We start from the raw sequence: 54,827 nt of genomic DNA on the forward strand, positions 1-54,827 counted from the left end.
AAGCTGATCGTCTGGGGCAAGGACCGCGACGAGGCGCTGGCGCGCATGCGCCAGGCGCTGGCGGCCTACCACGTGGTTGGGCTGTCGACCAACGTGGCTTTCCTGCAGCGGCTGGTGTCGTCCCAGGCGTTCCGCACCGCCGATCTCGACACCGGCCTGATCGAGCGCAACGAGAAGGTGTTGTTCCCGCCGCCGGCGCCGGTCGGCCTGGAAGTCATCGCGCTGGCGGTGGCGGCGCTGTTCGACCGCGAGGCCCGCGAGCGCCGCATCGACGCCGCCGACCAGCATTCGCCGTGGACCCATGGCGGCACGTGGCGGCTGAACGGCGGCGTGTCGCGCGCGCTGCGCTTCGGCTATGGCGAGCAGGTGCTGGAGGTGACGCTGAGCACCAATGAGCGCGGCAGCACGCTGATCTATGCGGACCAGGCGGCGCCCTTTGCCTGCACTTGCCAGGCCGACGATATCCGCATCAACCTCGGCACCCGGCGCGCGCACGGGCAGGTGCATGCCGATGGCGAGACCTTCCACGTCTTCTATGCCGGGCGGCATGTGAGCCTGGCCTGGCTCGATCCGCTGGCCCATGCCGGCGAGACCGAAAGCGAGGGCGGCAAGCTCACTGCGCCGATGCCCGGGAAGGTCATTGCCGTGATGGTCGAGGCTGGCAGCACCGTCACGCGCGGCACGCCGTTGCTGGTGATGGAGGCCATGAAGATGGAGCACACCATCAGCGCACCGGTGGATGGGGTGGTGAGTGAGGTGCTTTACGGGGTGGGGGAGCAGGTTGTGGAGGGGGCGCAGCTTCTGGCGTTCGAGGGGAAGTCGGGGACTTGATGCGCGCTAGGGGTGGCAGGGGCGCGGTCACCGTTGCCCCAACCAACCCCACGCCGGGTTCCTCTGCCAAAATACGCCTTTACCCCCACCAGAATCCCCTGGAGACAAAATGAAGTTGCAGTTGTACGTCCCCGACGGCCGCTACGACCCCTGGATCGCAGGCTTCGCCGAGGCACTGCCCGAAGCGCAATGTGTGACGTGGGAGGACAGCCGTGGCGAACCGGCCGACTACGCCGTGGTCTGGCGCCCGCCGGTGGAGATGCTGCGTGGCCGTACCGACCTGAAGGCGGTGTTCAACCTGGGCGCCGGCGTCGACGGCATCCTGCGCCTGCGCGATGAAGCCCCTGACGCCTTGCCCGCCGGCGTGCCGATCGTTCGGCTCGACGATGCCGGCATGGCCGCGCAGATGGCCGAGTACGTCACCCACGCGGTGCTGCGCTATTTCCGCAAGATGGACGCCTACGAGGCTCAGCAGCGCGCCGGCAACTGGAAGTTCCTGAAGCCGCATCGCCGCGAGGATTTCACCATCGGCGTGATGGGGGTGGGCACGCTCGGCACGCATATCGCGCGCACGCTGGCGGGCTTCGGCTTCCCGGTGCGTGGCTGGAGCCGCACCGCGCGCGCCATCGAAGGCGTGAGCGGCTTCTATGGCGATGCCGGGCAGGCGCCGTTCCTCGATGGCCTGCGCGTGCTGGTCAATGTGCTCCCGCTGACGCCCCAGACCGAGAACATCCTCAACGCCGGGCTGTTCGCGCGCCTGGCGCAGGGCGCATATGTGATCAACGTCGCGCGCGGGCAGCACCTGGCCGAGGAAGACCTGCTTGCCGCGGTGCAGTCGGGGCAGGTTGCCGGTGCCACGCTCGACGTGTTCCGCACCGAGCCGTTGCCGGCGGAACACCCGTTCTGGCAGGAGCCGCGCATCACCCTCACGCCGCATATCTCTGCGCTCACGCTGCGCGAGGACAGCATCGCGCAGATCGCCGGCAAGATCCGCGCGCTGCGCGCGGGCCAGCCGATCGCGGGCGTGGTCGACGTGCAGCGGGGCTACTGAGCGCCCCGACCAAGACGAACTAGAGACAGGAGACAGCCATGACCATGCCGAACTACGTGAAGATCGTTGAAGTCGGCCCGCGCGACGGCCTGCAGAACGAGAAGGCGATGGTGCCGACCGAGGTCAAGGTCGCGCTGATCAACCAGCTGACCGATGCCGGCTTCGTCAATATCGAGGCGGCGTCGTTCGTGTCGCCCAAGTGGGTGCCGCAGATGGCCGACGGTGCCGACGTGATGGCGCGCATCCAGCGCCGGCCCGGCACGCTGTATTCGGCGCTGACGCCGAATATGAAGGGGTTTGAAGGCGCGATCGAGGCCGGTGCCGACGAGGTGGTGATCTTCGGCGCCGCCAGCGAGGCGTTCTCGCAGAAGAACATCAATTGCTCGATTGCCGAGTCGATCGCGCGCTTTGCGCCGGTGGCCGCCGCAGCGAAGGAGAAGGGCGTGCGCCTGCGCGGCAGCATCTCGTGCGCGCTGGGCTGCCCGTACCAGGGCGAGGTGCCGGTGCACGCGGTGGTCGACGTGGTGCGGCGCATGCGCGAGCTGGGCTGCGACGAGATCGATATCGCCGACACCATCGGCGTGGGCACCCCCGTGCGCGTGCAGGAGGTGATGCGCGCCGCGGCCGCGGAGTTTGCGCTGGACCGCCTGTCGGGCCACTTCCACGATACCTACGGGCAGGCGCTGTCCAATATCCTGGCCAGCCTGGAAGTGGGCATCTCGATCTTCCATGCGTCGGTGGCGGGGCTGGGCGGCTGCCCGTACGCCAAGGGCGCGACCGGCAACGTGGCGACCGAGGACGTGCTGTACATGCTGCACGGCATGGGCATCCACACCGGCATCGACCTGGAAGCGGTGGTGCGCACCGGCGACTATATCTCGCAGGCAATCGGCCGCGCCAACAGCTCGCGCGTGGGCCGTGCCTTGCTGACCAGGTGGGCCGCCGCCAGCGATGCTGCGCCCGCCTGCGCGTAAGTGCGGATCAGGCGCGGGCCACAGAACAAGGAGAAGAACGCATGACGGTGAATGACGAAGCGCTGCCCGAGTCCGCGCAGCGCGTCGCGGACCTGCTGGCCGGGCTTGGCCATGACCGGCCCGTGGTGATGCTGCCGGCCACCGGCAAGACCTCGGCCGAGGCCGCGGCGGGCCTGGGCTGCAGCGTGGCGGAGATCGCCAAGTCCATCATCTTCCGGCGCGTGGCCGACGATGCGCCGGTGCTGGTGATCGCCAGCGGCAGCAACCGCGTCGACGAGGCCAAGGTGGCCGCGCGCGTGGGCGCGCTCGGAAAGGCCGACGCGCGCTTCGTGCGCGAGAAGACCGGCTATGCCATCGGCGGCGTCTGCCCGATCGGCCATGCGGTGGCGCCGGTGATGCTGCTGGACCAGGACCTGTTCCGCTACGACAGCTTGTGGGCCGCGGCGGGGCATCCCCATGCGGTCTTCAACCTGACGCCGCAGCAGTTGCAGCAGATGACGGGCGCTGAAGTGGCCGACGTCGCGGCAGGCTCGGTGGCATGAGTCCCGATCTGCGCCCTGGCCTGACCTTCAGCTGGCAATACACGGTGCCGCCCAAGGCCACTGTGCCGCGCCTGTACGACGATATCCCGGGCTGCCCCGAGATGCCCGACGTGCTGGCCACCGGCTATATGGTCGGCATCATGGAATGTGCCTGCCTGCAGATGCTGCGCGAGCACCTGGACTGGCCGCGCGAGCAGTCGCTCGGCACGCTGGTCAGCTTCTCGCACCTGGCGCCGACGCCGCCGGGCATGACGGTGACGGTCAAGGGCGAACTGGTGGCGGTGGACGGGCGCCGCCTGCGCTTCCAGCTGAGCGCCTGGGACGGCGAGGACAAGATCTCCGAGGGCGTGCATGAGCGCCACCTGATCGACGCCGGCCGCTTCAACGAGAAAGTGGCGGCCAAGGCCGCGCGCGCGGCGGGCTGAGTGCCGAGCGAGCGCAACGCCATGGCCTCTACGCCCCCCACACCCATCACGCCTGCCTTGCTGGCCGCGGAACTGGCCGCGCAGGCCGACGCCGCGCGGCAAGCCTCGCCGGTGCCGTCGCCATGCCGCAACGTCTGCCGCATGGACCCTGCCAGCGGCTACTGCGAGGGCTGCCTGCGCACCATCGAAGAGATTGCCGGCTGGTCGTCCGCCGGCGACGAAGACAAGCGCCGCATCTGGGCGCAGCTGCCGCAGCGCGCCGCATGGCTGGCAGGCGAGGAGACATCCCCTTGAACGAAAGCCCGGTCCCGCAGTTGCCGGCCACCATGCGCGTGTTCGAGCGCGGCTGGCTGTCGGCCAACAATATCCTGTTCGTGGAGGGCGACGATACGGTGCTGGTCGATACCGGCTACGTCACCCACGCGCCGCAGACGGTGGCGCTGGTGGCGGCTGCCTTGCAGGGCCGGCGGCTTGCACGCGTGATCAATACCCATCTCCACTCCGACCACTGCGGCGGCAATGCCGCGCTGCAGGCGCGCTGGCAGCCGCGCACCGCGATCCCCGCGGCCGAGGCCGCAGCCGTTGCCGCGTGGGATACGGAAGCGCTCAGCTACAACGCCACCGGCCAGCAGTGCGACCGCTTCACCTTCGACAGCGTGCTGAGCGACGGCGACAGGTTGCGCCTGGGCGGCATCGACTGGCAAGTCGTGGCCGCCCCCGGCCATGACCCGCACGCGGTGATGCTGTTCGCGCCGGCCGAGCGCATCCTGGTTTCCGGCGATGCGCTGTGGGAGAACGGCTTCGGCGTGATCTTCCCCGAGCTGGATGGCGAGAGCGGCTTTGCCGAGCAGGCGGCGGTGCTGGAACGCATCGCCCAGCTCGACGCGCGGCTGGTGATCCCGGGCCATGGCCGGATGTTCACCGATGTGGCGGCGGCGGTCGAACGCGCCCAGGGGCGCCTGGCCTACCTGGGCGCCGATCCGGCGCGCAATGCCAGCCATGCGGTCAAGGTGCTGGTGAAGTTCAAGCTGCTGGAGCAGCAGCGCATGACCCAGGACGCGCTGGTGGCATGGATGGAAGCCGCGCCGCTGATGGTGCGCATCCGCCAGCGCTTCATGCCGGGGCTGGCGATAGCCGAGATCTGCGCGCAGACGGTGCGCGCGCTGGCGGGGGTGAAGGCGCTGGCGGTGGAGGGGGAGTGGGTGGTGAACTGGGATTGATTCACCACGCCTGCCCGCGTCCTCAGAACGACGTCCTGAACCCCACCTTGACACTGCGCCCGGCCAGCGGCGCGATATCACGCAGGATCGACGCCGAGTTGCGCGCATCCTGGTTGGTCAGGTTGTCGCCGCGCAGGTACACCAGCGTCTGCGTGCCCGACACCTTGAACTTATAGGTCAGCGCCAGGCTCAGCAGCGTATAGGCATCGGTCGGCGTGTCGTTGGTTGGCACGCGGGTCTGCTTTGCGGCGTAGGTCACATCCACGCGCGCGCCCCACGGGCCCGCGCCATACACCAGCGCGCCACCCAGGCGCAGCGGTGCCAGGCGCGGCAGCGGTTCGCCGGTATCGCGGTTCTCGCCGCGCACATAGTCGGCGCGCGCCTCGAAGTCCAGCGTGTCGCTGGTGGTCAGCATCTTCTGCAGCAGCCGCGTCTTGCCTTCGGCCTCGAAGCCGTACAGTGTGGCCGGCACACCCAGGTACTGGAACTCCGGCAGCGCACCCGGGCTGCCGGCGGCGATCACGTCGCCCGCCTCGTCACGCGTGCGGCCGGTGGCGTTCAGCGCCAGGTAGTTGGCAAAGCGGCTGTAGTAGCCTGACACGCCGGCGCTGTGCGCCCCGGACTTGAAGCGCACGCCCAGGTCGATCGACGTGGCCCGTTCCTTGTTGGCATTGGGGTCGCCCAGCTCCCAGGCGCCGGTGGCCACGTGGGGGCCGTTGGCATACAGCTCGTAGAAGGTCGGCGCGCGCTCGGTGTACGACAGGTTGCTGGTCAGCGACCACAGCGGGTTGACCTTGTAGAGCAGCCCGGCCGAGGCGCTGGTGGCGTTGAAGCTGCGGTTGGCATCGGTAAAGCGGTCGTTGCCGTTGGCGCTGGCCTTGATGCTGCTGTGGTCCAGGCGCCCGCCCAGGTTCAGCTTGAGGTCGCCGGAAGCGGTCAGCGGCAGTTCCTCGAACACGAACAGCGCCGCGTTATCCGTATTGGTGCTCGGCACGAATGCCTCTTCGCCCAGCGCCGAGAAGTCGGTATGGCCGAACTGCGTGCCGATCACGCCCGTCATGTTGCCGATCTTCGCGTGCCTGGCCTCCAGGCGCGCATCCCAGCCCCGGTTCTTGAAGATGGTGCCGGTCTCGCCGCCCTCGATTTCCTTGTGCTCATAGTCGGTATAGCTGAACTTGCCCTTGACCGATTCGAGCCAGCCGGCGGTGTTGCCGGCCAGGTTGCGCGCCTCGCCTTCGAGCGCAAAGCGGTCCTGCCGCATCTTCAGCCGCACGTCGTCCTCGGCGGGCGTGCCGTACTCATTGCGGTAGGCGCTGTAGTTGGCGCCGACGAAGCCGTCGGCCCAGGTGTAGGAGCCGCCCATCGCGCCGCCTTCCTGCTGTGCGCTGGTGTTGGGCAGGCGGCCATAGGCTTCGGTCTCGCCTGCGGGCAGCGGATCGGTGGTGCGCAGGCGGTCGCTGCGGGCGTAGCCGGGGATGTGCAGGTCGCTGGTCTTGCGCGCGAAGGCGTCGGCGTGGACGGCGAACTTGCCGTTGCCGGCCTCGATCAGCGCGCTGGCGTTGCGCGCCTGGTCGCCGCCCGCGGTGGCGCTGGCATCGACCGCGCCGCCGATGCCTTCGATCGGCTCCTTCGGAATCCGGTTGTCGATCACGTTGACCACGCCGCCGATGGCGTTGCCGCCGTACATCAGCGCCGCCGGGCCGCGCACGACCTCGATGCGCTCGGCCACGAGCGGGTCCACCGGCACTGCGTGGTCGTAGGACAGCGTAGACGCGTCGACCGTGGTGCCGCCGTTCTGCAGCACCTTGATGCGGTCGCCGTCCAGGCCGCGGATCACCGGCCGGCTGGCATTGGGGCCGAAGTAGCTGGACGAGACCCCGGGCAGCTTGTCGAGCGTATCGCCCAGCGTGCTGCCCTGGCGCACGGCCAGGGCGTCGCCGCCGAGCGTCGATACCGGCGCGACCATGTCATTGAGGTCGCTGCCGAGCGGGTTGGCGGTGACGACGACTTCGCGCAGCGTGGCGCCGGCCGGCGCGGTGGCAGTGGTTGTGGCGGGTGCGCTGTCGGCGGCAGGTGCCGTGGCGGCCTGTGCCAGCGCGGCGGGCGCGACGAAAGCGGTGGCCATGGTGGCGGTGAGGGAAGCGGCAAGGGCCGCCAGCGGGGTCAGGCGCGGTGCGCTGGTTGGTGCGGTGTAACGATTCTTCGACATGGCGCGCGGAGTGAGGCAATGGCAATCGGCCCGGCTGGCACGGCAACTGCCCGGCACGGCGCCGGCCACCCGCGATGGGCGTGGCCGCGCAGCCGCAATGGGCAGGCGTTCAGCTCGGAATTGGTCAGGCGGGTGCGCGGCGAGGGCCGCGTCCCGGATCAGGCGAGGGCGATGGCCGGCGCCGGCGGCGCGCGCGGTTGGAAGGGGTGGGTGGCGGGCAGGTCGGGCCAGCGCCAAGCCAGGTTGGCCGGCTTGACCGGTTTGCCAAAGGCAAGCTGCGGCAGCGGCAGCTTGCCGCACAGGGTGTCGGCAACCGTGGCGCCATCGAACAGCACGCACGAGTGGCCGCTGAATTTCTGCTCCAGCGGGTGCGGCTCGGGGTCGTTGGCCGAGGCGGCGTCGGCCGTTGTCACGGTGGCCGACGGCGCGAGCAGCCCGCCGTGCACGATGCGGTGGGTCAGCCCGGCGTACTGCGCCAGCAGCAGGCATAGCGCCAGCCACAGCGCGGACCGGAGGCCCGGGCCGTGCGTGCGCAGGCGGGCGAACCAGTCAGTGCGCATGCGGATGGCCGGCGTGGTTGCCGTGGTGGTGGTCGGGATCGCCGCAGCCGCAGTCGTTGCCATGGCTATCGCCATGGTCGTGGCCATGGTCATGCTCGTGGTCGTCGTCGAAGTCGTCGACCCAGCCGGGGAACGGATCCTCGTAGGCCGCCCAGGCTTGTGCGCCCGCGGCCATCTCGGCATCGGTCAGCAGGCAGGCGTCGAGCCGGGCCTGCAGCGCCGCATGGTCCAGGTCCAGGCCGGTCAGCACCAGTTCCTGGCGGCGGTCGCCGAAGGCTGCCGGAGCACCGTCGACCTGCATGTCGGCTTCGACTTCTGCGCGTTCGGCGCTGTCGGCCGGCCATTCGGCCGGATCCAGCGCGGCCCACCAGGCGCCGGCGCCGCCATGGCGGCAGACGCCGCCGGACTGGTTCCAGTCGCCCGCGGTATCCATGCGGCTGGCCAGCCAGAACAGGCCCCTGGAGCGCAGCACGCTGCCGTGCTCGCGCAGCCATTCGGTATGGATCAGGTCAGCGAAGCGTTGCGGGTGGAACGGGCGGCGGCGGCGGTAGACCAGCGTGGAGACGCCGCTGGCGTTGGCAGCCGGCGCCTCGCCGCGCAGCGCGGCAAGCCAGCCCGGGGCGTCCGCTGCGGCTTCAAAGTCGAAGCGGCCGGTGCCTTGCACGCGCTCCGGCGGCACCTTGCCGAAGCTGGCTTCGACGATGTCGGCACGCGGGTTCAGCGCCTGCAGCACTGCGTGCAGCCGCGCCAGTTCAGCCGCGCTGGCGAGGTCGGCCTTGTTCAGCACGATCACGTCGCAGCATTCGACCTGCGCCACCAGCACTTCGGCCACGGTCCGGTCATCGTCCGTGGCCTGCGCCAGCCCGCGGTCGGCCAGGAACTCGGCCTCGTTGAGGTCGCGCAGGAAGGTGGTGGCATCGATCACCGTCACCAGCGTGTCGGGTTGCACCGCCGCGTCGGGCCCGGCGCCATGCTCGGCCTCGAACAGGAAGCCTTCGGCAATCGCGAGCGGCTCGTCCAGGCCGTCGGCTTCCATCAGCAGTGCGTCAAAGCGGCCCTCGGCGGCAAGCCGGGCGACTTCGCCGAGCAGGGCGTCGCCCGCGGGCAGCACCGCGGCCTCGCAGCCGGGCGGCAGCGGCGCCAGCGCCTGCCCGTGCTGCGGCCCGCAGACCAGCACGGCCATGCGCCGGCCCGCGCTGTGCGCGAGCAGGTGGTTCAGCAGCGTGGTCTTGCCGGCGCCGGGGAAGCCGGACAGCACGGTGACGGGCAGGCGATCAGCCATGGCAGGAGTGGTGGAAGTGACGACGGGCTACGCAGCCCAGATGCTGGCTGCGTTGTTGCAACAAGGTTGCGAATTTACCAGAAAGGCCGGGGCGGCAACAGCCGGACGATTCTCAATGGTAGGCCGTGGCGACGGCACGACAAGGCAGACGCGGCCCCGCCAAAGCAAACGGCCCGGGTAACCGGGCCGTCACGTTACGCCTGCCGCACCGGCCGTGCCGGTGCGCGGCGCTTCAGTCGCCGAACAGCTTCTGGCGCAGTTCGCGGCGTTGCTGCGCTTCGAGCGACAGCGTGGCCGTGGGACGGGCCAGGAGGCGCGGCACGCCGATCGGCTCGCCGGTTTCCTCGCACCAGCCGTAGTCGCCGGACTCGATGCGCTGCAGCGACTGCTCCACCTTCTTCAGCAGCTTGCGCTCGCGGTCGCGCGTGCGCAGTTCCAGCGCATGCTCTTCCTCGATGGTGGCACGGTCGGCCGGATCCGGCACGATGACCGTTTCGCGCAGGTGTTCCGTGGTCTGGTCAGCGTTCTTCAGGATTTCGTCGCGCAGCTGCTCAAGACGGTGCTTGAAGAAGGCGAGCTGCGCTTCGTTCATGTAATCCTTGTCGCTCATCTTCAGGATTTCAGCTTCAGTCAGAAGTTTGTTGCTGCTCATGGTTGCTGCTGATTCTCTTGTTGATGCGGCCGGCGGCGTCTGGGTCCGCTCGGGTGCGCTGTCCGCGCGCTTGCGCGCCACGGCTGTTTCACTCTGGCTGGCTGCAGTCTTGCTGCTTCGCGGGCCTCCCTTCGTTGCGCCCGCTTCGGCGTTCGCCGTACTGCCGCGGGGAGCGGGCGCGGCCTTCACAGGCTGCGCCTTGAGCGTCTCTGCCGCCGCACTACCTGTCTTGCTGCGGCTTTCTTTCGTCTTCGTTGCGGCTGTCATGGGGACACCTCTCTCTCGCGTCAGTCAGTGACGGCGCGCGTCGGGGCACCCCAGGCGGAAAAAAGGCGGTCTCCGCACGAAGCACTGCGACCGCACCTGCCGGCGGCCTGCCTCATGCTGACGACAACCGCCGCCCTGCAAGTCCACCAGATCCGATGGACCAAATGCCGGCAGCGGGAAAAAGGTGCGCCACCGGTATCAAATCCGGCCTATTGTACTTGAACAAATTTCTCCGAGATACCGGGAAAACCGGCTGGCGCTTCGGTATTTCCCCGGTACCCCGAACGGGGGGCGGCCGCGCAGCGGTGTCCGGAGGGGGGCGTCGCCGATGGGGCGACTGGGGCACTCAGGCCAGGCAGTTCTCCAGGCCCTTGAGGATGGCGTCGCGGGGCAGGTCCACGCCGATGAACACCATGCGCGTGCCCGGGGTCTCTTCCTCCCACTTGGCGCCGATGTCGCTGCCCATCAGCTGGTGGACCCCCTGGAACACCACTTTGCGGTCCACACCGTCCATATATAGTACGCCCTTGTAGCGCAGCAGTTTTTCCCCGTACACGGCCAGGATGCCGGACAGGAATTCCTCCAGCTTGCCGTAGTGGAAGGGCTTGTCGCTGCGGAAGACGAACGACGCAATGCGGTCGGTATGGTGGTGGTGGTGATGGTGGTCGTGCGCGTGGCCATGGCCGTGCGCATGGTCGTGCCCGTGATCATGGCCGCAGTCGTCGCCGCAATGCTCGCCGTGCTCATGGTCATGATCGTGGTCATGGTCGTCGGCGCGCAGGAATTCCGGGTCGATCTCCAGCTTGGCGTTCAGGTTGAAGCCGCGCAGGTCGAAGATGGTGTCGATCGGCGCCTCGCCGAAGTTGACCAGGCGGATCGGCGCGCGCGGGTTCATGTGCAGCAGGCGGTGGCGCAGGTCGGCCACGTCGGCTTCGGTCACCAGGTCGGACTTGGTGATGAAGATGGCGTCGGCAAAGCCAACCTGGCGCTGCGCCTCTTCCTGCTTGTCCAGTTGCAGGTGGGCGTGCTTGGCGTCGACCAGCGTGATCACCGCGTCGAGCAGGTAGCGCGAGGCAATTTCCTCGTCCATGAAGAAGGTCTGCGCCACCGGGCCCGGGTTGGCCACGCCGGTGGTCTCGATTACCACGCGGTCAAAGCCGATCTCGCCGGCGTCGCGGCGCGTCAGCAGCGTCGACAGCGCCTGCACCAGGTCGCCGCGGATGGTGCAGCAGATGCAGCCGTTGCTCATCTGCACGATCTGCTCGCGGCCGTCCTGCACCAGGATCTCGTTGTCGATGTTCTCTTCGCCGAACTCGTTCTCGATGACGGCAATCTTCATGCCGTGCTGCTCGTTCAGGATGCGCTTGAGCAGGGTGGTCTTGCCGCTGCCGAGAAAGCCGGTCAGGATCGTGACCGGGGTCAGTTTGGACATTGTTGTTCTCCGGGTATGAGAGATTGCCGTTCAGTGCGAAGCGCCGCCGGGCGAGGCGGGCGCACGCTTGCCGCACTCGGCGCAGACGCCGTTCACGGTCAGTTCGACATGTTCGATGGCAAAGCCGCTGGGCACGCGCGGCGCGGCCGGCTGCACCGGTGCGCTGGCATCGTCCAGGCAGAAGGTGCGGTCGCAGCGGGTGCAGTGGAAATGGCTGTGCTGGCGGTGCTCCTGCGCGCGCGCGGCCTCGTGCTCGACCAGGCTGAAGCGGAACACCCGGTCGTTGCCGGCACGCTTCTGCGCCACGCCCTGTTCCACCAGCCAGTCCAGCACGCGGTAGACGGTGACGCGGTCGATGGTCTCGCCCGGTTCGGGCAGGCGGTCGATCACGGCCTGGTGCGTCAGCGCCTCATCGCTGCCGATCAGGCAGGCCAGGATGCACAGCCGCGGCTGGGTCACGCGCGCGCCCAGCTGGCGCAGGCGCTCGTGGGCGGCTTCCAGGGACGCAGGGGTGGGGATCGCCGGTTCCGGCACAGCGGCCGGCCGGTCCGGACTGGGACGGGTCATGGGCAGATTTAACCATAGGCCCCCGGTTGATGCAATTCAGTTGCGTCAGCAGGCCGAATGGCGAAGCCGGCGCAGCCACGCCGATGGGGCGGTTTGCGCCTATGATCGGCACAGGACGACCTATAAGCCCCAGAGCGGAGACGACCCATGCTGAATGACGCCAGCGCGCTGCTGTTCCCGAACTTCGAAACTTTCCGGCAGCGTGTCGGGGAGGTCGAGATCGCCGGCGTGCGCGGCGGTTCGGGGCCGCCGCTGCTGCTGTTGCACGGGCACCCGCAGAGCCACCTGATCTGGCACCGGGTGGCGCCGGCGCTGGCCGATCACTTCACGGTGATCGCCACCGACCTGCGCGGCTACGGCAGCAGTTCGGCCCCGCCCGGCAATGCCGGCCACGAGCACTACAGCAAGCGCACCATGGCGCAGGACCAGGTCTCGCTGATGGCGGCATTTGGCTTCGAGCACTTTGCGCTGTGCGGCCACGACCGCGGTGCCCGCGTCGCGCACCGGCTGTGCATGGACCATCCGGAGGCGGTCAGCCGCGCCATGCTGCTGGACATCGCGCCCACGCTGGCGATGTACGAGCGCACCAGCATGGCCTTTGCCGCCGCCTACTGGCACTGGTTCTTCCTGATCCAGCCGGCGCCGTTCCCCGAGACGCTGATCAACGCCGAGCCCGATTTCTACATCGAGAAGCTGATGGGCCTGCGCCACGCGGGCCTGACGCCCTTCGCCCCCGACGCCATGGCGGCCTACACCGCGGCGATGCGCGACCCGGCGCGCGTGCATGCCATGTGCGAGGACTACCGCGCCGCCGCCACCATCGACCTGGAGCACGACCGCGCCGACCGCGAGGCCGGGCGCCGACTGGCGCTGCCGCTGCGCGTGCTGTGGGGCGAGCACGGCGTGGTGGCGCGCTGCTTCGAGCCGCTGGCGCTGTGGCAGGAGGTGGCCACCGACATCAGCGGCCAGGCGCTGCCGTGCGGGCACTACATCCCGGAAGAGGCCGCCGAGCCGCTGCTTGAGGAAATGCTCGGTTTCTTCCGTTAGGCCGCACCGAGTATCACAAACGCACGCCTTTGTAGCCGATCTCTGCCATATCTTCCTCGTTTTCCGCCATATGCGGCTGATTGCAGGCGGGTTAGCCCCTATACCTGCGTATTGTCTGGTGTTGCTAACATCAAGGCCCGCCCTTGCCGTTTACGGCAGGGCAGCGGAGCCAGCCGGCATGGTCCAAGGGCGCGGTCACAGAAACCGCGCCAGATGCGCCCCCCACAAGAGCAGGGGCCGGGCCGGCGGCAACGCATTGCAAGACGGGTATTAAAGGGAACCAGGAGAAGAAAGCATGAAACGAGTGGTAAAGATGGTCGCGGGTGCGCTGGCAGTCAGCGCGATGGGTGTGGCGGCGGGCGCGTATGCGCAGGAATTCCCGGGCGGCAAGCCGATTTCGGCCGTGGTGCCGTTCTCCGCGGGCGGCCCGACCGACAAGGTCTCGCGTGAACTGACCGCGATCATGTCCAAGCACCTGGGCTCGACCATCGTGATCGAGAACCTGGGCGGCGCCGGCGGCACCATCGGCGCCAAGAAGGTCGCCCAGGCCAAGAACGACGGCCACACCGTGCTGATCCACCATATCGGCATGGCCACGGCCCCGGCGCTGTACCGCAACCTGGGCTTTGATCCGCTCAAGGACTTCGAGATGATCGGCGAAATCGCCGACGTGCCGATGATCCTGGTCGGCAACAAGTCGCTGCCGCCGAACACCTTCAAGGACCTGCTGCCGTACATCAAGGCCAACGCCGGCAAGCTGTCGCTGGCCAATGCCGGCATCGGCTCGGCCTCACACCTGTGCGGCCTGCTGTTCCAGAGCGCGATCCAGACCGAGCTGACCACCGTGCCGTACAAGGGCGCTGCGCCGGCACTGACCGATATCCTGGGCGGCCAGGTCAACCTGCTGTGCGACCAGACCACCAATCTTGCCGGCCATCTCAAGGCCCACTCGGTCAAGCCGTACGCGGCCATGCAGGCACGCCGCGTGGAAGCGTTCAAGGATGTCCCGACCGCGGCCGAGCAGGGCATGCCGGGCGTGGAAGTGAAGGTCTGGCACGCGATGTACGCGCCCAAGGGCACGCCCAAGCCGGTGATCGACAAGCTGTCGGCGGCGCTGCAGAAGTCCGTGGCCGACCCGGCCTTCCGCGCCAAGATGGCCGAGCTGGGTGCCGAAGCGGTGCCGGCGCAGCGCGCCACGCCGGATTCGCTGCGCAATTACCTGACCGCCGAAATCAACAAGTGGACGCCGGTGATCAAGAAGGCCGGCGTATATGCCGACTGATCAGGTGGCGTGATGCATAAGGCGCGCGGGCCCTGGCCCGCGCGTCGCCGGACAAGGGCCATGCGGCAGCGCATGGCCCTTTTTGTTTTCTGGCGGGACCTCCGGCAGCCTGCCAGCAGGCATCCTATATTGGGTCAGACCGGGCGGCGCTTCCCAGAGCACGCGACAGGCCTTGAAACCGGCCAGGGGCGTCGCCAACTACGGTCCTGACATATTCACGGAAGCCACCATGGAACAGTATCACGGCACTACCATCGTCAGCGTCCGCCGCGGCAATCAGGTCGCACTTGGCGGTGATGGTCAGGTCACGCTCGGCAATATCGTGATGAAGGGCACCGCGCGCAAGGTGCGCCGCATCTACAACGGCAAGGTCCTGGTCGGGTTTGCCGGCAGCACCGCCGACGCCTTCTCGCTGCTGGACCGCTTCGAGGCCAAGTTGGAAAAGTACCAGGGCAACCTGACCCGCGCCGCGGTCGACCTGGCCAAGGACTGGCGTTCGGACCGCGCCCTGCGCCGGCTGGAAGCCATGCTGATCACCGCCGACCGCGACACCACGCTGGTCATTACCGGCAACGGCGACGTGCTCGACCCCGAGGGCGGCATCGCCGCGATCGGCTCGGGTGGCGCGTATGCGCAGTCGGCCGCCAAGGCGCTAGTCGAGAACACCGAAATGGCGCCCAAGGACGTGGTCGAGAAAGCGCTGACCATTGCCGGCGAGCTCTGCATCTACACCAACACCAACTTCGTCATCGAGACGCTGGAATAAGCGCAGGCCGGCCACCGCGCAGGCCGGCGCGCCCCCACTGAACGGATACCATGTCGCACACCATGACCCCGTCGGAAATCGTTTCCGAACTCGACAAGCACATCATCGGCCAGAACAAGGCCAAGAAGGCCGTGGCGGTGGCGCTGCGCAACCGCTGGCGCCGCCAGCAGGTGGCCGAGCCCCTGCGCCAGGAAATCACGCCCAAGAACATCCTGATGATCGGCCCGACCGGCGTCGGCAAGACCGAGATCGCGCGCCGCCTGGCCAAGCTGGCCGACGCGCCCTTCATCAAGATCGAGGCCACCAAGTTCACCGAGGTGGGCTACGTCGGCCGCGATGTCGACACCATCGTGCGCGACCTGGCCGAGATGGCGATCAAGCAGACGCGCGAGTCCGAGATGAAGAAGGTGCGCACCAAGGCCGAGGACGCGGCCGAGGACCGCCTGCTCGACGTACTGCTGCCGCCGGCGCGCGATATCGGCTTCTCACAGCCGGAGGAGAAGGACTCCAACACGCGCCAGGTGTTCCGCAAGAAGCTGCGCGAAGGCTCGCTCGACGACAAGGAAATCGAGCTGGAACTCTCCGCCGGCATGCCGAGCATGGACATCATGGGCCCGCCGGGCATGGAAGACATGACCGAGCAGATCCGCACCATGTTTGCCGGGCTGGGCCAGGGCAAGAAGACGCGCCGCAAGATGAAGGTCAAGGAGGCTTTCAAGCTGCTGATCGACGAAGAGGCCGCCAAGCTGGTCAATGACGAGGAGCTCAAGCACAAGGCCATCGCCAATGTCGAGCAGAACGGCATCGTGTTCCTGGACGAGATCGACAAGATCGCCAGCCGCAGCGAGATCGGCGGCGGCGAGGTGTCGCGCCAGGGCGTGCAGCGCGACCTGCTGCCGCTGGTCGAGGGCACTACGGTGAGCACCAAGTACGGCATGATCAAGACGGACCACATCCTGTTCATTGCCTCGGGTGCATTCCACCTGTCCAAGCCGAGCGACCTGATTCCCGAGCTGCAGGGCCGCTTCCCGATCCGGGTCGAGCTGGATTCTCTGTCCGTGCAGGACTTCGAGGCCATCCTGACGCAGACCGATGCCAGCCTGACCAAGCAGTACCAGGCGCTGCTGAGCACCGAAGTGGTCAGCCTGGTGTTCGCGCCGGACGGCATCCGCCGGCTGGCCGAGATCGCCTTCTCGGTCAACGAGAAGGTCGAGAACATCGGCGCGCGGCGCCTGTACACGGTGATGGAGCGGCTGCTGGAGGACCTGTCTTTCCACGCCACCAGGTCGTCGGGCGAGACTGTGACGATCGATGCGGCGTATGTGGATGAGCGGCTTGGGGATCTGGCTGGCAACGAGGATCTGTCGCGTTACGTGTTGTAAAGCCGGCGGCTGGGACACGATGCAGGGCGCACCATGGTGCGCCTTTTTTTGTGGGTATTCGGGGCTCGTGATTTTTGGCTTGGTGCCAAGCGAGACACCCGACCGTAATGACACCAAGCCAAAAACCACCATGCGCGAAGGCCTCACCTGCCCGTCACCCGCACGGGACGTATTTCATGTCCAGGCGTTTCCACCTGCCACACCCCGGTAACCATCGTAAGCATTGGTAAGCCCGCTGGCGCACCCCTGCCGGCCGATGCGACCCTTGCGCACCTTGACGGTCGATTGACCGGTGCGGGAGCCACCGCATCCCCATCAACTCACTGGCAGGAGAAATCAGATGGTCAACTACAAGACCCGCCGAGTTGTGCTCACCACGGGTGGCCTGCTGGCCGCGCTGGCCGCGGCGACCGCGTTCCTGTGTGTGCGTCCGGCCATTCCGGCTGCCGAAGCGGCGCAATCGGGCACGGTCGGTGCGGCCGCTGCCGCGGCGGCGACGCTGGCGCTGGACTCGGGCGCGCTGTTCACGCTGGCGGACCGCCATGCCGGCGATGCCATGCGCATCGCACAAGGCAGCACGCCACAGGACCGTGCCGAGGGCCTGGACTGGGACTATGTCCAGCTGCGCCTGTAACCCGGATGGCGCTTGCCATCGGGCATGTGAAAGGCCGCGCAAGGCGCGGCCTTTTCGCTTGTTGCCGTAACAATTACCGCGACACCGGCCGCTTGCCCAGCTTGCGCTGCAAGGTGCGCCGGTGCATGTTCAGCGCCCGTGCCGTGGCGGAGATATTGCCGTCATGCTCGGCCAGCACGCGCTGGATATGCTCCCATTCCAGCCGCGCCACCGACAGCGGCACCGGTTCTTCCAGCGCGGCCTGCGCCGCGTCTTCGGACACGCCCGCCATCAGCGCGGTCAGGATCGAATCGACATTGGCCGGCTTGGCCAGGTATTCGTCCGCGCCTTGCTTGACCGCCGCCACCGCGGTGGCGATGCTGGCGTAGCCGGTCAGGATCAGGATGCGTGCGTCCGGCAACGCCTGGCGCAGCGGCGACACCAACTGCAGCCCCGATTCGGCAGGCACGGTGCTGCCGGCATCCGGCGGCGGCTCCAGGTGCAGGTCCAGCGTCACATAGGCAAACTCGATGCGTGATGCCAGCGCCAGTGCGGTACGGCTGTCGTGCGCCACCTGCACGGCATAGCCGCGTCGCGTGAGCGCGCGTGCCAGGGTGCCGGCAAAGACTTCGTCGTCGTCGATGACCAGGAAGGGCGTGCCAGCCGGTGCGATGGCTTCGGGTACCGGGGGGAGGGTGTCGGTCATGGGATTCGTGGTGCCATGGCGGCGGTGGCGGCGGATGCGGAAAGGGTGGACAGCGCGGGCAGGCGCAGCTCGGCAACGGTGCCGCCGCCGGCGCGGTCGTGCCAGGCCAGTTCGCCGCCCATCTGCCGGGCGGCGCTTTGCGCCAGGTACAGGCCGATGCCCTGGCCGCCGTGCTGGCTGGCCACCGGGGTTTCGCCCAGTTGGCCGCGCAGCATCTCGGGAATGCCGTCGCCGTGGTCGGCGATGCGGAACGACAGCCACGGCGCGGTATTGCCGGGCGCCATGGCGATCTGCAGCTGCAGCGGCTCCTGGCCGCGGCTCGCGGCTTGCTGGCTGCGCGCGGCGTTGTCCAGCAGGATGGTCAGGATCTGGCCCACGCGCGCGGTTTCCACCGCCTGCGCGCCGGCGCCCGGCGTGGCACTGGCCTGCAGGCTGGCGTTGGGGTGGCGCAGCTGCCAGCGCTCGGCAAAGGCCGGCAGCCAGCCGTCGATTCGCTGCGGCGCGAGCGTGGCCGGGTCTTCGCGCAGGCGCGCGAGCGTTGTGCGGCACAGCGCCAGCTGCTGTTCCATGGTCTGCAGGTCGGGCAGGTAACCGTTGATTGCGGAGGTGCCGCGGCCCGCGTCGGAGGCATCGGCACGCAGCTCGCCGGCGATGACCGCCAGCGTGGCCAGCGGCGTGCCGATCTCATGCGCGACCGCGGCGGCCTGGCCGTTCAGGTCTTCCACGCGCGCCTCGCGTAGCAGCTGCTCGCGCGCCAGGTTCAGCTGCGCCTCACGCTGGCGCAGCACGCCGGACAGGCGCGCCACGAACAGCGCGATCATCACCGCGCTGGCGACGAAGTTCAGCCACATGCCGGCCAGGTGGTAGTTCACCGCGTTGTCCGGGTTGTGCAGGTCCAGCGGCACATATTCGAACAGCAGCAGCGTGTAGCAGGCGAGCGCGTACAGCGCCAGCGCGATCACCTGGCGCCACGGCAGGATGGCGGCGGCAATGGCCAGCCCCGGCAGGTAGAACGAGACAAAGGGGTTGGTCGCGCCGCCGGTGTAGAACAGGATGGCCGACAGCGCGGTCAGGTCCACCAGCAGCTGGCCCATCAGCTCGGCCTCGCCGGGGGCGCTGTTGCGCCGCGTGTGCTGGCGCAGGCGCAGGCCGGTCAGCAGGTTGAACAGCGCCTGCAGGCCGAACACCACCAGCAGCGGCCCGTAGGGCAGGCGGATGCCGGCGATGGGCTCGCAGCTCAGCACGGTCAGCGCCTGTCCCGCTAGTAGTGCCCAGCGCAGCCAGAACAGCCGGCGCAGCGTCACCTGGCCATGGCGGGCGGAGGTGCCCGCCGGCAGTGGCGACAGGAAGGGGAGGTCGGGCAAGCGGGTCACGGCTGCGGCGGTGGTCATGGCGCGAGTGTATCAATGCGGCCGCGGGGCACCGGTGCGTGCGACACCTTGCCGCATTGGCGCCGCGCCGGGCGGGCTGCCAGACTAGCCGGCTGTGCGTCGCATGGCGGGGTTGCCTGGGGCATGCACGGGCGGGCATCGCCATGGTCTAATGTCTGCTTTCAGGAGAGCCTTTCATGCAAGCCAAATTCCGCTCGGCCACGCTGGCCGCATCGGTCGCCCTCGCAGCGGCGCTGGCGTCCGGCGCCGCGCTGGCCCAGGTCGATGTCAGCAACGCCTGGGTGCGCGGCACGGTGCCGACCCAGACTGCCTCCGGCGCCTTCATGGTGCTGCACGCGCACGACGACGCGAAGCTGGTCGGCGTATCGTCGCCGGTGGGCGCGGCCGAGCTGCACGAAATGAAGATGGAAGGCAACGTGATGCGCATGCGCCAGGTCAAGTCGCTGGACCTGCCCAAGATGAAGGACGTCGAGCTGAAGCCGGGCGGCTACCATGTGATGCTGATGGACCTGAAGTCGCAGCTGAAGAAGGGTGACACCGTGCCCATCACGCTGAAGATCGAGCAGGGCGGCAAGGTGACCGAGCAGAAGGTCACGGCCGAAGTGCGCGACATGGTGCCCGCTATCGCCGGCGCGAGCGGCGGCCACGGCGAACACAAGCACTGAGCGCCTGACGGGGCCCGGCCTCGTCCATCCACCCACCCAGTCATCATGGCCAACAAGCAGCACGGTACCCGGCAGAAGCTGGTCTTTCGTGGGGATACGCGCCCCGCCAGGCCACCTGCTGTTCCCGCGCAGCGCCGTGATGCCCAGCCCCCGGCGCCAGCCAAGCCGGGGGTGCGCCGTCAGCCGCGCAAGCTGATCGGCTCTTCCGATTCCTGACTGGCCGCCGCGGCCAGTACGCGCTCGCGCAGCCAGGTGTGGGCGGGATCGGCTTCGGTGCGCTCGTGCCAGATCATGCTGAAGGTGAAGTCGTCCAGCGCAAACGGCGGCGCGAACACGGCGTAGCGCGGGTCTTCCTCCAGCGCGGCCAGGCTGCGCCGCGCCGTGGTCAGCACCAGGTTGGTCCCGGCGATCAGCGCCGGCGCCACGCTCCAGTGCGGCACCACGCAGGCGATCTTGCGCCGTCCCCCCAGCTTGGCCACCGCGGTGTCGATCGCGTCCATGCGTTCGCTGTGCGTGGCCACCAGCACGTGCGAGCGCGCCAGGTAGGCCACCTGGTCGAGCCGGCCAGTATCGCGCACGGTGGCGGCATCCACCGCGCAGGCATAGCTCTCGCAGAACAGCTCCGCGGATTTCACGCCTTCCGGCTGGTGGGTGAACACGCCCAGCGCCATGTCGATTTCGCCATCGGCCACCTGGGCGGTCATGCCTTCGCGGCTGGCTTGCGACACCACCAGGTCGATATTGGGCGCGGCCTTGCGCACCGCGCGCAGCAGCCGCGGCAGCACCACCAGCGCGCCGTAGTCGGACATGGCCAGCCGGAAGCTGCGCCGCGCGGTAGCCGGCTGGAAGCCGCTGGGCCCCAGCAGGATGCGCACCTGCGCCAGAGCCTCGGCCAGCGGGCCGGACAGCTCATGGGCGCGCGCGCTCAGCACCAGGCCGCCCTTGCCGCGCACCAGGATGGGATCGTCGAGCAGCTGCCGCAGCCGCCCGAGCGCGTGGCTGACCGCCGGCTGGCTCAGGTGCAGCCGCAGCGCGGCGCGGGAGATATGGCGCTCGGCCAGCAGTGCTTCGAGCACCACCAGCAGGTTGAGGTCGATTCCGCGTAGGCTATTCATTCGGCGAATATTAAACGTACGAAAGCAGAATTGGAAATTCGCATTGCGATATTTCAAACTGCCGGCATCGCATCTTGCCCTATGGAGCGCGTCATGTCAGGCACCCAGTTGCCGTTTTCCCTCCCGGTTTCACTCTGGCTGCCGCTTGGTACGGCCGTGCTGGCCGGCGCGGCGATCCCTTTCCAGGCAGGCGCCAATGCCACCCTCGGGCGCACGCTCGGGCATCCGCTGTCGGCCACGCTGGTGTCGCTGCTGGTCAGTCTGGCGGCGCTGCTGCCCGTGCTGTGGCTGATGCGCGTGCCGCTGCCGGCGCCGTCGGCACTGGCGCGCGCGCCGGGCTGGCTCTGGATCGGCGGGGTGCTGGGGGTGTTCTATATCTCGGCCGCGCTGATGATGGCGCCCAGGCTGGGCGCCGCCGGCTTTATCGCCGCGGTGGTGGCGGGCCAGGTGCTGGCCGCGCTGCTGGTGGACCAGTTCGGGCTGGCCGGCTTTGCGGTGCGCGCGCTGACGCCGGCGCGGCTGGCGGGTGCGGCGCTGATCGTTGCGGGAATGCTGGTGATGCAGTGGGGCAGCGCGACGGCATCCGGGCCGGCGTCTCAGCCGGCGGCGGAATCGGGTTCCTGAGCGGGTTCCTGAGCGGGCTCCCGAGCGGCTTGCCGGCGCTCCGCCAGGCAGGCCGGACACAGGCAGTGCTGGCCCGGCACGATGCGCCGCGCCGGCAGCAGCGGCTGGCTGGCGCACCAGCACTCGGGCAGCCCCGCCACGTAGCCGCAGACAAAGCCCGCGCCGCAGTGGCTGCAATGTTCGACCGGGCGCAGCTGGCCGGTCAGCACGGCCGAGGCGTCGCTCATGGCTGGCCTCCCGGCGCTGGCAGGAAGCTGGGGATCCGGGCTGGCAAGAGGCGGCTGGCGGCGGGCATGATGGTCAAGGCTGGGGAACGCTGAGCCGCGGCGCAAGCCAAACGGCTGAGGTGGCGGCACGTTGTTGCGCGGACGGAACGCGTTGGTGCCCCGTGGGGCGCTTGCAGGCCGCTTGCAGGCAATTCGCGGGACCACGTTCGGCCGGTTGACTCGCGCCCCGCGCGGTTTCTTGTAAAATCGGCGCCTGCCATGGCCGGATGGCGCACTTTCGGGCGATCCCCGTTGGTTATCCCTGGCTACGTGGCCGATTAGCCATCATACCTGTTGATTCTCACGGATGTCCCCCATGAACGCCGACAACCCCGGGCCTGCCGCAACCACGGTGGCCGCCATTGCTCCCGCGCTGAAAGCCGAGATTCTCGCCGAGGCCCTGCCGTATATCCGCAAGTTCCACGGCAAGACCATCGTGGTCAAGTACGGCGGCAATGCCATGACCGAAGAGAAGCTCAAGCACGGCTTCGCGCGCGACGTGATCCTGCTCAAGCTGGTCGGCATGAACCCGGTGGTGGTGCACGGCGGCGGCCCGCAGATCGATGAGGCACTGAAGAAGGTCGGCAAGGTCGGCACCTTTGTGCAGGGCATGCGCGTCACCGACGAAGAGACCATGGAAGTGGTCGAGTGGGTGCTGGGCGGTGAAGTCCAGCAGGACATCGTGATGCTGATCAACCAGTACGGCGGCCAGGCCGTGGGCCTGACCGGCAAGGACGGCGGCCTGATCCGCGCCAAGCGCCTGCAGATGCCTGACCGCGAGAACCCGGGCGCCTTCATCGATATCGGCTATGTGGGCGACATCGAGGCGATCAACCCCGCGGTGGTCAAGGCGCTGCAGGACGACGCCTTTATCCCGGTGATCTCGCCGATCGGCTTCTCCGACGACGGCCAGGCCTACAACATCAACGCCGACGTGGTTGCCGGCAAGATGGCCGAGATCCTGAAGGCCGAGAAGCTGGTGATGATGACCAACATCCCGGGCGTGATGGACAAGAAGGGCAACCTGCTGACCGACCTGTCCGCACGCGAGATCGAAGAGCTGTTCGCCGACGGCACCATCTCGGGCGGCATGCTGCCGAAGATCTCATCGGCGCTGGATGCGGCCAAGAGCGGCGTGCATTCGGTGCACATCATAGACGGTCGCATCGAGCATTCGCTGCTGCTGGAAATCCTGACCGAGCAGGCCTTCGGCACCATGATCCGCTCGCACTGAGCGGAGCCTCGGGGCGGTGCCGGCAGCGGCCGGCCGCCCCGATCATCCCATCACCCTCCGAATTGCCCGGCGTGCCTTCCAGTCTTCCTTCTCCGCGCCGTGTCCGCGCTCGCCTCTGCCGCCGCCCCGCGGGCAATACCTCGGGCGATACGGTCTGGCTGTTCGATCTCGACAACACCCTGCACGACGCCTCACACGCGATCTTCCCGGCCATCAACCGGCTGATGACCGACTACGTGGCGCGCGTGCTCGGCTGCGACGAGGCCACCGCCAACCGCGTGCGCGTGGACTACTGGCAGCGCTACGGCGCCACGCTGCTCGGCATGATCCGGCACCACGGCGTGGATCCGGCTGACTTCCTGCGCGCCGCGCATGAATTCCCGGAGCTGGCCGACATGGTGCGGGTGCGGCGCGGGCTGGCCGCGCACCTGCGGCGCCTGCCGGGGCGCAAGATCCTGGTCACCAATGCGCCACAGGACTACGCGCGGGCGGTGCTGGAGATAGCGGGCATACGGCACTGCTTCGAGCGCGTGGTGGCAATCGAGCAGATGTGGGTGCATGGCCACCTGCGGCCCAAGCCGGACCGCCGCATGCTGCGCCGGCTGCTGGTGCAGACCCGCATTGCCCCGCATCGCGCGGTGCTGGTGGAAGACACCGTGTCGCACCTGAAGCGCTATGCCGGCACTGGCATCCGCACCGCCTGGGTGACGGGCTACCTGCGCACGATCGCGCCATCGCGCCCGCATGAGGTGCCCGCGGTGCGCGACGACGGCAGCCGGCGCGATGCCGCGGTACGCTCGACACTGGAGGCAGAGGACCGGCGCCATGTCGGCCATGCCGCGCAGGAGCAGTCGGTGACGCTGGTGGCCGCGGAGACCCAGGCACCGCAGGCGCAGCCCGACAACGTGCCGCGCGTGCGCGCCCGCGTGCCGAACCGGCCGGCCTATGTGAACATAAAAGTACAATCGATGCATCAACTCCAACGACGAATGCGGAGAATCGGGTCATGACGCAAAGCAACGGGCGCGAGCCGGAGGCGGTCATTTCAGGCAGTGCGCAGGATGCGCAGGACGGAGGCCAGCCGCCCGCCACGCCGGCGCGCAAGCGCCCGCGCCCGGGCGAGCGCCGCGTGCAGATCCTGCAGACGCTGGCCACCATGCTGGAGCACCCGCGCGGGGAGAAGATCACAACGGCCGCGCTGGCTGCGCGCCTGAGCGTGTCCGAGGCGGCGCTGTACCGCCATTTCGCCAGCAAGGCGCAGATGTACGAGGGCCTGATCGGCTTTATCGAGCAGACCGTGTTTGGCCTGATCAACCAGATCACCGACAAGGAAGAGCACGGCCTGCGCCAGGCCCACGCCATCGTGCGCATGCTGCTGTCGTTTGCCGAGAAGAACCCGGGCATGACGCGCGTGCTGACCGGCGAGGCGCTGGTGGGCGAGCACGAGCGCCTGCAGGAACGCATCAACCAGCTGGTGGACCGCATCGAGGCCTCGCTGCGCCAGTGCCTGAAGATGGCGGTGACGCAGGCCGCGTTCCCCGCGGATGCCGACATCCCGGCGCGCGCGGCGCTGATCATGGCGGCGGTGCAGGGACAGTGGCACCGCTATGCCAAGAGCGGCTTCCGCAAGTCGCCGTCGGACCATGCCGAGGCGCACCTGCGGGTCTTGCTGAGCTGAAAACAACACGCCGGGCCGATTGCTCTATAATTGCCCGGTCGCGCCGATTTGATGACTGGCTTGCGGGCGCGCGGCAGCCAAGGGACCAAGTTCCGGGTTGCCACTATAAATGCGGCTAAAGAGGTTGGGTCGGCGCCCCATGCCACCACGGTAGTGGATGGCGCCGGCACGCGGAATCCCGCAAGGAATCCAGTGAATCCCGACTTGGCTGCGACGCTTCATACGCAAATGCCGGTCGGGTTTTTTTATGCCCGTTCGCCACGGGCCGGATTCCATGACTGATGTCGCCCTGCCGACCGCCGCGCCTGCCGCGTTCGACCTGCCGCCCGATTCGGTCGGCGTGGTCACGCCGCAGCGCATGCACTTTGCCGAGCCGCTGAAGCTGCGCAACGGCTCGTCCATTGCCGGCTACGACCTGATGGTCGAGACCTATGGCACGCTCAATGCGGCCCGCTCCAACGCGGTGCTGGTGTGCCACGCGCTCAATGCCTCGCACCATGTGGCCGGCGTCTATGCCGAAGACCCGCGCGACGTGGGCTGGTGGGACAACATGGTCGGGCCCGGCAAGCCGCTCGATACCAATCGCTTCTTCGTCATCGGCGTCAATAACCTAGGCTCGTGCTTCGGCTCGACCGGGCCGATGAGCCTGAACCCGGCCACCGGTGCGCCCTACGGCGCGGCGTTTCCGGTGGTGACGGTGGAAGACTGGGTCAATGCGCAGGCGCGCGTGGCCGATGCGTTCGGCATCACGCAATTCGCCGCGGTGATGGGCGGCAGCCTGGGCGGCATGCAGGCGGTGGCCTGGAGCCTGTTGTACCCGGACCGCCTGCGCCACTGCATCGTGGTCGCGTCCACGCCCAAGCTGTCGGCGCAGAACATCGCCTTCAACGAGGTCGCGCGCAGCGCCATCCTGTCCGACCCCGACTTCCACGGCGGCAACTACTACGCGCATGGCGTCAAGCCCAAGCGCGGCCTGCGCGTGGCGCGCATGATCGGCCATATCACCTATCTGTCGGACGAGGACATGGCCGAGAAATTCGGCCGCGAGCTGAAGACCGACGACATCCGCTTCTCGTTCGATGTCGAGTTCCAGGTGGAGAGCTATCTGCGCTACCAGGGCGACAAGTTCGCCGAGTACTTCGACGCCAACACCTACCTGCTGATCACGCGCGCGCTCGACTACTTCGACCCGGCGCTGGCCTTCGGCGGCGACCTGACGCGCGCGATGGCGCAGACCCAGGCGAGCTTCCTGGTGGCGAGCTTCGGCACCGACTGGCGCTTTGCGCCCAGCCGCAGCCGCGAGCTGGTGAAGGCGCTGCTGGACAACAAGCGCCCGGTCTCGTACGCCGAGATCGACGCGCCGCACGGCCACGATGCCTTCCTGCTCGACGACCCGCGCTATCACAACCTGATGCGCGCCTACTACGACCGCATCGCAGAGGAGATCGGCGCATGAACGCCCTGGCCAATCCCAATATCCTGGCGCTGCGCCCCGACTTCCGCGCAATCGCGCGCTGGATCGAACCCAACTCCACCGTGCTCGACCTGGGCTGCGGCGACGGCAGCCTGCTGCGCGTGCTGCAGGACGAGCTCGACGTGCAGGCCTACGGCATCGAGATCCGCGACGAAGGCGTGCTGGCCTGCGCGCAGAAGGGCGTGCATGTCATCCAGCAGAACCTGGAAGGCGGCCTGGCGCTGTTCGAGGACAAGAGCTTCGACACGGTGATCCTGTCGCAGACGCTGCAGACCATCCACAACACCGCGCAGGTGCTGCGCGACACGCTGCGGGTGGGGCGCGAGTGCATCGTGTCGTTCCCGAACTTCGGCTACTGGCCGCACCGGCTGTCGGTGTTCCGCGGCCGCATGCCGGTGTCGGAATCGTTGCCCTACCAGTGGTACAACACGCCCAACGTGCGCGTGCTGACCATCAGCGACTTCGAGGCGCTGGCGCCCAAGGTCGGCCTGCGCGTGATCGACCGCGTGGTGATGCACGAGGGCGTGACCGTCAACTGGGGCGGCAACTGGCGCGGCAGCCTGGCGGTGTACCGGGTCTGCGCGGCCTGATCAGGCTGGCGCGTCGGCGGCCGTGGCTGCAAGGTGATCGACAAAGGCGCGCACCTTGGGCGGTACATGCCGTGTGGGCGTGTAGACCGCGTAGGCCGTGCCGATGTAGGGCTCGAGGATGTCCCAGTCGGCCAGCACGGTGACGACCCGGCCCTGGTCCAATGCATTGCCCAATGAGAAGTCCGGCACCAGCCCGATGCCGGCATCGCGTTCCACCATGCTCATGATCGCCAGGCTGTTGTTCAGCGTCAGGCGCGGCGGGATGCGCACCTCCACTTTCTCGCCGCCGGCGTGGTGGCGCATGGTCCAGCGCTCGCCGAAGTTGCCGTAGCCCAGGTACAGGCAGCGTGCGGCGGGCAGGTCGGCGGGCGTGGCCGGCGTGCCGTGGCGGGCCAGGTAGCCGGGCGAGGCCACCAGCCGGTAGCGCACCTCGCGCAGCGGGCGCGCGGCCAGCCCGGGCGCCAGTTCGCGCGCGATGCGTACGGCCACGTCCATCCCTTCCTCGACCAGGTCGACCATGCGGTCGGCCAGCGTCAGCTGCAGGTCCAGCCCCGGGTATTTGGCCAGCAGCGCCGGCAGCCGCGGCGCCAGCCAGGCCTGCCCGAACGAGACCGGAGCGCTCACGCGCAGCACGCCGTGCGGCGTGCCCCCGTGCTCGCCGGCGAGCGCGGTGACCTCGCGCGCGGCGGCGGTCATGCGGGCGCAGGCGGCGTAGACCGACTGGCCCAGCTCAGTCAGCGCAAAGGCGCGCGTGGTCCGCTGCAGCAGGCTGGCACCGAGCGTGGCTTCCAGACGGGAGACGTGCCGGCTGACCGCCGATGGGGTCATGCCCAGGTCGAGCGCGGCGGCCGAGAAGCTGCCGCACTCGACCACGCGTGCAAACACGGCCATCGCATTAAGTGGCATATCCGGCATTGCGCGTCCCCATCCTTTGACTTCAGGTCAAATACTAATTGAACGACGACGGGATTGTTGAGCAGATTGCATGATGGAACAATGCAGCCATTGTCTGACCGGAGTCCGTCATGCCCTCGCAACAACCCTTGCCAGGTGGCGCCTGGCGCATGGTAGCGGCCATGCTGCTGTCTGGCACCATCGGCTGGTTCGTGGTCACCAGCGGCCAACCGCCGCTCGATGTGGTTTTCTTCCGCTGCCTGTTCGGCGGCGCTGCGCTGCTGGGCGTGCTGACGCTGCAGCGCGGCTGGGTGCGGATGACCCGTGCGCAGCTTGGCTGGCTGGTGCTGGGCGGCGTCACGCTGGTGCTCAACTGGCTGGCGCTGTTCTCGGCGTATGCGTACAGCGGCATCGCCATTGCCACGGTGGTCTACCACACCCAGCCGTTCTTCCTGCTGATGCTGACCTCGGTGATCCAGCGCGAGCCGTTCCCGTTCGCGCGGCTGCCATGGCTGGTGCTGGCCTTTGCCGGGGTGATGCTGATCACCGGGCTGGAGCATGGCGCCACTGGCACTGCGATGCTGGCCGGCATCGGTCTGGGCCTGCTGGCCGCACTGCTGTATGCGGTGACGACCCTGGCCACGCGCCGGCTGCAGGCCATCCCGCCAGGCCAGATTGCCGGGCTGCAGATGGTGCTGGGCGTGTTGATGCTGGCACCACTGGCGCATCCTGCTGCGGGCAGCTATGGCACCGGCACCTGGGCCGCGCTGCTGGCGCTGGGGCTGGTGCATACGGGCGTGATGTACACGCTACTGTATGGCGCCTTCCAGCGCCTTACCGTGGTGTCGATCGCCACGCTGTCCTTCATCTATCCGCTGGTGGCGATCGTGATCGACGTGATGGTGTTCGGCGTGGTGCTGGGGCCGCTGCAGATCGCCGGCATGGCGCTGGTGCTGCTGGGCGTGGTCGCCAACCAACTGGGCTGGAGCCTGCCGCTGCGGCGGCGGGCGCAAGGCTGATGCGGGTGCGACGGTGCCAGCGGCTGGAGGACTGCCGTCTTGACCCGAACGCTGACTACGGTTAGTGTAGGCAGTGGATCGAACGATCGTGCTATTCCCTGCGAGTCACCAACCCATACCAGCCATGTCCACTGCGCCCCAGACCCAGGCGGCCACTGCCGCCAGCCCGCTCCATCCCTTTGACGACGCGCTGGCGCTGGAGCCGGCCGGCGGCCACCGCTTCCTGGGCCGCACCACGCCCGAGTACTGGAACATGATCGGCCCGTTCGGCGGTATCACCGCCGCCACGCTGCTGCAGGCGGCGCTGGACCATCCGCAGCGCCTGGGCGACCCGGTCTCGCTGACGGTCAACTTTGCCGGGCCGATCGCCGAGGGGCCGTTCGAGATCGAGGCGCGCCCGGTGCGCACCAACCGCTCGACCCAGCACTGGACGCTGGAGTTGCGCCAGGGCGATGCCGTGGCCACCACCGCCACCGCCATGTTTGCGGTGCGCCGCGAGACCTGGGTCTGCGGCGAGGCGCTGATGCCGGAGGTGCCAGCGGCCGACACCCTCCCGGCCATGAGCGGGTTTGCGCCGGTGCGCTGGCTCAAGTCCTACGACATGCGCCCGGTGCGCGGCGCCAAGCCGGCCACCGAGCCCGGCACCGAGCATCCGGACAGCCTGACGCAGTTCTGGCTGCGCGACGCGCCGGCGCGCACGCCGGACTTCGCCGCGCTGGCGGCCTGGGCCGACAGCTTCTATCCGCGCATCTTCCTCAAGCGCGCGGGCTTCGTGCCGGCCGGCACGGTGTCGATGACCACCTATTTCCATGCCGATGCCGACACGCTGGCCGCGCTGGGCGACAGCCACGTGCTGGCCAGCGCGCAGGCGCAGGTGTTCAGGCAGGGCTTCTTCGACCAGCGCGCGCAGCTATGGAGCGCCGGCGGCGAGCTGATCGCCAGCTCGCACCAGATCGTCTACTACAAGGAGTGAGGCAGGCGCGGGCTCAGGCGATCGCTTCGCGCGCCTGGGCCTCGTAGCGATGCACGGTGTGGCGCATGGCCCAGAGCAGCATCACGCCAGGCAGCGCCACCACCACCGTGCCCAGGTAGAACGGCGCCCAGCCCCAGGCCTCGACCATATAGCCCGAGGAGGGCCCCACATAGACCCGGCCCACCGACGCCAGCGCCGACAGCAGCGCGTACTGCGTGGCCGAGAACGAGCGGTTGCACAGCGTCATCAGTAGCGCGACGAAGGCCGCCGTGCCCATGCCCCCGCACAGGTTCTCGACCGCAATGGCCGTCCCCATGGTCCACAGGTGCGGCGGCGTCACCGCCAGGATCCAGTAGCCCAGGTTCGACACCGCCTGCAGCACGCCGAAAAGCATCAGCGAACGGTACAGGCCCAGGCGCACCATCAGCGTGCCGCCGAACAGCGCGCCGATGATGGTGGCGGCCAGCCCCAGGGTCTTGTTGACGATGCCCACCTCGCCCGCCGAGAAGCCCACGCCGCGGATCAGGAAGGTGGTCGACAGGCTGCCGGCAAAGGCGTCGCCGAGCTTGTACAGCACGATCAGCAGCAGCAGCCACCACGCGCCCTGGCGGCCAAAGAAGTCGCGCAGCGGGCCGACCACCGCCTCTTCCAGCGAATGCGGCGTGCGCGCGGGCACGTCGGGCTCCGGGGCCCACAGCAGCGTGACGATGCCCACGCCCATCAGCGCCGCCATCAGCAGGTAGGTCTGCTGCCATCCGAGCACGCGGTCGGCCAGCCACAGCGCCAGGCCGCCCGAGACCAGCATCGCCAGCCGGTAGCCCAGCACTTTGACCGCTGCGCCGGCGCCGCGCTCGGCCGGGCGCAGCACGTCGGTGCTGTAGGCGTCGAAGACGATGTCCTGCGACGCCGACAGGAAGGCCACCAGCGTGGCCAGCGCCGCCAGCATCCACAGCGCCTCGCGCGGCGGGCAGAAGGCCATGCCGGCAATGCCCAGCACCAGCCCCAGCTGCGTCACCAGCAGCCAGCCGCGCCGGCGCCCCAGCAGCGGCGGCGTGTAGCGGTCCATCAGCGGCGCCCACAGGAACTTGAAGATATAGGCCTGGCCCACCAGCGAGAAGAAGCCGATGGTCTTGATATCCAGCCCCTCGACCGTCATCCATGCCTGCAAGGTGCCGGAGGTCAGCGCCAGCGGCAGCCCGGAGGCGAAGCCCAGCGCCAGCATGGCGCCGATGCGGCGGTTGCGGAAGATATCGAGATAGGTCTGGAAGGTCATGAACGGGCCGGCGTGAAGCGCCGCGCGGCTGCGCGGGCGCCGTGTATTATTGCATCACCTGTTTGCCTGCCCGCCACATGTGGCACGGCAGGGCATCGTTGCCGCGGATCACCGATCCGCCTGCCTGGTCTTCCACTGCGTCCGAGGAACCGCAAATGCTCCGCCGCCTGCAAGGTGTTCAGCGTCCTACCCGTGACCGTCTGGTCCGCGCGCTGGCGCTGGCCGCGGTGGCGGCGCCCATGGCTTGGTGCATGCCCGCCCAGGCGCAGGACAGCGAGGCTGGCGGCATCCGGCTGGACCGCAGCGGCTCGGCCGTGCGCAAGATCGTGCCGGTCGAGGCCATCGAGCAGCAGGCCGCGCAGGAATACGAGCAGCTCAAGCAGGAAGCCATCGCCAAGCATGCACTGGCCGCCGCCGACAACCCGCAGCTGGTGCGCCTGCGCACGATCGGCAAGCGGCTGCTGCCGCAGACCGCACGCTGGAACGAGCGCGCGCGGCAGTGGCAGTGGGAGATCAACCTGATCGGCTCCAGGCAGGTCAATGCGTTCTGTATGCCGGGCGGCAAGATCGCCTTCTATACCGGGTTGCTCGACCAGCTCAAGCTGACCGACGACGAGATCGCCATGGCGATGGGCCACGAGATCGCCCACGCGCTGCAGGAGCATGCGCGCGAGCGCGCCGCCAAGTCAGAGATCACCAACCTCGGTGCCAACGTGATCTCGCAGCTGTTCGGCTTCGGCAACCTTGGCAATATGGCGCTGGGCACCGGCGCCCACCTGCTGACGCTGCGTTTCTCGCGCGCGGATGAGTCCGAGGCGGACCTGATCGGCATGGATATCGCCGCGCGCGCCGGCTACGACCCGCGCGCCGCAGTGTCGCTGTGGCAGAAGATGGGCAAGGTGAGCCAGTCCGGCACAGAGTTCCTGTCCACGCATCCGTCCGGGCGCAGCCGCATCGCCGACCTGGAGAAGCACCTGCCGGAAGTGCTGCCGCTCTATGCGCGCGCGAGCAATACCACGGTGGACAGGCTGCCGCCATACCGCGCCAATATGGCGAACCTGGGCGGCGCGCCGGTGGACAGCGGCGACGACGACCGGCAGAAGCCGCTGCAACGCTGAGCAGTCTGCTGACGCCAATGAAAAAAGCCGGCAATGCCGGCTTTTTCCTCATTCGGGGCCTGCTGCCGCGTCAGGCGCGCAGCCCCGTGGCCTCGTCAGCGCCCACATGCACGTTCATGCATTGCACCGCCGCGCCGGCCGCGCCCTTGCCCAGGTTGTCCAGGCGGGCCACCAGGTTCAGGCGCTCGGCATTGCCGAACACGAACAGGTCGACACGGTTGGTGTCGTTGTTGGCCTGAACGTCGAAGAAGCCGCCGTCGAGGTTGTCGGCGCTGTTGTACGGCATCACGCGCACGAACTGCTCGCCTTCATAATGCTTGCGGTAGATCTCGACGATCTGCTCGGGGCTGACCTTGCGCGCCAGCCGGTCCGTGAACACCGGCACCGTCACCGCCAGGCCCTTCAGGAAGTTGCCGACGATCGGGTTGAAGATCGGCGCCTGCGCCAGGCCGGCCTGCACGCGCATCTCGGGCAGGTGCTTGTGTTCCAGGCCCAGCGCGTACGGACGCGGGCTGTCCAGTTTCGGGTTACCGCCGGCTTCGAACTCGGCAATCATCGACTTGCCGCCGCCGCTGTAGCCGGTCAGCGAGAACGCCGAAACCGGGTAGTCGGACGGCAGCACACCGGCGTCCACCAGCGGACGCACTGCCAGCACGAAGGCGCTGGCGTGGCAGCCCGGCACCGCAATGCGCTTGCTGTCGCGGATCTTCTCGCGCTGGCCGCGCGCCAGCTCGGGCAGGCCGTAGGCCCAGCTGTCGGAGGTGCGGAACGCCGTGCTGGCGTCGATCACGCAGGTGTTCGGGTTGGTCACCAGCGACACCGCCTCGCGCGAGGCCGCATCGGGCAGGCACAGGAAGGCGACGTCGGCGGCGTTCAGGAATCGTGCTCGTTCGGCCGGGTCCTTGCGCTTGTCATCGGCAATGCGCAGCAGTTCCACGTCGGAACGGCCGGATAGATAGTCAAGCAGCCGGAGACCGGTGGTGCCTTCCTGACCATCGACGAACACTTTGAAAACCATGGCTGACTCACTCAATGAGGTGCGGGAAATGCGAAACGTCCCCTGCCGCATGCGATAGGGAACCTGCATTGTAGCGGGGATGGGGGCTGGTCGCAGGGGTTTGTACCGATGGGATTACGCTTGTCGATCCGGCCTATATCACCGGCGTTCGCAAGAAGCTCCGCCTCGACCAGCGCGATGGCGCCGAGATCTTCGGCGGCGGGGTCAACGCGTTCTCGCGCTACGAGACCGGCCGGACCAAGCCGCCGCTGGCGCTGGTCAAGCTGCTCAAGCTGCTTGATCGCCACCCGGAACTGCTCGAAGAGATCCGGGCGGCGTAAATGCCGTGCTCAGAGCGGAAAGTCGTAGTCGATCGACAGCGGCGCGTGGTCGCTGAACTTCTCGTCCTTGTAGATCGAGCACAGGTGCGCCGTGTCTGCGATCTTGGGCGTGGCCAGGTGGTAGTCGATGCGCCAGCCGACGTTCTTGGCATAGGCCTGGCCGCGGTTGCTCCACCAGGTGTACTGGTCGGGGCGCGGATCCAGCTTGCGGAACACATCGACATAGCCGTGGCTGTCGAACAGTTCACCGATCCAGGCGCGTTCTTCCGGCAGGAAGCCTGAGTTCTTCAGGTTGCCCTTCCAGTTCTTGATGTCGATTTCCTTGTGCGCAATGTTGACGTCACCGCACAGCACGATCTCGCGCCCGCTTGCCTTCAGTTGCAGAAGATGCGGCAGGAAGGCCTCCATGAAGCGGAACTTGGCCTGCTGGCGCTCCTCGCCGCTGGAGCCGGACGGCACGTACACGGAGATTACTGCCAGGTGCGGGTACTGCACTTCCACATAGCGGCCTTCGTTGTCGAACTCGGGAATGCCGAAGCCGGTGACCACGCGCTCGGGCTGATGGCGCGTGTAGAGGCCCACGCCGCTGTAGCCCTTCTTCTCGGCATAGTGGAAATAGCCATGGTAGCCATGTGGCGCAAGGAACGCTTCCGTCATGTCGGCGGCCTGCGCCTTCAATTCCTGCACGCAGACCATGTCTGCGTCCTGCTTGCCCATCCAGTCGAAAAAGCCCTTCTTCGACGCGGAGCGGATGCCGTTGAGGTTGGCGCTGATAATCCGTAACATTCGGGGAAATTTTGAATTCAGAGAGAAATGATGACGCAGCAGAAACCGCCCGCGGGTGCCGATCTCAGCCAGACCTTTATCCGCTTTGCGCTCGATGCGGGCGTGCTGTCGTTTGGTGAGTTCGTCACCAAGGCCGGCCGCAAGTCGCCTTACTTCTTCAACGCCGGCCTGTTCAACCAGGGCGCGATGCTGGGCCAGGTGGCGCAATTCTATGCCAAAACGCTGCTGGCCTCGGGCGTGCAGTTCGACGTGCTGTTCGGGCCGGCCTACAAGGGCATCACGCTGGCGTCGGCCACGGCGGTGGCGCTGGCGGGCATGGGACGTGACGTCGGCTTCGCCTACAACCGCAAGGAAGCCAAGGACCACGGCGAAGGCGGCACGCTGGTCGGGGCCAAGCTGCAGGGCAAGGTGGTCATCATCGACGACGTGATTTCCGCCGGCACCTCGGTGCGCGAATCGGTGAACATGATCCGCGCCGCCGGCGCCGAGCCGGCCGCGGTCCTGATCGCACTGGACCGCATGGAAAAGAGCGGTACCGCCGAGCAGGTCGGCACCCATTCCGCCGTGCAGGACGTGCAGCGCGAATTCGGCATCCCGGTGATCGCGATCGCCAGCCTGAAGGACCTGCTGGCTTACCTGGATGCGTCGCAGGACCCGGCGCTGGGGGCTTCGCGCGAGGCCGTGGCGGCCTATCGTCAGCGCTACGGCGTCTGAAGCCGTTGATGACAACGGGGCGCTGCCAGCCTGCGCCCTCATTCCGCACGTTCGGCGGACAGCGGACGGACGGCTGACTTTCAGACTGGGAGGGAGCGCGGCGTGGCGGCAAAAGAGCGGCAGGAACGGGCAGGGCGGCAGGCGGCAACGCCATCCACAACGGCGGAATCAGCCGGCAACGGCGAGTCCCTGGCCGAGCGCGGCGCGCAGGTGCTGCCGCGCAAGCCGGTGCGCCAGGCTGCCAAGGCCCCGGACCGGGCGGCGCATGAGGCCTATGCCGTGCGCGCGCTGGTGTTGCAGGGTGGCGGCGCGCTCGGGGCCTACCAGGCCGGCGTGTATCAGGGCCTTGCCGAGGGCGGGATCTACCCGAACTGGGTTGCCGGCATCTCCATCGGTGCGCTCAACGCCGCCATCATCGCCGGCAATCCGCCCCAGCGCCGCGTGGAACAGCTGTGCGCCTTCTGGGAGTACATCTGCGCGCAGCCGTGGATGCCCAGTCTGTCGCACACCTGGTTCGCCGACCATGCCGAAGGCTGGCCCGAGCCGATGCGGATCTGGTTCGATGGCCTGCATGCGGCGCGTGCCATGCTGGAAGGCCAGCGTGGCTTCTTCCAGCCGCGCAGCTGGCCGGAGCTGATGTCGCGCTACTCGGATCCGAGCCATGCCAGCTTCTACGACACCACGCCGCTGAAGGCGACGCTGGAGCGCTTTGCCGACTTCGACCTGATCAACCACCGCCCCGACCTGATGCGCGTCTCGGTGGGGGCGGTCAATGTGCGCACCGGCAATTTCGCCTACTTCGACAATACCCGCGACAAGCTCTGCCCCGAGCACTTCATGGCCTCGGGCGCGCTGCCGCCGGGCTTTCCGGCGGTGGAGATCGGTGGCGAGTACTACTGGGATGGCGGGCTGGTGTCGAACACACCGCTGGCCGAGGTGCTGACCGCGCAGCCGCGGCGCGACGCGCTGATCTTCCAGGTCGACCTGTGGAGCGCGCGCGGCAAGCTGCCGCACGACCTGGTCGACGTGGCCGAGCGCCAGAAGGACATCCAGTATTCCAGCCGCACGCGGGCCATTACCGATTACATGCGCGAGCAGCAGAACCTGCGCCGCATGCTCAACGAGGTGATGGCGCTGGTACCGCCGTCAAAGCGCGACAACGCCTGGTACCGCCGCGCGGCGGAGCAGGCCTGCGACGCGCGCCGCAATGTGATCCAGCTGATCTACCGCGACAAGTCGTTCGAGAACCTGGCCAAGGACTACCAGTTCGGCGCGCTCACCATGCATGAGCACTGGACCAGCGGGCTGGACGATATCCGCCAGACCCTGCGCCACCCGCAATGGCTGGCGATGCCCAGCCGCGAGCACCCCTTCGTCACGCACGACGTGCACCGCGGCAACGGCGGCTGAGGCGGCCGGGCGGCTCAGTCGACCTTGATCGTGGCCAGTTCCGGCCGGGCCGGCGGGTAGGCCGGCTTCAGGTCCTCGAAGACCTTGGTCAGGATCTCCGCCACCATCAGGTTGCGGTGTGTCTTGGAGTCGGCCGGCACCACGTACCACGGGCATTCGGGCGTGCTGGTCGCCATGATGGCAGCCTCGTAGGCGTCCATGTAGGCCTTCCAGTGCTTGCGCTCGGCAAGGTCGGTGGTGTCGAACTTCCAGTGTTTCTCCGGGTCCGCCAGGCGCGCTTCGAGCCGTGCCTTCTGCTCGTCGCGGGATATATGCAGGAAGCACTTGACGATGGTGGTGCCGGTCTCGGTTAGCATCGACTCGAAGTCCCGGATCTGGCGGAAGCGCCGCTCGCACTCGGCGGCGTCGATCCAGTCGTGCACGCGCGTGATCAGCACGTCTTCATAGTGGCTGCGGTTGAAGACCACGATCTCGCCGGTCTTCGGTACCTGCAGGTGGATGCGCCACAGGTAGTCGCGCGCCAGTTCCTCGGGCGACGGGGCCTTGAAGCCCACCACGCGGATGCCCAGCGGATCGAAGCTGCGGAACACGCCGCGCACGGTGCCGTCCTTGCCGCTGGTATCCATGCCCTGCAGCACCACCAGCAGCTTGCGCCGGTGCTCGGCGTAGAAGATGTCCTGCTGCGCGTCGAGGGCGTTGCTCAACTCGATGATGCGGGCAAGGTCTTCCTCTTTCTTGCCGCACGACAGCGGCTTGCTGCCCGGGTCGAAGTCGGCAAGGCGAAAACGCTTGCCCGAGGTGATGCGGAAATCGTCCAGCGGCATGGGCGCTCCATCGGTCTGACCAGCAAGATCAAGGGAATGGGCGCCCCCGCCGGGGCTCCGCGACAAGGAATGCGGGGCGTGTGGAAAGGGGCGCACAGCCCCTATGGTCAGGTCGGCAGGGCTGCCAGGTCAATGCTGCCTTCAAACACGGTGGTGGCCGGGCCGGTCATGCGCACCGGTTCCGCACCGCCTTCCCAGGCAATGGTCAGTTCGCCGCCATGGGTATGCACCCGAACCGGCGAGTCCAGCAGGCCGCGCCGGATGCCGGCCACCACGGCCGCGCAGGCGCCGGTGCCGCAGGCCAGGGTCTCGCCGGCACCGCGCTCGTAGACACGCAGCCGGATGGTGTGGCGGTCCTGCACCTGCATGAAGCCGGCATTGACGCGGTTGGGGAAGGCGGCATGGTGCTCCACCACCGGGCCGTCCTGCAGCACCGGGAAGTTCTCCACGTTGTCCACCACCTGCACCGCGTGCGGATTGCCCATCGATACCGCCGAGATCCATTCGGTGCGGCCGTTGACCTCCAGTCCGTACAGCGTGTCCGCGCCTTCCGCGCGGGTGGGCAGGCCTTCGGCACGGAACGGCACGCGCGCCGGTTCCAGTTCGGGCGCACCCATATCCACCGTGACCTGGCCGTCGTCCTGCAGCGTCAGGGTAATGACGCCGTTCATCACTTCGACGCGCACCGAGCGCTTGTCGGTCATGCCCTTGTCGGTGACAAAGCGCACAAAGCAGCGCGCGCCGTTGCCGCAGTGCTCCACCTCGCTGCCATCGGCATTGACGATGCGGTAGCGGAAGTCGACATCGGGGCGGGACGGCTTTTCAACGATCAGGATCTGGTCCGCGCCCACGCCGAAATGCCGGCTGGCCAGCGCACGCCATTGCGCCGGAGTCAGGTCGATCTGCTGGTGGATGCCGTCGAGCACGACAAAGTCGTTGCCCGCGCCGTGCATCTTGGTGAACTGGAGTTTCATGGTGGGGATTGTAGCTGCGCGGCGCCGGACGTGCCGGCGCGCTCAGTAAATCTCGGGCTCGCCCGGCAGGCGATGCTTGAAGCGCTTGTGCACCCAGTAGTACTCCGGCACGCGCGGGCGGATGCAGTCCTCGAAGAAGGCATTCATGCGGCGCGTGTCGTCGGTGACGCTTGCGCCGGGGTAGTCTTCCCAGGGCGGCAGGATGCGCAGCACATAGCCCTGGTAGTCAGGCAGCATCTCGGTGTAGATCGGCACCACCTTGGCCCCGGTCAGGCGTGCCAGCCGCGACACCGAGGTCAGTGTCAGCGCCTGCACGCCGAAGAACGGCACGAACTCCGAGTCGCGCTCGCCGAAATCCATGTCGGCGATCAGCTGCAGCGCCTCGCCTTTCTTCAGACAGCGCAGGATGTCGCGCGCGCTGTCGTTGCGCGAGATCATGTTGGCGCCGAAGCGCCCGCGCGCGTGCTTCAGGAAGTGGTCGAACAGGTCGTTCTTCTGCCTGGTATAGAGCGACGCGCCGGAGCGGCCGAGATGCTCGCGCAGGTTGATGGTGAGCCGGATCGCGCCGGCTTCCACGCCTGACAGGTGCAGCGTGACCAGGATATGCGGGGTGCCATCCAGCGCCACCAGGTCGGCCTGGTCGTCGATCTGCACCCAGCGGCGCATCTGCGCTTCGCTGCCGGTCCAGAAGATGCCGCGCTCGGCAAAGCTGCGGAACAGGATGCGGAAGCTCTGGCGCGACAGCTCGTCGATTTCGGCCTCGGTCCGGTCCGGGAAACACAGGCGCAGGTTGGCCTGTACCACACGGCGCCGCTCGCTCGGCACCAGGTAGAGCAGGCTTCCCAGCGCCTCGCCGAAGCGCGCGACGAACGGATATGGCAGCTTGCCCAGCACCGTCAGCAAGCCGATGCCAAGCCACGTGAACACACGGCTCATGAAATCGATTGATCAGCGGCCGGCTCGGTGTCGTTGCCCGGGGTGCCCGGCGCGTCCGGGGTGCCCGCTCCGGCGGGTTGCTTGTAGCGGTTGTAAGCCCACAGGTACTGCGTGGGGCACAGGCGTACCAGTTCCTCGATGGTCCGGTTGATGACCGCTGCTGCTGCGGCAGGATCGTCCGGCAACATGCCGCCGTCGTTGATCACGCGCAGGTGGCCGCGATAGCCGGCGCCGCGCGGCAGGCGCTCGGCAAAGACCGCCACTACCGACGCGCCGGTCAGCTGCTGCAGCCGGTGCACCAGCGCCATCGTATAGGCGGGCTTGCCGAAGAACGGCGCCCAGTTGCCCTCGCCGCCACTGGGCACCTGGTCGGGCAGGATGCCCACCGCCTGGCCGCGCTTGAGTGCCTTGACCAGCATGCGCACCCCGCGCGGCGTGGCCGGCGCCATGTGCATGTCGGGGCGGGTGCGCATTTTTTCGATCCAGTCGCGCAGCCAGGGCTGGTGCGGCGGCTTGAATAGCGCGGTGACCGGGCGCTGCAGCGCGTGGGACTGCGGCAGCACTTCAAAGCAGCCCAGGTGCGGGGTCAGGATGATGATGCCCTTGCCGCGCGCCTGCAGCTTGCCCAGCTCGGGCCACAGGTAGTCGTCAAAGCCATACAGCTTCGCGCCGATCTTGCTGCGGCTCCAGAAGTAGGGCATCTCGATGATCATGCGCCCGGCCGAACGGGCCGCTTCGTCGATCATCGCCTCGGTGGCGTCGGGAAACGCCTGGCGGAAGTTCTCCCGCAGGCGCTGGCCGTAGCGGCCGGGCAGGCGCGCGCTCAGTAGTCCGAGCGCGCCGCCCGCGGCTTGCAGCAGCCGCAGGGGAAAACGGGAGATCAGCCAGAATAAAAAGGTCATCAGGCGCGAAAAGCAGGTCTGCTGCGGGTCTGTGCCGGGGAACAGGCGAACAGGCAGCGTTTTTTCTATGGCGGTATTCAGTTCCGCGCGCAGCGTGCCGTCATCGGGATTCATATGGGCACGGTGCCCCGGCAGGTTGGCCGGGTGCCGTGCTGTACCGTTGGCGCGCTGCAACGAGCCCGGCAGGCGCGTATAATAGCGTGTATCGCCGAGTTAACTGACAACTTGCGGGGCGATGCGGCTCTGACCGGGCTGCTTGAAATACCGCTAAAGCGTCGCCGCCATGAACCGCACGGGCTGGCACGCAATAGCCAACCTGGAGAATAAGTTCGTGGCAAACGACTTCCTTTTTACTTCGGAATCCGTCTCCGAAGGCCATCCCGACAAGGTCGCCGACCAGATTTCCGACGCCGTCCTGGACGCCATCCTGGCCCAGGACAAGTACGCGCGTGTGGCAGCTGAGACGCTTTGCAACACCGGTCTGGTGGTGCTGGCTGGGGAAATCACCACGACCGCCAACGTCGACTATATCCAGATCGCGCGCGACACCATCAAGCGCATCGGCTACGACAATACCGAGTACGGGATCGACTACAAGGGCTGCGCGGTGCTGGTCGCCTATGACAAGCAATCGCCCGACATCGCCCAGGGCGTTGACCGCGCTTCCGACGACTACCTGAACCAGGGTGCCGGCGACCAGGGCCTGATGTTCGGCTACGCCTGCGACGAGACCCCGGAACTGATGCCGTTCCCGATCTACTACGCCCACCGCCTGGTCGAGCGCCAGTCGCTGCTGCGCCGCGACGGCCGCCTGCCCTGGCTGCGCCCGGACGCCAAGTCGCAGGTGACGGTGCGTTATGTCGACGGCAAGCCGCACAGCGTGGATACCGTGGTGCTGTCGACCCAGCATTCGCCGGACATCACCCAGGCCCAGATCCGCGAAGCGGTGATCGAGGAAATCATCAAGCCGGTGCTGCCGGCCGAGATGCTCAAGGAAACCAAGTACCTGGTGAACCCGACCGGGCGCTTCGTGATCGGCGGCCCGCAGGGCGACTGCGGCCTGACCGGGCGCAAGATCATCGTCGATACCTACGGCGGCGCCTCGCCCCACGGCGGTGGCGCGTTCTCGGGCAAGGACCCGTCCAAGGTCGACCGCTCGGCCGCCTACGCCGCGCGCTACGTGGCCAAGAACGTGGTGGCCTCGGGCCTGGCGCGCCAGTGCCAGGTGCAGGTCAGCTATGCCATCGGCGTGGCCCGCCCGATCAACGTGACGGTCTACACCGAAGGCACCGGCAAGATCCCCGACGCTAAGATCGCCGAACTGGTGCAGGAGCATTTTGACCTGCGCCCGAAGGGCATCGTGCAGATGCTGGACCTGCTGCGCCCCATCTACGAGAAGACCGCCGCCTACGGCCACTTCGGCCGTGAAGAGCCGGAATTCTCGTGGGAAGCCACCGACAAGGCGGCTGCGCTGCGCGCCGCGGCTGGCCTGTAAGCGCCACCCGCGTCAGCAGCACTGACGGCAAGCCCCGCCGGCCCGCAAGGGCCCGCGGGGTTTTTTTACGCGGACTTGATCCTGGTCCAGTCGCCGCGTGACGCCGGCGCCACCGCAAGCAGCAGGGAGTAAAATCCCGCCATCCCAAGCCGCCACGCCGGCGGCCGACCCCAAACACTGGTGACCGTTTCCAGAGGATGCCATGTCCGAAGCGCCTATCCTTGCCCCCTCGACTTCAACCCCGCCGCCCGCCGCCGCCGGCCAGCTCAACCTGATCCGCCCGCAGCCATATACCGACTGGGCGCCGCAGGTCACGGCCGAAGAACGCGCCACGCTGCGCCGCGAGCTGGAGCAGGGCGCCGTGCTGTACTTCCCGAACCTGAATTTCCGTTTTCAGCCGGGCGAAGAGCGCTTCCTGGACAGCCGCTATTCCGACGGCAAGTCCAAGAACATCAACCTGCGCGCCGACGACACCGCAGTGCGCGGTGCCCAGGGCAGCCCGCAGGACCTGGCGGACCTGTACACGCTGATCCGCCGCTACGCCGACAACAGCGAATTGCTGGTGCGCACGCTGTTCCCGGAATACATCCCGCACATGACGCGCGCCGGCACCTCGCTGCGGCCCAGCGAGATCGCCGGGCGCCCGGTCAGCTGGCGCAAGGACGACACCCGCCTGCACGTGGACTCGTTCCCGTCCAACCCGATGCTGGGCAAGCGCCTGTTGCGAGTGTTCCACAATATCGACCCGGCTGCGGCGCGCGTGTGGCGCGTGGGCGAGCCGTTCGGCGATTTTGCGCAGAAGTTCGTGCCCAAGACCCATGGCATGTGGCCCGGGCAGGCGGCGCTGATGAAGCTGCTGCATATCACCAAGCGCAAGCGCTCGGAATACGACCACCGCATGCTGCAGCTGCATGACCTGGCCAAGGCCGATCTGGATTACCAGGCCAAGGTGCCGCAGCAGGAATTCCACTTCCCGCCGGGTTCCACCTGGATCGTCTTCAGCGACCAGCTGCTGCATGCGGCCATGCGCGGACGGGCGATGATGGAGCAGACCATCTACCTGGCGCCGCAGGCGATTTCCGACCACACCCACTCGCCCGAGGCGGTGCTGTCGCGCATGCTCGGGCGGCCGATGCTGGTGTCCTGATCAACGCAAAAGCAGGCGCAACATGGTTTCGAAGGTCTTGCCGTAAGGCGGCTTGAGCAGGCCGGCGCCGTTCAGGCCGGCCTGGTGGAACACCGGCTTCACCTTGGAGAAGGTGTCGAAGCCCGCCTGGCCGTGATAGGCGCCCATGCCGCTGGCGCCGACCCCGCCGAAGGGCAGGCCGTCCTGGGCGATATGGAACAGCGTGTCGTTGACCGTGACGCCGCCGGCAACGGTCTGCTTCATCACATGGCCGATGGCGCCGCGGTCGCGCTCGAACAGGTACAACGCCAGCGGTCGCGGGCGCGCATTGATGTAGTCCACCGCCTCGTCCAGGGTGCGGTACGTCACCACGGGCAGCACCGGCCCGAAGATCTCCTCGCGCATCGCCGTGATGCCTTCGGGCACATCCAGCAGCAGCACCGGCGGCAGGCGCCGCGCCTGCGCGTCCGGCTGCGCATCGGACAGCGGCACCACGGTCGCGCCTTGCGCCGAGGCTTCATCCACCAGCGCCGCCAGGCGCGCGAAGTGGCGCGGGCTGATGATGCTGGTGTAGTCCCCGTTGCGCGCCAGGTCCGGATAGAGCCGGCCCACGCACTGGCGTGCCGCTTCTACCAGCTGCCCGCGCAGGTCTTCCGGCACCAGCACGTAGTCTGGCGCGATGCAGGTCTGGCCCGCGTTCATCAGCTTGCCCACCAGGATGCGCTCCACCGCACGTGGCAGGTCGGCGCCGGCGCCGATAATCGCCGGCGATTTGCCGCCGAGTTCCAGCGTCACCGGGGTCAGGTTGGCGGCCGCCGCGCGCATCACATGGTGGCCGACCGCGGTCGAGCCGGTGAACAGCAGGTGGTCGAAGGGCAGCGCGGTAAAGGCGCTCGCCACCTCGGCATCGCCGTTGACCACCACGATCTCGTCCGGCGCAAAGTGCTGCGGCACCAGTTGCGCGAACAAGGCCGCAAAGCGCGGCGTGTATTCCGACAGCTTCACCATGGCGCGGTTGCCCGCCGCCAGTGCGCCGGCCAGCGGCCCCACCGTCAGGTACAGCGGATAGTTCCAGGGCACCACGATGCCCACCACGCCCAGCGGCTGCGGCACCAGCCGCGAGCGGCCCGGGCGGAACCAGAAGCCGGTGGCGGCGCGGCGCACGCGCATCCAGCGCTTGCCGTGGCGCAGCGCGTCGTCGATGCCGCCCAGGCTCGGGAATACCTCCAGCAGCGCGGTTTCCTGCCGCGGCCGGTTGGTGAAGTCCGCGTGGATGGCGGCGGCAATGGCAGCCTCGTTCTCTGTCACCAGCCGGCGCAGGCGCTGCAGGCGGTCGGCGCGCACGGCCCAGGCGGGCAGCTGGTCGCGCCGTGACGCAGCGTGCATGGCGCCAAAGACGGACGACAGGTCGGGGACTTCTCGCATTGCTGCGCTCCTGGGCAAGTGACGTGCGGGGACAGTGGAAGCGGATCGCGGCGGGTGGCGGTGCAACGGTCCGCGTGTTCCCGCGCACGATAAGGTAGCGTGCCAGCCATGGCAATGGAAGTTTCCTACCAGAAGGGCAATTCAAACGCCCGTCTGCGCAGCGCGGCGGCCCGCGCCACCGGGCTTCTCCACCGTCCGGGCTAGCGCCTACACTGAATCTCACAGCTTGCCATCCGCTGGACGGACAGGGCGCGCACGCACTGGCGCGGCCCGGCTCACGCACGCGCGCCGCCTGCGGACTCGCGGGGAGACAGATGGAAACCACCTTTGACTACGTCATCGTCGGCGCGGGCTCGGCGGGCTGTGCGCTGGCGGGGCGGCTTGCCGACAGCGGCGACGACACCATTGCCCTGGTCGAGGCCGGGCACCACGATCACCATGTGCTGATACGCACACCCGCGGCGCTTGCCGCGCTGCTGCCGCGCGCGGGGGCACGCAACTACGGCTATGAAACCGTGCCGCAGCCGGGCCTGAACGGCCGCCGCGGCTACCAGCCGCGCGGGCGCGGGCTGGGCGGCAGTTCTTCGATCAACGCCATGATCTACACGCGTGGCCGTGCCGCCGACTACGACGCGTGGGCCGCCGCCGGCTGCGACGGCTGGTCGTGGGACGACGTGCTGCCGTACTTCCGTCGCGCCGAGTGCAATGAACGCCTGGCCGGCAGCGACGACGACCCGCTGCACGGCGGCAACGGCCCGTTGCACGTGAGCGACCTGCGCACTCCCAACCCCTTTGCCGAACGCTTCATCGAGGCCGCGCAGCAGGCGGGCTTCCCGCGCAACGACGATTTCAACGGCGAAGAGCAGGAGGGCGTGGGCTGGTACCAGGTCACGCAGCACGCGGGCGAGCGCTGGAACGCGGCGCGTGCCTACCTGCACGGTGGCAACAAGCGCGACCGGGCCTGCAACGGCGGCCGCGCGCACCTGCAGGTGCTGACCGATACGCAGGCGCTGCGCATCGTTTTCGAAGGCCGCCATGCGGCCGGGGTGCAGGTGGTGCGCGAGGGCCGCCGGCAACTGCTGCGCGCGCGCCGCGACGTGATCGTGTGCGCGGGCACATTCGGCTCGCCGCAGCTGCTGATGGTGTCGGGCGTCGGCCCCGCCGCGCACTTGCGCGAGCACGGCATCGCCGTCGTGCATGACCTGCCTGGCGTGGGCGCCAACCTGCAGGACCATCTCGACATCGTGCTGCACAAGCGCGTGGCCGTGCCTGAATTGTTCGGCGTGTCGTTCGGCGGCCTGGCGCGGCTCGTGTCTGAAATGCTGCGCTACCGGCGCGAGCGCACCGGCATGATGTCAAGCAACTTCGCCGAGGCAGGCGGCTTCCTGCGCAGCCGCCCGGATCTGCCCGAGCCCGACCTGCAGCTGCATTTCGTGGTCGGCATGGCGGATGACCACATGCGCCGGCTGAACTTCGGCCACGGCTATTCCTGCCATGTCTGCGTGCTGCGCCCGCGCAGCCGCGGCGAGGTGCGGCTGGCCTCGCACGATATCCGGCGCGCGCCGCTGATCGACCCGCAATACCTGAGCGATGCGCGCGACCTGGACGACATGGTGGCTGGCGTGCGCATCGTGCGCAGCATCTTTGCGCAGCCGCAGCTGGCCAGCTTTGGCGGACGCGAACTCTATTCCGCCGGCCTGCGAGCCGATGGCAGCGACGACGCTGCCGTGCGCGAGATGATCCGCGAGCATGCCGACACCATCTATCACCCCGTCGGCACCTGCCGCATGGGCATGGATGCGATGGCGGTGGTGGACCCGCAATTGCGCGTGCGCGGCGTCGAGGGCTTGCGCGTGGTCGATGCGTCGGTGATGCCGACCCTGGTCGGCGGCAACATCAATGCGCCAGCCATCATGATCGGCGAGCGCGCGCATGACCTGATCCGCTATGCGCCGCGGGTGATGCTGCGGGTGCTGGAATCAATGGAGGCTTGAATCGTCAGCCTTCGAAGCCGCGCGAGAACACCCGCTTGAGCACGTCGGCATCCGCATCCAGCGTGCCGAACACGCGCCCGTGCTGCCGTCCCAGCCGGCTGGCGACGAACAGCTCCGCATTCTCGGTATCGGCATGCGCCAGCATCAGCGCGGCCTGTGCGGTCAGCACCAGCCCCTGCGCAAAGCGGCGTGCATTGGCTTCCAGCAGTTCGGGGTTCTCGTGCAGCATGGCCTGCAGCGATGCCAGTTCTGCGCGTACCGCCGGATGGCCGCCGGCGCGGCGCGACAGGTCTTGCAGCAAGCGTGCGGCATCGTCGGGATTGCGCTGGATGGCGCGCAGCACGTCCAGGCACATGATATTGCCCGAGCCTTCCCAGATCGAGTTGACCGGCGCCTCGCGGTACAGCCGCGCCATCGGGCCTTCTTCCACGTAGCCGTTGCCGCCCCAGACTTCCATGGCTTCGCCGGTGGCTTCCAGCGTGCGCTTGCAGACCCAGAACTTGGCCGCGGGGGTGACCACGCGCTTCCATGCCGCCGCGAGCGGATCATCGTCAGCGTGCTCGAAGGCGTGGCCCAGCTCCATCATCAGCAGGGTGGCCGCTTCGGATTCCAGCGCCAGGTCGGCCAGCACATTGCGCATCAGCGGCTGGTCGGCCAGCAGGCGCCCGAAGGCGCTGCGGTGGCGCGCATGGTGCAGCGCCTGCACAAAGGCGGCGCGCAGGATCGCGGCGCTGCCGATCACGCAGTCGAGCCGCGTGCTGGTGGCCATCTCGATGATGGTCGGGATGCCGCGGCCTTCCTCGCCGATCAGGATGCCGGTGGCGTCGCAGAATTCCACCTCGCTGCTGGAATTGGAGCGGTTGCCGAGCTTGTCCTTGAGCCGCTGGATCAGCACCGCGTTCTTGCTGCCGTCGTCGCGAAAGCGCGGCACGAAGAAGCACGACAACGGGCCGTCTTCGGCGCCCATGCGCGCGACCACCAGGTGCGCATCGCACATCGGCGCGGAGAAGAACCACTTGTGCCCGGTCAGCGCGTATTCCGCGCCGCGGCCCTCGCCGCGCACCGCGCGCGCCACGGTGGTGTTGGCGCGCACGTCCGAGCCGCCCTGCTTCTCGGTCATGCCCATGCCGATCATGATTGCGCTCTTGCTGCGCCACGGCAGGTCGCGCGCATCGTGTTCGGTCGCATATAGCCGCGGCTCCAGTTCGGCAAACAGTGCGGTTTCCTTGCGCAGCACCGGGATGCTGGCGAAGGTCATGGTGGGCGGGCACAGTGAGCCGGATTCCACCTGCGCCTGCAGGAAGTAGCCGGCGGTGCGCGCCACCCATGCGCCCGCGCGCGGCTGGGCGAAGGGCAGGGCCTGCAGCTGCTGGCTGCGCAGCAAGCCCAGCAGCGCATGCCAGCTCGGGTGGAAATCCACGGCATCGATGCGCTCGCCGGTGCGGCTGTGCGTGTGCAGCTCGGGCGTGTGCCGGTTGGCATCGGCTGCCCATTGCTGGACTTCCGGCTCGCCCAGGCGCGCGCCGAACTGGCCCAGCGCCGCGGCATGCCAGCCGCCTCCCAGCCGATCCAGTGCGCCGCGCAGCGACGGGTCGGTGGAAAACAGGTTGTAGTGCGCGAGATCGGGCACCTGGTTGAATACGCGGTGGGTGGCAGCTTCAGTCATGGCGGCATGGAAGGTGGACGCGTCCTGCTTGCATGGTAGAGCACGTGACGCGCGTTTGAGTGCATTGCCATGCCCTTGCGTGCGATTCGTGCGCTGCAGCATGCGTTATTTGATACCTGTGCGCACAGCTGTGGCACCACAAATGGAGGTCAATTGGCACTAGCGCCCGCCGGGGGCTTGTGCTTAAATTCACCCCGTTGGATGAAACAGGGGTGCCGTACGGATGGGCCGTGCGGCTGAGAGAGTCCCTTCGAACCCGATCCGGCTAGTACCGGCGTGGGAAGTTTCACAAGACCAAGTCTCCAGTCCCTCCGGGACTCGCCGCCCCAGGCCTCAGGCCCCAGGCAGCGCTCACAAGGCTCCTGGTTTCGTCCACCCCCGCAAGAGAGAGGACGACACCCATGGCCCGTACTGCCCCCGCTGCATCCTTCGAATCGCTCGAAAGCGACCTCGACCAGAAATTCGCCTATCCGGCTTCCAGCAAGACCTACCTGACCGGCAGCCGCCCGGATATCCGCGTACCGCTGCGCACCATCCTGCAAACGTCGACGCGCACCGACAAGGGCGAGATGTCCAATCCGCCGATCCCGGTGTACGACACCTCGGGCCCGTACAGCGACCCGGACGTGCATATCGACCTGAAGGCCGGCCTGCCGGCGCTGCGCGCCAAGTGGATCGATGAGCGCGGCGATACCGAAGTGCTCAAGGGCCTGTCGTCGGAATACGGCCGCGACCGCGCCAACGACCCCGCCACCGCGCACCTGCGTTTTGCCCAGCTGACCAACCCGCGCCGCGCCAAGGCCGGTGCCAACGTGTCGCAGATGCACTATGCGCGCAAGGGCATCATCACGCCGGAAATGGAATACGTGGCGCTGCGCGAGTCGCTGAACCTGCAGGCGCTGTACGACAAGCCCGAATACAAGGCGCTGCTGCGCCAGCACCCCGGCAACGCGCTGGGCGCCGGCCTGCCGCTGCGTCCGGAAGACATCACGCCGGAATTCGTGCGCCAGGAAATCGCCTCGGGCCGCGCCATCATTCCCGCCAACATCAATCACACCGAGCTGGAGCCGATGGCGATCGGGCGCAATTTCCGCGTCAAGATCAACGGCAACCTGGGCAACTCGGCGGTGACCTCGTCGCTGGCCGAGGAAGTGGAAAAGATGGTGTGGTCGATCCGCTGGGGCGCCGACACCATCATGGACCTGTCCACCGGCAAGCACATCCATGAAACCCGCGAATGGATCCTGCGCAACTCGCCGGTACCCATCGGCACGGTGCCGATCTACCAGGCGCTGGACAAGACCGGCGGCATCGCCGAGGACCTGACCTGGGAGATGTTCCGCGACACGCTGATCGAGCAGGCCGAGCAGGGCGTGGACTACTTCACCATCCACGCCGGCGTGCTGCTGCGCTATGTGCCGCTGACCGCCGACCGCGTCACGGGCATCGTCTCGCGCGGTGGTTCGATTATGGCCAAGTGGTGCCTGGCGCACCACAAGGAAAACTTCCTGTACACGCACTTCGACGAGATCTGCGAAATCATGAAGGCCTATGACGTGTCGTTCAGCCTCGGCGACGGCCTGCGTCCGGGCTGTATCGCTGACTCCAACGACGACGCCCAGTTCGGCGAGCTGCGCACGCTGGGCGAGCTCACCGCCAAGGCGTGGGAGCACGATGTGCAGGTGATGATCGAAGGCCCGGGCCACGTGCCGCTGCAGCGCATCCAGGCCAATATGGATGAAGAGCTGAAGCACTGCTATGAAGCGCCGTTCTACACGCTCGGACCGCTGGTGACGGACATCGCCCCCGGCTACGACCACATCACCAGCGGCATCGGCGCGGCCAACATCGGCTGGATGGGCACCGCCATGCTGTGCTACGTCACGCCCAAGGAGCACCTGGGCCTGCCGGACAAGGAAGATGTGCGCGAAGGCATCATCACCTACAAGATCGCCGCGCACGCCGCGGACCTTGCCAAGGGCTGGCCCGGCGCGCAGCTGCGCGACAACGCGCTGTCCAAGGCACGCTTCGAATTCCGCTGGGAAGACCAGTTCAACCTGGGCCTGGATCCGGAACGCGCGCGTTCGTACCACGACGCCACGCTGCCGGCCGAAGGCGCCAAGATCGCCCACTTCTGCTCGATGTGCGGGCCGAAGTTCTGCTCGATGAAGATCACGCAGGAAGTGCGCGATTACGCGGCGTCGCTGCCCAAGGAAGCGAAGCAGGGCATGGAAGAAAAGTCGATCGAGTTCCTGAAGAAGGGCAGCAAGATTTACTCGTGATGCCGTGACAGGTAGTACGGGCATGGCGTCGCAACCCATGCCCGCGCATGATCCGCCGCCGCGCAGCGCCCCGCGCGGCGGCACCGACAACAAGGAGGCCGGACGCGGCCGCATGGCGCGTCCGGCACTACACCCCTCATGACAGCAGTGCAGTCGTTTGACGTCGCCATCCTCGGGGCCGGTCTTGCCGGCCGCCTGGCCGCCTGGCAACTGGTACGCAGCGGCGCCCGCGTGGCGCTGGTGGAGCGGGCCGGTCCGGACGGCGCGGGCTCGGCCGCCTATGTGGCCGCGGCCATGCTGGCGCCGCTGGCGGAATCTGCCATTGCCGAGCGCCGCATCGTCGACCTGGGCATCGCCAGCGTCGACCTGTGGCGCGCGTGGCTGGCCGAATTGCCTGAGCCGGTCTTTTTCCAGGAGGACGGCACGCTGGTGGTCTGGCATGCGCGCGACCGCGCCGAGATGTCGCTGTTCACCAGCCGCGTGCGCGCGGTGGCGCCGCCCGAACTGGTGTCGCAGCGGCTGCGCGCGCTGGATGGCAAGGGCGTGGGCGAAGTCGAGCCCGCGCTGGCGGGCCGCTTCCCGCAGGGCCTGCTGCTGGCCGGCGAAGGCCAGCTCGACAACCGTGGCGCGCTGCGCGCGCTGTTGTCGTGCGCGGTCAGCGAAGGCGTGCATTGCCTCTGGGAGGCCGGCGAGGTCGATGCCGAATCGCTGCCCAAACTTGGTATCCGTGCCGACGTGGTGCTGGATTGCCGCGGCCTGGGCGCGCGCGCGTCGTGGCCGGCGCAACCCGGCGGTACCCAGCCGGGGCTGCGCGGCCTGCGCGGCGAAGTGGTGCGCGTGCATGCGCCCGACGTCAGGCTGCACCGGCCGGTACGGCTGCTGCATCCGCGCTACCCGATCTATATCGCGCCCAAGCCCAACGACCTGTACGTGATCGGTGCCACCGAGCTGGAAAGCGAGGATGATTCGCCCATGAGCGTGCGTTCCGCGCTGGAGCTGCTGTCGGCGGCGCATTCGCTGCACCCCGCCTTCGGCGAAGCGCGCGTGCTGGAGCTGAACGTGCAGCGGCGCCCGACGCGGCCCGACCACCTGCCGGCGATCCGCGTGGACCAGCGCGCGCGCGTGGTGCGCGTCAACGGGTTGTACCGGCATGGCTTTCTGATTGCGCCGGCGGTGACCGAGGCTGCGTGCGCGGTGGTGGGCGCGCTGCTCAAGGGCGATCCCGCGGCCCATGCGGTGCCGGCCGCGCTGCGCTGGCCTGGCATGATCGAAGCCGTGACCGAAGCGCCCGCCGCCACTACCATGGCCGCACCTGGCGGACTGCTGCACTAACGCATGACTGACATGGAAATCCTGCTCAACGGCCGACCGCTCGCCCTTGCCGATTCCGCCACGCTGGCGGACGCGGTGAGCGCGGCGCAGATCGCGCCCCCCTTTGCCGCGGCGGTCAACGGCCAGTTCGTGCCGCGCGGCGCCCACGCCAACACCCTTCTCGCGGCCGGCGACCGCATCGACCTCGTGCAACCCGTGACGGGAGGCTGACCCATGACTTTCGAACCTTCCGAAACCTTGCGCGACCCGTTCGTGCTGTATGGCGAGTCGTTTGGCTCGCGCCTGCTGCTGGGCACCGCGCGCTACCCGTCGCCGGCCACGCTGGAGGCCGCCGTGCAGGCCTCCAGGCCCGCCATGATCACCGTTGCCCTGCGCCGCCAGGGCGCGGTCGGCGCCGGCGAGGGCGGCCAGGCCTTCTGGCAGATGCTCAAGGCGCTGGACGTGCCGGTGCTGCCCAATACCGCCGGCTGCTTCACCGCGCAGGAAGTGATCACCACCGCGATGATGGCGCGCGAGGTTTTCGAAACGCCGTGGATCAAGCTGGAGCTGATCGGCGACGACTACACGCTGCAGCCCGATACGCTGAACCTGCCGGCCGTGGCCGAGACCCTGATCAAGGAAGGCTTCAAGGTGCTGCCGTACTGCACCGAGGACCTGGTGCTGTGCCGCCGCTTGCTCGACGTGGGCTGCCAGGCGCTGATGCCATGGGCCGCGCCGATCGGCACCGGCCGCGGCGCGGTCAACCCGCACGCGATGCGCGTGCTGCGCGAGCGCCTGCCCGACACGCCGCTGATCGTCGATGCCGGCCTGGGCCTGCCGTCGCACGCGGCGCAGGTGCTGGAGTGGGGCTACGACGGCGTGCTGCTCAATACCGCGGTGGCGCAGGCTGCCTACCCGGTCAATATGGCGCGCGCCTTTGCGCAGGCCGTTGAGGCCGGCCGCACCGCCTACCTGGCCGGGCCGATGCCCGAGCGCGAGGTGGCGCAGGCCAGCACCCCTGTCGTCGGCATGCCGTTTTGGCACGCCGACAGCACGGAGCAGCGCGCATGACCCGCCGCGCCGTGCATGCCGCCAGCGACGGCCCGCTGCGCCAGGCGGTGCTGGAACACTATGGCGAGACCTTCGGCGTCGATGACAAGCCGTGGCAGGCCTGGCGCCTGGCCGACGCACCCGCGCAACCCGGCGCCCACGACGTGCTGCTGTTCGACGGCGAAGCCGACGCAGGCACGATCGCGCGCCTCGCCGCCGCGGGCGCCACGCTGATCGAGACCGACCGCGAGGGTGGCCAGTGGATCGACACCGTGCGCTCGCCGATTGGCACGTGGGTCTTCTCCGTTGCCGCCGACACCGACCAGCCGCATTCGCCCGCCTTCGTTGCGGTGCTGCTGGCCAGTCTGTCGCTGCATTTCCCCGCGCACGACGCGCTGTGCCTGGCACGTGCCTGGGAGCCGGGCTCGGCCGACTGGCCGTCTGACTTTGCCCGCTTCCCGCACGTGCGGCACGCCGCCCTGGCGGCCCCCGAGCAGGCCGCGGCGCCGTTCGCGCCGTGCCCCGCGCTGGGCCTGTACGTGGTGGTGCCAAGCGCCGAATGGATCGAGCGCCTGGCGCCGCTGAACGTGCCGACGGTGCAGCTGCGCTTCAAGTCCGACGACCCGGCCGCGGTGCGCGCCGAGATCGCACGCGCGGCGAAGGCCATGCAGGGCTCGTCTTCGCGCCTGTTCGTCAACGACCACTGGCAGGCCGCGATCGACTACCGCGCCGCCAACGGTGGCGAGCACAGCGGCATCTACGGCATCCACCTGGGCCAGGAAGACCTGGACGATGCCGACCTCGATGCGATCCGCGCTTCGGGTCTGCGCCTGGGTGTCTCCACCCATGGCTATGCCGAGATGCTGCGCGTGGCCGCGATCCGCCCCAGCTACCTGGCGCTCGGCGCGATCTTCCCCACCACGACCAAGGTGATGCCGACCCAGCCGCAGGGCATGGGCCGCTTCCGCGCCTATGTGAAGCTGATGCAGCCGGTGATCCCGTCGCTGGTGGGCATCGGCGGCGTCAACGTGGCCAATATGCGCGAGGTGCTGGCCGTCGGCGCCGGCAGTGCCGCCGTGGTGCGCGCGGTGACCGAGGCTGATGACGTGCCGGCCGCGGTGGCCCACCTGGTCAGCCTGTTCCCGGCCGCCTGAACGCGGCTCTCGCCATGGCGCCAACCGCCGCCGCGCACCGCGTCCGCCTGGCGGTGGCGGACGACCTGGCGCGCCTGCCCGAAATTGAGCTGGCAGCGGCGGCGCTGTTTCCTGACGCCGACCTGCCCGCGCTACTGCGCCTGGTCAGTACGCCGGAATCGGCACTGGCCGCCGCGCAGCGCGAGCGGCGCCTGTGGGTGGCCGAGCGCGGCGGCGAACTGGCCGGCTTTGCGCTGGCCAGCCGCAAAGGCGAATGCGGTTACCTCGATGAAATGGATGTACACCCGGACCACGGGCGTCGCGGCATCGGGCGCTCGCTGGTTGGGGCGGTGCAGGGCTGGGCGCGGGCGGACGGATTGCGGTCGCTGAACCTGACCACGTTTGCGCATTTGCCGTGGAATGCGCCGTTCTATGCATCCCTGGGGTTTCGCCAGTTGCGCGATGACGAGCTTTGTCCCCTCCTGGCGGATGCACTGGCGGCGCAACAGGCGGCGGGATTGCGGCAACGCGTGGCGATGCGGCAGATATTCTGACGCCAGGACCCATCGTTGCTATACTTGTATAGCAATCACTTTGGAGGCTGCCATGCTCGCCATCCGACTACCAGAGGACATCGAAGACCGCCTGGAAGCCCTTGCCAAACGCACCGGCCGCACCAAGACGTTTTATGCGCGTGAGGCCATCATGCAGCACCTTGATGATCTTGAGGACCTGTATCTGGCAGACAAGATTGCCGCACGTGTTCGCGCCGGCGAAGAATCCACGGTAACGCTGGATGAGCTGGAGGCGCGGCTTGGCCTGGCGGATTGAAGTCACGCAAACGGCAGAGAAACAACTTGCCAAGCTGGATCGGCCGGTCGCCAGGCGTATTGTCACGTTCTTGCGCGAGCAAGTCGCGGCATCCGACGACCCCCGCTCGCTTGGCGAAGCCCTGAAGGGGAGTGAGCTTGGCGAATACTGGAAATACCGGGTCGGCGACTGGCGTTTGATTTGCCAGATCGAGGACGCGCGCATCACTGTTGTGGTGCTGCGTCTTGGGAACCGCAGGGACGTGTATCGCTAGCGCCAAGATTTGTGCGACATTCGCCCAGCCGCCAAAACCGAGCGGCAGCCCGCCGCTATGATGGCGGGCAGCATTCCCCGCCAACCATCCCCCGCCATCCCTACCATGTCCTCCCAGACCGCCCCCGAAATCGTCCCCGTCGCCCCCGGCACGCCCGAAAAGCCCTACTTCGGCATCGACGTGCCGCTGATGCGCTATTTCGGCCTGCAGCCGGTGCAGATCGAGGAGGGCCTGTGCCGCACGCGGTTGCCGGCG

56 protein-coding genes, 1 pseudogene and 1 riboswitch (1 of these 58 running past the window's edge) are annotated in these 54,827 nt (G+C 68.1%); of the genes and pseudogenes, 37 read left to right on the top strand and 20 right to left on the bottom strand.

Annotation, left to right across the window (positions count from 1 at the left end):
- From AC1Q7H_RS28445 to AC1Q7H_RS28475, 7 genes are all read left to right on the top strand, one after another.
- The coding region (locus AC1Q7H_RS28445; RefSeq protein WP_492382020.1) for an acyl-CoA carboxylase biotin carboxyl carrier protein subunit at window positions 1–831 on the top strand (831 nt) is incomplete at its 5' end.
- 109 nt (window positions 832–940) lie between these two features.
- Window positions 941–1,882: a 2-hydroxyacid dehydrogenase gene (locus AC1Q7H_RS28450; protein WP_153954898.1), complete on the top strand. Its 942-nt coding sequence runs from the start codon at window positions 941–943 to the stop codon at window positions 1,880–1,882.
- Between the two features lie 38 nt (window positions 1,883–1,920).
- Complete coding sequence (locus AC1Q7H_RS28455; protein WP_153954899.1) at window positions 1,921–2,856, top strand: hydroxymethylglutaryl-CoA lyase; 936 nt, start codon at window positions 1,921–1,923, stop codon at window positions 2,854–2,856.
- A gap of 41 nt (window positions 2,857–2,897) precedes the next feature.
- Complete coding sequence (locus tag AC1Q7H_RS28460) at window positions 2,898–3,398, top strand: YbaK/EbsC family protein (RefSeq protein ID WP_035820492.1); 501 nt, start codon at window positions 2,898–2,900, stop codon at window positions 3,396–3,398.
- Window positions 3,395–3,823, top strand: coding sequence for a thioesterase family protein (locus AC1Q7H_RS28465; protein WP_010813276.1), 429 nt, complete (start codon window positions 3,395–3,397; stop codon window positions 3,821–3,823). Before AC1Q7H_RS28460 ends, AC1Q7H_RS28465 begins: the two co-directional genes overlap by 4 nt.
- Before the next feature lie 21 nt (window positions 3,824–3,844).
- On the top strand, window positions 3,845–4,117 hold the full coding sequence (locus AC1Q7H_RS28470; RefSeq protein ID WP_085959674.1) for a DUF1289 domain-containing protein: 273 nt from the start codon (window positions 3,845–3,847) through the stop codon (window positions 4,115–4,117).
- Window positions 4,087–5,043, top strand: coding sequence for an MBL fold metallo-hydrolase (locus AC1Q7H_RS28475; protein ID WP_211980552.1), 957 nt, complete (start codon window positions 4,087–4,089; stop codon window positions 5,041–5,043). Before AC1Q7H_RS28470 ends, AC1Q7H_RS28475 begins: the two co-directional genes overlap by 31 nt.
- A 22-nt stretch (window positions 5,044–5,065) precedes the next feature.
- Here the strand turns inward: AC1Q7H_RS28475 and AC1Q7H_RS28480 are convergent, their stop codons facing one another.
- From AC1Q7H_RS28480 to AC1Q7H_RS28505, 6 genes are all read right to left on the bottom strand, one after another.
- Window positions 5,066–7,252, bottom strand: coding sequence for a TonB-dependent receptor (locus AC1Q7H_RS28480; RefSeq protein WP_211980553.1), 2,187 nt, complete (start codon window positions 7,250–7,252; stop codon window positions 5,066–5,068).
- Window positions 7,253–7,410: 158 nt separating this feature from the next.
- The gene (locus tag AC1Q7H_RS28485; RefSeq protein ID WP_492382021.1) at window positions 7,411–7,875 is read right to left on the bottom strand and encodes a hypothetical protein; all 465 of its coding nucleotides are present in this window, start codon (window positions 7,873–7,875) and stop codon (window positions 7,411–7,413) included.
- The gene (locus AC1Q7H_RS28490) at window positions 7,802–9,094 is read right to left on the bottom strand and encodes a GTP-binding protein (protein WP_492382022.1); all 1,293 of its coding nucleotides are present in this window, start codon (window positions 9,092–9,094) and stop codon (window positions 7,802–7,804) included. The genes AC1Q7H_RS28485 and AC1Q7H_RS28490 overlap by 74 nt, the downstream gene beginning before the upstream one ends.
- 232 nt (window positions 9,095–9,326) lie before the next feature.
- Complete coding sequence (dksA, locus tag AC1Q7H_RS28495; RefSeq protein WP_010813282.1) at window positions 9,327–9,746, bottom strand: RNA polymerase-binding protein DksA; 420 nt, start codon at window positions 9,744–9,746, stop codon at window positions 9,327–9,329.
- A gap of 613 nt (window positions 9,747–10,359) precedes the next feature.
- Window positions 10,360–11,445 carry a CobW family GTP-binding protein gene (locus AC1Q7H_RS28500; protein ID WP_153954903.1) on the bottom strand — a complete coding sequence of 362 codons (1,086 nt, stop codon included), beginning with the start codon at window positions 11,443–11,445 and terminating at the stop codon, window positions 10,360–10,362.
- A 30-nt stretch (window positions 11,446–11,475) separates the two neighbouring features.
- Entirely contained in the window at window positions 11,476–12,012 is a 537-nt protein-coding gene (locus AC1Q7H_RS28505; RefSeq protein WP_013955280.1) for a Fur family transcriptional regulator, read from the bottom strand.
- Window positions 12,013–12,159: 147 nt separating this feature from the next.
- On the opposite strand from AC1Q7H_RS28505, the gene AC1Q7H_RS28510 reads away from it, so the two are divergent.
- From AC1Q7H_RS28510 to AC1Q7H_RS28530, 5 genes are all read left to right on the top strand, one after another.
- Window positions 12,160–13,059, top strand: coding sequence for an alpha/beta fold hydrolase (locus tag AC1Q7H_RS28510; protein ID WP_153954904.1), 900 nt, complete (start codon window positions 12,160–12,162; stop codon window positions 13,057–13,059).
- 295 nt (window positions 13,060–13,354) lie between these two features.
- Window positions 13,355–14,341: a tripartite tricarboxylate transporter substrate-binding protein gene (locus AC1Q7H_RS28515; RefSeq protein ID WP_013955282.1), complete on the top strand. Its 987-nt coding sequence runs from the start codon at window positions 13,355–13,357 to the stop codon at window positions 14,339–14,341.
- A gap of 229 nt (window positions 14,342–14,570) precedes the next feature.
- Window positions 14,571–15,107 (top strand): ATP-dependent protease subunit HslV, encoded by a 537-nt coding sequence (hslV, locus tag AC1Q7H_RS28520; protein WP_010813287.1) that lies wholly within the window; start codon window positions 14,571–14,573, stop codon window positions 15,105–15,107.
- A gap of 50 nt (window positions 15,108–15,157) precedes the next feature.
- Window positions 15,158–16,489 (top strand): ATP-dependent protease ATPase subunit HslU, encoded by a 1,332-nt coding sequence (hslU, locus tag AC1Q7H_RS28525; RefSeq protein WP_211980555.1) that lies wholly within the window; start codon window positions 15,158–15,160, stop codon window positions 16,487–16,489.
- 340 nt (window positions 16,490–16,829) lie between these two features.
- Complete coding sequence (locus AC1Q7H_RS28530) at window positions 16,830–17,123, top strand: hypothetical protein (RefSeq protein WP_013955284.1); 294 nt, start codon at window positions 16,830–16,832, stop codon at window positions 17,121–17,123.
- 73 nt (window positions 17,124–17,196) lie between these two features.
- On the opposite strand, the gene AC1Q7H_RS28535 is transcribed toward AC1Q7H_RS28530, so the two are convergent.
- Together AC1Q7H_RS28535 and AC1Q7H_RS28540 are read right to left on the bottom strand one after the other, a co-directional pair.
- Complete coding sequence (locus tag AC1Q7H_RS28535; RefSeq protein WP_013955285.1) at window positions 17,197–17,808, bottom strand: response regulator transcription factor; 612 nt, start codon at window positions 17,806–17,808, stop codon at window positions 17,197–17,199.
- Window positions 17,805–19,199, bottom strand: coding sequence for an ATP-binding protein (locus AC1Q7H_RS28540; protein ID WP_153954905.1), 1,395 nt, complete (start codon window positions 19,197–19,199; stop codon window positions 17,805–17,807). Before AC1Q7H_RS28540 ends, AC1Q7H_RS28535 begins: the two co-directional genes overlap by 4 nt.
- A gap of 176 nt (window positions 19,200–19,375) precedes the next feature.
- On the opposite strand from AC1Q7H_RS28540, the gene AC1Q7H_RS28545 reads away from it, so the two are divergent.
- Window positions 19,376–19,864, top strand: a complete 489-nt coding sequence (locus AC1Q7H_RS28545) for a copper chaperone PCu(A)C (RefSeq protein WP_013955287.1) — start codon at window positions 19,376–19,378, stop codon at window positions 19,862–19,864.
- 179 nt (window positions 19,865–20,043) lie between these two features.
- Here the strand turns inward: AC1Q7H_RS28545 and AC1Q7H_RS28550 are convergent, their stop codons facing one another.
- Window positions 20,044–20,979, bottom strand: a complete 936-nt coding sequence (locus tag AC1Q7H_RS28550; protein ID WP_013955288.1) for a LysR family transcriptional regulator — start codon at window positions 20,977–20,979, stop codon at window positions 20,044–20,046.
- A gap of 93 nt (window positions 20,980–21,072) precedes the next feature.
- Here AC1Q7H_RS28550 and AC1Q7H_RS28555 point away from each other — a divergent pair, with 93 nt between their 5' ends.
- Window positions 21,073–21,603: a DMT family transporter gene (locus AC1Q7H_RS28555; protein ID WP_013955289.1), complete on the top strand. Its 531-nt coding sequence runs from the start codon at window positions 21,073–21,075 to the stop codon at window positions 21,601–21,603.
- On the opposite strand, the gene AC1Q7H_RS28560 is transcribed toward AC1Q7H_RS28555, so the two are convergent.
- Window positions 21,576–21,830, bottom strand: coding sequence for a cysteine-rich CWC family protein (locus tag AC1Q7H_RS28560; RefSeq protein WP_492382023.1), 255 nt, complete (start codon window positions 21,828–21,830; stop codon window positions 21,576–21,578). The genes AC1Q7H_RS28555 and AC1Q7H_RS28560 overlap by 28 nt on opposite strands.
- 355 nt (window positions 21,831–22,185) lie before the next feature.
- On the opposite strand from AC1Q7H_RS28560, the gene argB reads away from it, so the two are divergent.
- The 5 genes from argB (at window position 22,186) to metW (ending at window position 26,845) form a co-directional block, all read left to right on the top strand.
- Window positions 22,186–23,103, top strand: a complete 918-nt coding sequence (gene argB, locus AC1Q7H_RS28565) for an acetylglutamate kinase (protein WP_010813296.1) — start codon at window positions 22,186–22,188, stop codon at window positions 23,101–23,103.
- Window positions 23,104–23,174: 71 nt separating this feature from the next.
- The gene (locus AC1Q7H_RS28570) at window positions 23,175–24,113 is read left to right on the top strand and encodes a pyrimidine 5'-nucleotidase (RefSeq protein WP_249678782.1); all 939 of its coding nucleotides are present in this window, start codon (window positions 23,175–23,177) and stop codon (window positions 24,111–24,113) included.
- Window positions 24,110–24,781, top strand: a complete 672-nt coding sequence (gene slmA, locus AC1Q7H_RS28575) for a nucleoid occlusion factor SlmA (protein WP_013955293.1) — start codon at window positions 24,110–24,112, stop codon at window positions 24,779–24,781. The genes AC1Q7H_RS28570 and slmA overlap by 4 nt, the downstream gene beginning before the upstream one ends.
- A 274-nt stretch (window positions 24,782–25,055) precedes the next feature.
- Window positions 25,056–26,237, top strand: coding sequence for a homoserine O-succinyltransferase MetX (gene metX / locus AC1Q7H_RS28580; protein WP_153954910.1), 1,182 nt, complete (start codon window positions 25,056–25,058; stop codon window positions 26,235–26,237).
- Window positions 26,234–26,845 (top strand): methionine biosynthesis protein MetW, encoded by a 612-nt coding sequence (gene metW / locus AC1Q7H_RS28585; protein WP_013955295.1) that lies wholly within the window; start codon window positions 26,234–26,236, stop codon window positions 26,843–26,845. The genes metX and metW overlap by 4 nt, the downstream gene beginning before the upstream one ends.
- On the opposite strand, the gene AC1Q7H_RS28590 is transcribed toward metW, so the two are convergent.
- Window positions 26,846–27,760: a LysR family transcriptional regulator gene (locus AC1Q7H_RS28590; RefSeq protein ID WP_153954911.1), complete on the bottom strand. Its 915-nt coding sequence runs from the start codon at window positions 27,758–27,760 to the stop codon at window positions 26,846–26,848.
- Window positions 27,761–27,870: 110 nt separating this feature from the next.
- Between AC1Q7H_RS28590 and AC1Q7H_RS28595 the strand changes: the two genes are divergently transcribed.
- Entirely contained in the window at window positions 27,871–28,758 is an 888-nt protein-coding gene (locus AC1Q7H_RS28595; RefSeq protein WP_013955297.1) for a DMT family transporter, read from the top strand.
- A 124-nt stretch (window positions 28,759–28,882) separates the two neighbouring features.
- A complete protein-coding gene (locus AC1Q7H_RS28600) occupies window positions 28,883–29,731 on the top strand; it encodes an acyl-CoA thioesterase (protein ID WP_153954912.1) in 849 nt (282 codons plus the stop codon).
- 13 nt (window positions 29,732–29,744) lie between these two features.
- Here the strand turns inward: AC1Q7H_RS28600 and AC1Q7H_RS28605 are convergent, their stop codons facing one another.
- Window positions 29,745–31,004 (bottom strand): muropeptide transporter, encoded by a 1,260-nt coding sequence (locus tag AC1Q7H_RS28605; protein ID WP_013955299.1) that lies wholly within the window; start codon window positions 31,002–31,004, stop codon window positions 29,745–29,747.
- Between the two features lie 155 nt (window positions 31,005–31,159).
- Between AC1Q7H_RS28605 and AC1Q7H_RS28610 the strand changes: the two genes are divergently transcribed.
- The gene (locus tag AC1Q7H_RS28610; RefSeq protein WP_153954913.1) at window positions 31,160–32,122 is read left to right on the top strand and encodes a M48 family metallopeptidase; all 963 of its coding nucleotides are present in this window, start codon (window positions 31,160–31,162) and stop codon (window positions 32,120–32,122) included.
- Between the two features lie 70 nt (window positions 32,123–32,192).
- Here AC1Q7H_RS28610 and argC read toward each other — a convergent pair whose 3' ends face one another.
- The gene (argC, locus tag AC1Q7H_RS28615; protein WP_013955301.1) at window positions 32,193–33,140 is read right to left on the bottom strand and encodes an N-acetyl-gamma-glutamyl-phosphate reductase; all 948 of its coding nucleotides are present in this window, start codon (window positions 33,138–33,140) and stop codon (window positions 32,193–32,195) included.
- A gap of 116 nt (window positions 33,141–33,256) precedes the next feature.
- On the opposite strand from argC, the pseudogene AC1Q7H_RS28620 reads away from it, so the two are divergent.
- Window positions 33,257–33,460, top strand: a pseudogene (locus AC1Q7H_RS28620) (type II TA system antitoxin MqsA family protein); the annotation flags it as partial.
- A gap of 9 nt (window positions 33,461–33,469) precedes the next feature.
- On the opposite strand, the gene AC1Q7H_RS28625 reads toward AC1Q7H_RS28620, so the two are convergent.
- On the bottom strand, window positions 33,470–34,246 hold the full coding sequence (locus tag AC1Q7H_RS28625) for an exodeoxyribonuclease III (RefSeq protein WP_013955302.1): 777 nt from the start codon (window positions 34,244–34,246) through the stop codon (window positions 33,470–33,472).
- Between the two features lie 27 nt (window positions 34,247–34,273).
- Between AC1Q7H_RS28625 and pyrE the strand changes: the two genes are divergently transcribed.
- Together pyrE and AC1Q7H_RS28635 are read left to right on the top strand one after the other, a co-directional pair.
- Window positions 34,274–34,960 (top strand): orotate phosphoribosyltransferase, encoded by a 687-nt coding sequence (pyrE, locus tag AC1Q7H_RS28630; protein WP_013955303.1) that lies wholly within the window; start codon window positions 34,274–34,276, stop codon window positions 34,958–34,960.
- Between the two features lie 102 nt (window positions 34,961–35,062).
- On the top strand, window positions 35,063–36,370 hold the full coding sequence (locus AC1Q7H_RS28635; RefSeq protein ID WP_013955304.1) for a patatin-like phospholipase family protein: 1,308 nt from the start codon (window positions 35,063–35,065) through the stop codon (window positions 36,368–36,370).
- 14 nt (window positions 36,371–36,384) lie between these two features.
- Here the strand turns inward: AC1Q7H_RS28635 and AC1Q7H_RS28640 are convergent, their stop codons facing one another.
- From AC1Q7H_RS28640 to AC1Q7H_RS28655, 4 genes are all read right to left on the bottom strand, one after another.
- Complete coding sequence (locus tag AC1Q7H_RS28640; protein ID WP_013955305.1) at window positions 36,385–37,194, bottom strand: polyphosphate kinase 2 family protein; 810 nt, start codon at window positions 37,192–37,194, stop codon at window positions 36,385–36,387.
- Window positions 37,195–37,301: 107 nt separating this feature from the next.
- Window positions 37,302–38,168 carry a diaminopimelate epimerase gene (dapF, locus tag AC1Q7H_RS28645; RefSeq protein WP_492382024.1) on the bottom strand — a complete coding sequence of 289 codons (867 nt, stop codon included), beginning with the start codon at window positions 38,166–38,168 and terminating at the stop codon, window positions 37,302–37,304.
- Between the two features lie 42 nt (window positions 38,169–38,210).
- Window positions 38,211–39,104, bottom strand: coding sequence for a lipid A biosynthesis lauroyl acyltransferase (locus AC1Q7H_RS28650; protein ID WP_013955307.1), 894 nt, complete (start codon window positions 39,102–39,104; stop codon window positions 38,211–38,213).
- Entirely contained in the window at window positions 39,101–40,006 is a 906-nt protein-coding gene (locus AC1Q7H_RS28655) for a lysophospholipid acyltransferase family protein (protein WP_153954954.1), read from the bottom strand. The genes AC1Q7H_RS28650 and AC1Q7H_RS28655 overlap by 4 nt, the downstream gene beginning before the upstream one ends.
- Window positions 40,007–40,337: 331 nt before the next feature.
- Between AC1Q7H_RS28655 and metK the strand changes: the two genes are divergently transcribed.
- Window positions 40,338–41,501 (top strand): methionine adenosyltransferase, encoded by a 1,164-nt coding sequence (gene metK / locus AC1Q7H_RS28660; protein ID WP_029047350.1) that lies wholly within the window; start codon window positions 40,338–40,340, stop codon window positions 41,499–41,501.
- Between the two features lie 202 nt (window positions 41,502–41,703).
- Window positions 41,704–42,648, top strand: coding sequence for a Kdo hydroxylase KdoO (gene kdoO, locus AC1Q7H_RS28665; RefSeq protein ID WP_492382025.1), 945 nt, complete (start codon window positions 41,704–41,706; stop codon window positions 42,646–42,648).
- On the opposite strand, the gene AC1Q7H_RS28670 is transcribed toward kdoO, so the two are convergent.
- Entirely contained in the window at window positions 42,649–44,052 is a 1,404-nt protein-coding gene (locus AC1Q7H_RS28670) for a coniferyl aldehyde dehydrogenase (RefSeq protein WP_153954918.1), read from the bottom strand.
- Between the two features lie 314 nt (window positions 44,053–44,366).
- Here AC1Q7H_RS28670 and AC1Q7H_RS28675 point away from each other — a divergent pair, with 314 nt between their 5' ends.
- Window positions 44,367–46,046, top strand: coding sequence for a GMC family oxidoreductase (locus AC1Q7H_RS28675; protein ID WP_492382026.1), 1,680 nt, complete (start codon window positions 44,367–44,369; stop codon window positions 46,044–46,046).
- Between the two features lie 4 nt (window positions 46,047–46,050).
- Here the strand turns inward: AC1Q7H_RS28675 and AC1Q7H_RS28680 are convergent, their stop codons facing one another.
- On the bottom strand, window positions 46,051–47,712 hold the full coding sequence (locus tag AC1Q7H_RS28680) for an acyl-CoA dehydrogenase family protein (RefSeq protein WP_492382027.1): 1,662 nt from the start codon (window positions 47,710–47,712) through the stop codon (window positions 46,051–46,053).
- A 198-nt stretch (window positions 47,713–47,910) separates the two neighbouring features.
- Window positions 47,911–48,012, top strand: a riboswitch (TPP riboswitch).
- A gap of 101 nt (window positions 48,013–48,113) precedes the next feature.
- On the opposite strand from AC1Q7H_RS28680, the gene thiC reads away from it, so the two are divergent.
- The 9 genes from thiC to AC1Q7H_RS28725 all read left to right on the top strand — a co-directional run.
- Window positions 48,114–49,994 carry a phosphomethylpyrimidine synthase ThiC gene (gene thiC / locus AC1Q7H_RS28685; protein WP_013955315.1) on the top strand — a complete coding sequence of 627 codons (1,881 nt, stop codon included), beginning with the start codon at window positions 48,114–48,116 and terminating at the stop codon, window positions 49,992–49,994.
- Between the two features lie 138 nt (window positions 49,995–50,132).
- A complete protein-coding gene (locus tag AC1Q7H_RS28690) occupies window positions 50,133–51,326 on the top strand; it encodes an FAD-dependent oxidoreductase (RefSeq protein ID WP_211980560.1) in 1,194 nt (397 codons plus the stop codon).
- Between the two features lie 12 nt (window positions 51,327–51,338).
- Window positions 51,339–51,536 (top strand): sulfur carrier protein ThiS, encoded by a 198-nt coding sequence (gene thiS, locus AC1Q7H_RS28695; RefSeq protein WP_041228272.1) that lies wholly within the window; start codon window positions 51,339–51,341, stop codon window positions 51,534–51,536.
- Window positions 51,537–51,539: 3 nt separating this feature from the next.
- Complete coding sequence (locus AC1Q7H_RS28700; RefSeq protein WP_010813326.1) at window positions 51,540–52,376, top strand: thiazole synthase; 837 nt, start codon at window positions 51,540–51,542, stop codon at window positions 52,374–52,376.
- Complete coding sequence (locus AC1Q7H_RS28705; RefSeq protein WP_492382028.1) at window positions 52,373–53,509, top strand: thiamine phosphate synthase; 1,137 nt, start codon at window positions 52,373–52,375, stop codon at window positions 53,507–53,509. Before AC1Q7H_RS28700 ends, AC1Q7H_RS28705 begins: the two co-directional genes overlap by 4 nt.
- 14 nt (window positions 53,510–53,523) lie before the next feature.
- On the top strand, window positions 53,524–54,042 hold the full coding sequence (locus AC1Q7H_RS28710) for a GNAT family N-acetyltransferase (RefSeq protein WP_492382029.1): 519 nt from the start codon (window positions 53,524–53,526) through the stop codon (window positions 54,040–54,042).
- 52 nt (window positions 54,043–54,094) lie between these two features.
- Complete coding sequence (relB, locus tag AC1Q7H_RS28715; RefSeq protein ID WP_013955320.1) at window positions 54,095–54,319, top strand: type II toxin-antitoxin system RelB family antitoxin; 225 nt, start codon at window positions 54,095–54,097, stop codon at window positions 54,317–54,319.
- The gene (locus tag AC1Q7H_RS28720; RefSeq protein WP_013955321.1) at window positions 54,303–54,572 is read left to right on the top strand and encodes a type II toxin-antitoxin system RelE family toxin; all 270 of its coding nucleotides are present in this window, start codon (window positions 54,303–54,305) and stop codon (window positions 54,570–54,572) included. Before relB ends, AC1Q7H_RS28720 begins: the two co-directional genes overlap by 17 nt.
- Window positions 54,573–54,677: 105 nt before the next feature.
- Window positions 54,678–54,827: the start of a PaaI family thioesterase gene (locus tag AC1Q7H_RS28725; RefSeq protein ID WP_013955322.1), read on the top strand. 303 nt of this gene lie beyond the right edge of the window; only the first 150 of its 453 coding nucleotides appear in the window; its start codon is at window positions 54,678–54,680; its stop codon lies off the right edge, out of view.

Source organism: Cupriavidus sp. GW823-FHT06D04 (assembly GCF_058795055.1).

Bases quoted from the DNA above. Each gene is read 5' to 3' on its own strand.
- AC1Q7H_RS28515 (WP_013955282.1), top strand. From the start codon at position 13,355: ATGAAACGAGTGGTAAAGATGGTCGCGGGTGCGCTGGCAGTCAGCGCG.
- AC1Q7H_RS28705 (WP_492382028.1), top strand. From the start codon at position 52,373: ATGACCCGCCGCGCCGTGCATGCCGCCAGCGACGGCCCGCTGCGCCAG.
- AC1Q7H_RS28710 (WP_492382029.1), top strand. From the start codon at position 53,524: ATGGCGCCAACCGCCGCCGCGCACCGCGTCCGCCTGGCGGTGGCGGAC.
- AC1Q7H_RS28690 (WP_211980560.1), top strand. From the start codon at position 50,133: ATGACAGCAGTGCAGTCGTTTGACGTCGCCATCCTCGGGGCCGGTCTT.
- AC1Q7H_RS28675 (WP_492382026.1), top strand. From the start codon at position 44,367: ATGGAAACCACCTTTGACTACGTCATCGTCGGCGCGGGCTCGGCGGGC.
- AC1Q7H_RS28670 (WP_153954918.1), bottom strand. From the start codon at position 44,052: ATGCGAGAAGTCCCCGACCTGTCGTCCGTCTTTGGCGCCATGCACGCT.
- kdoO (WP_492382025.1), top strand. From the start codon at position 41,704: ATGTCCGAAGCGCCTATCCTTGCCCCCTCGACTTCAACCCCGCCGCCC.
- AC1Q7H_RS28625 (WP_013955302.1), bottom strand. From the start codon at position 34,246: ATGTTACGGATTATCAGCGCCAACCTCAACGGCATCCGCTCCGCGTCG.
- dksA (WP_010813282.1), bottom strand. From the start codon at position 9,746: ATGAGCAGCAACAAACTTCTGACTGAAGCTGAAATCCTGAAGATGAGC.
- AC1Q7H_RS28535 (WP_013955285.1), bottom strand. From the start codon at position 17,808: ATGACCGACACCCTCCCCCCGGTACCCGAAGCCATCGCACCGGCTGGC.
- AC1Q7H_RS28500 (WP_153954903.1), bottom strand. From the start codon at position 11,445: ATGTCCAAACTGACCCCGGTCACGATCCTGACCGGCTTTCTCGGCAGC.
- thiS (WP_041228272.1), top strand. From the start codon at position 51,339: ATGGAAATCCTGCTCAACGGCCGACCGCTCGCCCTTGCCGATTCCGCC.
- AC1Q7H_RS28505 (WP_013955280.1), bottom strand. From the start codon at position 12,012: ATGACCCGTCCCAGTCCGGACCGGCCGGCCGCTGTGCCGGAACCGGCG.
- argC (WP_013955301.1), bottom strand. From the start codon at position 33,140: ATGGTTTTCAAAGTGTTCGTCGATGGTCAGGAAGGCACCACCGGTCTC.
- AC1Q7H_RS28540 (WP_153954905.1), bottom strand. From the start codon at position 19,199: ATGACCACCGCCGCAGCCGTGACCCGCTTGCCCGACCTCCCCTTCCTG.
- relB (WP_013955320.1), top strand. From the start codon at position 54,095: ATGCTCGCCATCCGACTACCAGAGGACATCGAAGACCGCCTGGAAGCC.
- AC1Q7H_RS28595 (WP_013955297.1), top strand. From the start codon at position 27,871: ATGCCCTCGCAACAACCCTTGCCAGGTGGCGCCTGGCGCATGGTAGCG.
- metX (WP_153954910.1), top strand. From the start codon at position 25,056: ATGACTGATGTCGCCCTGCCGACCGCCGCGCCTGCCGCGTTCGACCTG.
- AC1Q7H_RS28450 (WP_153954898.1), top strand. From the start codon at position 941: ATGAAGTTGCAGTTGTACGTCCCCGACGGCCGCTACGACCCCTGGATC.
- metW (WP_013955295.1), top strand. From the start codon at position 26,234: ATGAACGCCCTGGCCAATCCCAATATCCTGGCGCTGCGCCCCGACTTC.
- AC1Q7H_RS28480 (WP_211980553.1), bottom strand. From the start codon at position 7,252: ATGTCGAAGAATCGTTACACCGCACCAACCAGCGCACCGCGCCTGACC.
- pyrE (WP_013955303.1), top strand. From the start codon at position 34,274: ATGATGACGCAGCAGAAACCGCCCGCGGGTGCCGATCTCAGCCAGACC.
- AC1Q7H_RS28610 (WP_153954913.1), top strand. From the start codon at position 31,160: ATGCTCCGCCGCCTGCAAGGTGTTCAGCGTCCTACCCGTGACCGTCTG.
- AC1Q7H_RS28455 (WP_153954899.1), top strand. From the start codon at position 1,921: ATGACCATGCCGAACTACGTGAAGATCGTTGAAGTCGGCCCGCGCGAC.
- thiC (WP_013955315.1), top strand. From the start codon at position 48,114: ATGGCCCGTACTGCCCCCGCTGCATCCTTCGAATCGCTCGAAAGCGAC.
- AC1Q7H_RS28485 (WP_492382021.1), bottom strand. From the start codon at position 7,875: ATGGCAACGACTGCGGCTGCGGCGATCCCGACCACCACCACGGCAACC.
- AC1Q7H_RS28555 (WP_013955289.1), top strand. From the start codon at position 21,073: ATGTCAGGCACCCAGTTGCCGTTTTCCCTCCCGGTTTCACTCTGGCTG.
- argB (WP_010813296.1), top strand. From the start codon at position 22,186: ATGAACGCCGACAACCCCGGGCCTGCCGCAACCACGGTGGCCGCCATT.
- AC1Q7H_RS28640 (WP_013955305.1), bottom strand. From the start codon at position 37,194: ATGCCGCTGGACGATTTCCGCATCACCTCGGGCAAGCGTTTTCGCCTT.
- AC1Q7H_RS28550 (WP_013955288.1), bottom strand. From the start codon at position 20,979: ATGAATAGCCTACGCGGAATCGACCTCAACCTGCTGGTGGTGCTCGAA.
- AC1Q7H_RS28650 (WP_013955307.1), bottom strand. From the start codon at position 39,104: ATGAGCCGTGTGTTCACGTGGCTTGGCATCGGCTTGCTGACGGTGCTG.
- AC1Q7H_RS28510 (WP_153954904.1), top strand. From the start codon at position 12,160: ATGCTGAATGACGCCAGCGCGCTGCTGTTCCCGAACTTCGAAACTTTC.
- hslU (WP_211980555.1), top strand. From the start codon at position 15,158: ATGTCGCACACCATGACCCCGTCGGAAATCGTTTCCGAACTCGACAAG.
- AC1Q7H_RS28680 (WP_492382027.1), bottom strand. From the start codon at position 47,712: ATGACTGAAGCTGCCACCCACCGCGTATTCAACCAGGTGCCCGATCTC.
- AC1Q7H_RS28700 (WP_010813326.1), top strand. From the start codon at position 51,540: ATGACTTTCGAACCTTCCGAAACCTTGCGCGACCCGTTCGTGCTGTAT.
- AC1Q7H_RS28590 (WP_153954911.1), bottom strand. From the start codon at position 27,760: ATGCCGGATATGCCACTTAATGCGATGGCCGTGTTTGCACGCGTGGTC.
- AC1Q7H_RS28655 (WP_153954954.1), bottom strand. From the start codon at position 40,006: ATGACCTTTTTATTCTGGCTGATCTCCCGTTTTCCCCTGCGGCTGCTG.
- AC1Q7H_RS28600 (WP_153954912.1), top strand. From the start codon at position 28,883: ATGTCCACTGCGCCCCAGACCCAGGCGGCCACTGCCGCCAGCCCGCTC.
- AC1Q7H_RS28475 (WP_211980552.1), top strand. From the start codon at position 4,087: ATGGCTGGCAGGCGAGGAGACATCCCCTTGAACGAAAGCCCGGTCCCG.
- hslV (WP_010813287.1), top strand. From the start codon at position 14,571: ATGGAACAGTATCACGGCACTACCATCGTCAGCGTCCGCCGCGGCAAT.
- AC1Q7H_RS28470 (WP_085959674.1), top strand. From the start codon at position 3,845: ATGGCCTCTACGCCCCCCACACCCATCACGCCTGCCTTGCTGGCCGCG.
- AC1Q7H_RS28605 (WP_013955299.1), bottom strand. From the start codon at position 31,004: ATGACCTTCCAGACCTATCTCGATATCTTCCGCAACCGCCGCATCGGC.
- slmA (WP_013955293.1), top strand. From the start codon at position 24,110: ATGACGCAAAGCAACGGGCGCGAGCCGGAGGCGGTCATTTCAGGCAGT.
- AC1Q7H_RS28460 (WP_035820492.1), top strand. From the start codon at position 2,898: ATGACGGTGAATGACGAAGCGCTGCCCGAGTCCGCGCAGCGCGTCGCG.
- AC1Q7H_RS28530 (WP_013955284.1), top strand. From the start codon at position 16,830: ATGGTCAACTACAAGACCCGCCGAGTTGTGCTCACCACGGGTGGCCTG.
- AC1Q7H_RS28545 (WP_013955287.1), top strand. From the start codon at position 19,376: ATGCAAGCCAAATTCCGCTCGGCCACGCTGGCCGCATCGGTCGCCCTC.
- AC1Q7H_RS28465 (WP_010813276.1), top strand. From the start codon at position 3,395: ATGAGTCCCGATCTGCGCCCTGGCCTGACCTTCAGCTGGCAATACACG.
- AC1Q7H_RS28490 (WP_492382022.1), bottom strand. From the start codon at position 9,094: ATGGCTGATCGCCTGCCCGTCACCGTGCTGTCCGGCTTCCCCGGCGCC.
- dapF (WP_492382024.1), bottom strand. From the start codon at position 38,168: ATGAAACTCCAGTTCACCAAGATGCACGGCGCGGGCAACGACTTTGTC.
- AC1Q7H_RS28560 (WP_492382023.1), bottom strand. From the start codon at position 21,830: ATGAGCGACGCCTCGGCCGTGCTGACCGGCCAGCTGCGCCCGGTCGAA.